Here is a 53087-nt window from a genome sequence, read left to right as displayed (position 1 = left end):
GGAAACCACCACTGGCGATACGCTCTGCGATCCGCTGAAGCCGGTTATCCTCGAGCGCATGGAATTCCCCGAGCCGGTCATCCAGATCGCGATCGAGCCAAAGACCAAGGGCGACCAGGAAAAGATGGGCCTCGCGCTCAACCGTCTGGCTGCTGAAGATCCGTCCTTCCGCGTCAAGACCGACGACGAATCCGGCCAGACCATCATTGCCGGCATGGGCGAACTTCACCTGGACATCATCGTTGACCGTATGCGTCGCGAGTTCAAGGTTGAAGCAACCGTCGGTGCTCCGCAGGTTGCCTACCGCGAAACGATCACGCGTCAGCACGAAGAAGACTACACGCACAAGAAGCAGTCCGGTGGTACCGGTCAGTTCGCTCGCGTGAAGATCATCTTCGAACCGAACCCCGAAGGCGAAGACTTCAAGTTCGAGTCGAAGATCGTCGGTGGTGCTGTTCCGAAGGAATACATCCCGGGCGTTCAGAAGGGTATCGAAAGCGTTCTGTCTTCCGGTCCGCTGGCTGGCTTCCCGATGCTCGGCGTCAAGGCGACGCTGGTCGACGGTGCATTCCACGATGTTGACTCGTCGGTTCTCGCCTTCGAAATCGCATCGCGTGCCTGCTTCCGTGAAGCAGCCAAGAAGGCTGGTGCACAGCTTCTCGAGCCGATGATGAAGGTCGAAGTCGTAACGCCGGAAGACTATGTCGGCGACGTTATCGGCGACCTGAACTCCCGTCGTGGTCAGATCCAGGGCCAGGAAAGCCGTGGTATCGCCGTCGTCATCAACGCGCATGTTCCGCTCGCGAACATGTTCAAGTACGTCGATAACCTGCGCTCCATGTCGCAGGGTCGCGCTCAGTACTCGATGACGTTCGATCACTATTCGCCGGTTCCGTCGAACGTGGCGCAGGAAATCCAGGCAAAGTACTCCGGTCAGAAGTGATCGGGGTACGCCCCACCGAATTTTGAAGATTATTCCCGTCACGGGACAAGAATGGAGAGCCACTAATGGCAAAGAGCAAGTTTGAGCGGACGAAGCCGCACGTCAACATTGGCACGATCGGTCACGTTGACCATGGCAAGACGTCGCTGACGGCAGCAATCACGAAGTTCTTCGGCGAGTTCAAGGCGTATGACCAGATCGACGCGGCTCCTGAAGAGAAGGCTCGTGGTATCACGATCTCGACGGCACACGTTGAGTACGAGACGGCCAACCGTCACTACGCTCACGTTGACTGCCCCGGCCACGCCGACTACGTGAAGAACATGATCACCGGTGCTGCCCAGATGGACGGCGCGATCCTGGTTTGCTCCGCCGCTGACGGCCCGATGCCGCAGACGCGCGAGCACATCCTGCTTGCCCGTCAGGTTGGCGTTCCGGCCATCGTCGTGTTCCTCAACAAGGTCGACCAGGTTGACGACGCCGAGCTTCTCGAGCTCGTCGAGCTTGAAGTTCGCGAACTTCTGTCGTCCTACGACTTCCCGGGCGACGATATTCCGATCATCAAGGGTTCGGCGCTTGCCGCTCTTGAAGATTCCGACAAGAAGATCGGTGAAGACGCGATCCGCGAGCTGATGGCTGCGGTTGACGCCTACATCCCGACGCCTGAGCGTCCGATCGACCAGCCGTTCCTGATGCCGATCGAAGACGTGTTCTCGATCTCGGGCCGTGGTACGGTTGTGACGGGTCGCGTTGAGCGCGGTATCGTCAAGGTTGGTGAAGAAGTCGAAATCGTCGGCATCCGTCCGACCTCGAAGACGACTGTTACCGGCGTTGAAATGTTCCGCAAGCTGCTCGACCAGGGCCAGGCTGGCGACAACATCGGTGCACTTGTTCGCGGTGTTAACCGTGACGGCGTCGAGCGTGGTCAGATCCTGTGCAAGCCGGGTTCGGTAAAGCCGCACAAGAAGTTCAAGGCAGAAGCCTACATCCTGACGAAGGAAGAAGGCGGCCGTCATACGCCGTTCTTCACGAACTACCGTCCGCAGTTCTACTTCCGCACGACGGACGTTACGGGCATCGTTACGCTTCCGGAAGGCACGGAAATGGTTATGCCTGGCGACAACGTCACCGTTGACGTCGAGCTGATCGTTCCGATCGCGATGGAAGAAAAGCTGCGCTTCGCTATCCGCGAAGGCGGCCGTACCGTCGGCGCCGGCATCGTTGCCTCGATCGTCGAGTAATCTCGACCGTTGAAATTCAGGCTGGCGGCGGTGTGAACAGCACCGCCGCCGGACTTTTGGTAAAAAGCCTGGCGGCGTTGCATTTTTAGTGCTTGAAAAATTCGGTGAAAGCGCGTAAACGCGCACTCACATTCACCGCTGGATTCGCAAGCGATTGCGGAACGCGGTGTTTTTAGCAATACAGACTACTGAAATGATTGGGGTGCGACGCGCATTCCTCTCGATTTTTGAAAATCTGCGGCGCCACGATCAATAGAAGTTCATGTGTTTCCGCGTGCGGAAACGAATAACAAAGAACAAGGACAAGACGAATGAACGGCCAGAATATCCGTATCCGCCTCAAGGCGTTCGATCACCGGATCCTCGATGCCTCTACCCGTGAAATCGTGTCGACCGCAAAGCGCACCGGCGCCAGCGTTCGCGGCCCGGTTCCGCTCCCCACCCGCATCGAAAAGTTTACTGTCAACCGCTCTCCCCACGTTGACAAGAAGAGCCGTGAACAGTTCGAAATGCGGACGCACAAGCGTCTTCTCGATATCGTTGACCCCACCCCGCAGACTGTCGATGCCCTTATGAAGCTCGACCTCGCTGCTGGCGTTGACGTGGAAATCAAGCTCTAAGACCCGGCCCGAACCATTTAAGGTAAGGGCTGAAATAACAAGGAAGGTACGTGGAGCAATCCAACGACTTCCAAACCGGAGACCGGAAACATCGTGAGATGTCGAAGGGCACTCCTTAACAAAGGCCAGAGAGGGTTTTCCCTTCAAGGCTCGCAAGAGGATGAACCAATGCGTTCAGGTGTGATTGCACAGAAAGTGGGTATGACACGCGTCTATAACGACGCAGGTGAACATATCCCTGTAACAGTATTGCGACTGGATAACGTACAAGTCGTTGCCCAGCGCACGGAAGACAAGAATGGCTACACCGCAGTTCAGCTCGGTGCCGGCCAGTCCAAGGTCAAGAACACGACGAAGGCGCTTCGCGGTCACTTTGCCGCTGCCAATGTCGAACCGAAGGCAAAGCTCGTCGAGTTCCGGGTTTCCCCCGAGAACCTGATCGACATCGGTGCAACACTGACCGCAAATCATTTTCAGACCGGCCAGCTGGTCGATGTCACCGGAACCACGATCGGTAAGGGTTTCGCCGGTGCCATGAAGCGTCACAACTTCGGTGGTGGCCGCGCTTCGCACGGTAACTCGATCTCGCACCGTGCACACGGTTCGACTGGTTCCAACCAGGATCCGGGTCGCGTCTGGAAGGGCAAGCGCATGGCTGGTCATATGGGCCAGACCCGCGTTACGACCCAGAACCTCGAAGTCGTTTCGACTGATGAAGACCGTGGCCTCATCCTCGTGAAGGGTGCAGTTCCCGGCTCGAAGGGTTCCTGGATCATCGTCCGCGACGCCGTCAAGTCGGCTGCGAAGTAAGGGAGCCTTATCATGGAATTGAACGTCAAGACCCTCGAGGGAAAAGACGCCGGCAAGGTTTCTCTGTCGGATGAGATCTTCGGCCTCGACCCCCGCCAGGACATTCTGGCCCGCATGGTTCGCTGGCAGCTTGCAAAGAAGCAGCAGGGAACCCACAAGTCCAAGAACCGGTCGGAAGTTTCCCGCACCGGCGCGAAGATGTACAAGCAGAAGGGTACGGGCCGCGCTCGTCACCATTCGGCTCGCGCACCGCAGTTCCGCGGCGGCGGCAAGGCCCACGGCCCGGTTGTTCGCAGCCACGCCCATGACCTTCCCAAGAAGGTTCGTGCGCTCGCCCTGCGTCACGCCCTGTCTGCAAAGCTGAAGGCTGAAGAACTGATCATCGTCGATCAGCTCGTCGCGTCCGAAGCAAAGACCAAGGCTCTGCTGGGCAGCTTCGCTTCGCTTGGCCTGACCAACGCTCTCGTTATCGGCGGCGCCGAACTTGATGGCAACTTCAAGCTCGCTGCTCAGAACATCCCGAACGTGGACGTTCTGCCGGTACAGGGCATCAATGTTTACGACATCCTGCGCCGTGGCAAGCTGGTGCTTTCCAAGGCTGCTGTAGAGGCTCTGGAGGAGCGGTTCAAATGACGGATCTTCGCCACTACGATGTGATCGTATCTCCTTCGATCACGGAAAAGTCGACGCTGGTATCCGAACAGAACCAGGTCGTATTCAACGTCGCCAAGAATGCTTCCAAGCCTGAAATCAAGGCTGCCGTGGAAGCTCTCTTCGGCGTCAAAGTCACGGCTGTGAACACGCTTATCCGCAAGGGTAAGACCCGTCGTTTCCGTGGGTTCGCCGGTAAGCTGAAGGACGTCAAGAAAGCCGTCGTCACGCTCGCCGAAGGTCAATCCATCGACGTGTCCACCGGACTCTAAAGGTTAGGCCCAAGCGGGCAAAGACCCAAAAGGGAACAATAAAATGGCATTGAAAAGTTTCAATCCGACCACACCGAGCCAGCGCCAGCTGGTTATCGTGGACCGCGCTTCGCTCTACAAGGGCAAGCCGGTAAAGGCTCTCACCCAGGGCCTCAGCTCCAAGGGTGGCCGTAACAACCAGGGCCGGATCACCGTCCGTTTCCAGGGTGGCGGTCACAAGCGGACCTACCGTCTGGTTGACTTCAAGCGTCGCAAGTTCGACGTTGAAGGCACCGTTGAACGTCTGGAATACGACCCCAACCGCACCGCGTTCATCGCGCTGGTTACGTATACCGACGGCGAACAGGCTTACATTCTCGCGCCACAGCGTCTCGCTGCTGGTGACAAGGTGATCGCCTCCGACAAGGCAGTGGACGTGAAGCCCGGCAACACCATGCCGCTTCAGTACATTCCGGTCGGTTCGATCATCCACAACGTCGAGATGAAGCCGGGCAAGGGCGGTCAGATCGCTCGCTCCGCCGGTACGTATGTCCAGCTCGTCGGCCGCGATGCCGGCATGGCCATCCTGCGTCTCAACTCGGGCGAACAGCGTCTGGTGCACGGCTCCTGCCTCGCATCGATCGGCGCTGTTTCGAACTCTGACCACGCCAACATCAACGACGGCAAGGCCGGTCGTTCCCGTTGGCGCGGCAAGCGTCCGCACGTTCGCGGCGTCGTCATGAACCCGGTCGACCACCCGCACGGTGGTGGTGAAGGTCGCACGTCGGGTGGTCGCCACCCGGTTACTCCGTGGGGCAAGCCCACGAAGGGCAAGCGCACCCGTTCGAACAAGTCGACCGACAAGTTCATCATGCGCTCGCGCCATCAGCGTAAGAAGTAAGAGAGGTAGTCACTAATGGCTCGTTCAGTATGGAAAGGTCCGTTTGTTGACGGCTATCTTCTCACCAAGGCTGAGAAGGTGCGCGAGAGCGGACGTAACGAAGTAATCAAGATCTGGAGCCGTCGCTCCACGATCCTGCCGCAGTTCGTTGGTCTGACCTTCGGCGTCTACAACGGCAGCAAGCATGTGCCCGTCTCCGTTAACGAAGACATGGTCGGACACAAGTTCGGTGAATTCTCTCCGACCCGTACCTATTACGGTCACGGCGCGGACAAGAAGGCAAAGAGGAAGTAATCATGGCGAAGGCTAAGACCGAACGCCGGCTGAAGGACAACGAGGCTCAGGCCGTTGCCCGTACGCTCCGCGTCAGCCCCCAGAAACTGAACCTGGTTGCCGCTCTTATCCGTGGCAAGAAGGTTGATCGCGCTCTCGCCGAGCTCGAATTCTCCCGCAAGCGCATTGCAGGCACCGTCAAGAAGACGCTGGAATCTGCAATTGCCAATGCGGAAAACAACCACGACCTCGACGTCGACGCTCTCGTCGTCGCCGAGGCCTATGTTGGCAAGTCCATCACCATGAAGCGTTTCCACGCTCGTGGCCGTGGTCGTGCTTCCCGCATTGAAAAGCCGTTCGCTCACCTCACGATCGTTGTTCGTGAAGTCGAGGAAAAAGGGGAGGCCGCATAATGGGTCAGAAAATCAATCCGATCGGCTTCCGCCTCGGCATCAACCGTACCTGGGATAGCCGCTGGTACGCTGACACCGCAGAATACGGCAAGCTGCTGCATGAAGACCTGAAGATCCGGGCTTACCTGATCAAGGAACTCAAGCAGGCCGGTATCGCAAAGGTCGTCATCGAGCGTCCGCACAAGAAGTGCCGCGTCACGATCCACTCGGCTCGTCCGGGTCTGATCATCGGCAAGAAGGGTGCAGACATCGAGAAGCTTCGCAAGAAGCTTTCCGAGATGACCAACTCCGAAACGCACCTCAACATCGTTGAAGTGCGCAAGCCGGAAATTGACGCGACGCTGGTTGCCCAGTCGATCGCTCAGCAGCTCGAGCGCCGCGTGGCTTTCCGCCGTGCGATGAAGCGTGCTGTTCAGTCCGCAATGCGTCTTGGCGCCGAAGGCATCAAGATCACCTGCGGCGGCCGTCTTGGCGGTGCTGAAATCGCTCGTACCGAATGGTACCGCGAAGGTCGCGTTCCGTTGCACACGCTGCGTGCGGACATCGACTACGGCACGGCTGAAGCTGAAACCGCATTCGGCATCTGCGGCATCAAGGTCTGGATCTTCAAGGGCGAAATCCTTGAGCACGATCCGATGGCTTCTGAGCGTCGCGGTCTCGAAGGCGACGCACAGGGCCCTGCAAGCCGTGAGCGTGGCGATCGTGGCGATCGTCGTCGCGAAAACGCTTGATTGACGCTGGCGAAAGATAAGCTCGGAGAAGTAAGAAAATGTTGCAGCCAAAGCGTACTAAGTACCGTAAGCAGTTCAAGGGACGCATCAAGGGCGTCGCCAAGGGCGGCTTTGACCTGGCATTCGGTGAATTCGGCTTGAAGTCGCAGGAACCGAACCGCGTGAATGCACGCGAGATCGAAGCGGCCCGCCGCGCGATCACGCGTTACATGAAGCGCGCAGGTCGCGTGTGGATCCGCGTATTCCCCGACGTTCCGGTTACGGCCAAGCCGACCGAAGTTCGTATGGGTAAGGGCAAGGGTTCGGTCGATTACTGGGCATGCAAGGTCAAGCCCGGTCGTATGATGTTCGAGATCGACGGTGTGTCCGAGGAGATCGCCCGTGAGGCGCTTCGTCTCGGCGCTGCCAAGCTCTCGGTCAAGACGCGCTTCGTACAGCGCATCGCAGAGTAAGGAGCAAGGCACATGAAAGCCGATGAAGTTCGCGGCCTCAGCGCCGACCAGCTCAAGGACAAGCTCGCCGATCTGAAGAAGGAGCAGTTCAACCTGCGCTTCCAGAAGGCAACTGGTCAGCTGGAGAAGTCCTCGCGCATCAACGAAGTCCGCAAGGATATCGCCCGCGTTAAAACCATTGCCCGCCAGAAGGCGGCAGAAGCCAAGGCCTAAGGAAGAATAATATGCCGAAACGCATTCTGCAGGGCGTCGTTGTGTCCGACAAGAACGAGAAGACTGTCGTAGTTCGTGTTGAGCGTCGATTCGCTCACCCGCTGCTTCAGAAGACCGTTCGTCGTTCGAAGAAGTACAAGGCACACGACGAAAACAATCAGTATAAGGTCGGCGATGTCGTTTCCATCGAGGAATGCGCACCGATCTCCAAGGATAAGCGCTGGACGGTCGTTTCCGCCCAGGCTTAATTTCATCAGAATCGCGCCAGGTGTCTTGCACTTGGCGCGAATTCCTGTATGAAGCAGCGCAAGGACGCTCGTGACCCGGGCGTCTTTTGCTTTGATGCGCACGGAAGGTCCTTCGGGAAACCACCCTGTCACGATTTTTCCGCGCAAAAAAAGAGATATTCATAAGCTGGAGCAGGGGGCTCGCTCGGGAGAGTTTGCCCAACCGTTCCGGTAACAACAAGAAGGCGACCTGACATGATTCAGATGCAAACAAACCTCGACGTGGCGGATAATTCCGGCGCACGTCGTGTCATGTGCATCAAGGTGCTGGGCGGCTCGAAGCGCAAATATGCTTCTGTTGGCGACATTATTGTCGTTTCCATCAAGGAAGCTATTCCGCGCGGCCGCGTCAAGAAGGGCGACGTGATGAAGGCGGTTGTCGTGCGCACCGCCAAGGACATCCGCCGCGCTGACGGCAGCGTCATCCGTTTCGATAACAACGCAGCCGTTCTTATCGACAACAAGAAAGAGCCCATCGGCACCCGTATCTTCGGACCGGTTCCGCGCGAACTTCGCGCCAAGAACCACATGAAGATCATCTCGCTGGCTCCGGAAGTACTGTAAGGAGCGTATGCGATGCAGAAAATTCGTAAAGGCGACAAGGTTGTCGTATTGACCGGTAAGGACAAGGGCCGTACCGGCGAAGTAATCCAGGTTTTGCCGAAGGAAGACCGGGCCGTTGTGCGTGGCGTAAACATGGTGAAGCGTCACCAGCGCCAGACCCAGGCCCAGGAAGCCGGCATCATCAACAAGGAAGCATCCTTGCACATCTCCAACATCGCCATCGTCGACAAGGATGGCAAGCCGACCCGCGTTGGCTTCTCGGTTGTGGATGGCAAGAAGGTCCGCGTGGCCAAGCGTTCGGGAGAAGTGATCGATGGCTGATAAGTACGAGCCGCGTCTCAAGACGGAATACGTTTCCCGTATCCGTGGCGCCATGCAGGAGAAGTTCTCCTACGCAAACGTCATGATGATCCCGAAGCTTGAAAAGATCGTGATCAACATGGGCGTTGGCGAAGCGACTGCCGACTCCAAGAAGCCCACGATCGCTGCCGGTGACCTGGCTGCGATTGCCGGCCAGAAGCCGGTCGTTACCCGCGCTCGCAACTCGATCGCTGGTTTCAAGGTTCGCGAAGGCATGCCGATCGGTGCGAAGGTTACCCTTCGTGGCGCCCGCATGTACGAATTCCTTGATCGTCTGGTCAACATCGCGCTGCCGCGCGTTCGCGACTTCCGGGGCCTGAACCCGAAGAGCTTTGACGGCCGTGGCAACTTCGCCATGGGCATCAAGGAACACATTGTGTTCCCTGAGATCAACTACGATAAGGTTGATCAGATGTGGGGCATGGACATCATCGTTTGCACGACGGCGACGTCGGACGACGAAGCTCGGGCTCTGCTGACAGAGTTCAACTTCCCGTTCCGTCACTAACCGTAACGACGAGCGTAGAAAAGGAACTCCGATATGGCGAAAACAAGCGCAGTTGAAAAGAACAAGCGCCGCCGCAAGTCGGTCGCCCAGCAGGCCAGCAAGCGCGCGGCCCTCAAGGCGATCGTGATGAACCAGTCCCTTCCGATCGAAGAGCGGTTCAAGGCCACCCTGAAGCTCGCTTCGCTGCCGCGTGACGGCTCGAAGACGCGTATCCGCAACCGCTGCGAAGTAACGGGCCGTCCGCGCGCGTTCTATCGCAAGCTCAAGATGTCGCGTATCGCGCTTCGTGAGCTGGGCAATTCCGGCAAGGTGCCGGGCATTGTCAAGTCGAGCTGGTAAGGAGACGGGCACATGACCATGACTGATCCTTTGGGTGATATGCTCACCCGCATCCGCAATGGTGCTGCTCGCCGTAAGTCTTCGGTAAGCACGCCTGCTTCCAGCCTCCGCGCACGCGTTCTCGACGTGCTGCAGTCTGAAGGCTACATTCGCGGTTATTCCAAGGTCGATTTCGAAAACGGCAAGTCCGAATTCACCATCGAGCTGAAGTACTACGAAGGCGCGTCCGTGATCCGTGAGATCGGCCGCGTTTCCAAGCCGGGCCGCCGGGTTTATGTCTCGGTAAAGTCCATTCCGCAGGTCGCGAACGGCCTCGGCATCACCATCCTTTCGACCCCGAAGGGCGTGATGGCCGATCACCAGGCTCGCGAACAGAACGTTGGTGGCGAGGTTCTTTGCTCGGTCTTCTAAGACCCGCGCAAGGATCTCCATAACGAACAGACAGGATTGAATAATGTCTCGTATCGGTAAAAAGCCCGTTCCGGTTCCCGCAGGTGTGACGGCCAATGTCGACGGCCAGAAGGTTACTGCTAAGGGCCCGAAGGGTGAACTGTTTTTCGTCGCTAACGACGACATTCAGCTGAAGCTCGAAGATAACGGCGTTTCCGTAACGCCGGCTAACGGCACCAAGGAAGCTCGTTCGAAGTGGGGCATGTCCCGCACGATGATCGAGAACATCTTCAAGGGTGTTAAGGACGGCTATGAGCGCAAGCTCGAAATCAACGGCGTTGGTTACCGTGCCGCCATGCAGGGCAAGAACCTGCAGCTGGCTCTCGGTTTCAGCCACGACGTTGTGTACGAGCCTCCGGTCGGCATCACCATTGCCGTTCCGAAGCCGACGGAAATCATCGTTTCCGGCATCAACAAGCAGCAGGTTGGCCAGGTTGCCGCGGAAATCCGCGAATACCGCGGTCCCGAGCCCTACAAGGGCAAGGGCGTAAAGTACGCTGAAGAGCGTATTGTACGCAAAGAAGGCAAGAAGAAGTAAGGATCACGCGAAATGGCTAGCAGGAAAGAAGCACTTGCACGTCGCGCGAGCCGTGTGCGCCGCCAGATCAAGGCGGTTGCCAACGGCCGCCCGCGCCTGTCGGTTCATCGCTCGTCGAAGAACATCTACGCCCAGATCATCGATGACGTTGCTGGCAAGACGCTTGCGTCTGCCTCCACGCTCGAAGCCGATCTGCGCGGCTCGCTCAAGACCGGCGCCGACGTTGCAGCAGCAGCTGTTGTCGGCAAGCTGGTTGCCGAGCGCGGCGTCAAGGCTGGCGTCAAGGATGTTGTATTCGACCGTGGCGCGTTCATCTATCACGGCCGTATCAAGGCTCTGGCAGATGCAGCCCGCGAAAGCGGCCTGAACTTCTGATTTTTTTCCGCCCGGACATCGATCCGGGCGGAATTTCACCGGACCATGCGGATCTCGTCTTCGAGGCCGCTGGTCTTTTCGTTTGCCGTTCCACCCGTAAAAGAAAAAGGACAAGGACAATGGCACAGGATAAAAGAGGTTCCCGCGAAGAGCGTCAGAACCGCGAAGAGCGCGATAGCGAATTCGTCGACAAGCTGGTCGCGATCAACCGCGTTGCAAAGGTTGTTAAGGGCGGCCGTCGTTTCGGCTTCGCCGCTCTCGTCGTCGTTGGCGACCAGAAGGGCCGCGTTGGTTTCGGTCACGGCAAGGCTCGTGAAGTTCCGGAAGCGATCCGCAAGGCAACTGAAAGCGCAAAGCGCGATCTGATCTTCGTTCCGCTGCGCGATGGCCGCACGCTGCATCACGACGTCAATGGCCGTCACGGCGCAGGCAAGGTTCTGCTGCGTTCGGCCAAGGCCGGTACCGGTATCATCGCCGGTGGTCCGATGCGCGCCGTTTTCGAAACGCTCGGCGTTCATGACGTTGTTGCCAAGTCGACTGGTTCTTCGAACCCGTACAACATGGTTCGCGCGACGTTCGACGCTCTGAAGCATCAGGTTCATCCGAAGGACATCGCTGCACAGCGCGGTCTGAAGTATGCGACCCTTCAGGCTCGTCGTGCCGCTTCCGGCAACGCTTCTGAAGAATAAGGAGCTGGATCATGGCCAAGAAAACTACTGAAGCCAAGAAGACTGTTACGGTCGAACAGATCGGCAGCCCTATTCGCCGCCCGGCAATCCAGCGTCAGACGCTGGTGGGTCTGGGTCTCAACAAGATGCATCGTCAGCGTACCCTGGAAGACACTCCGGCGGTTCGCGGCATGATCCGTGCGGTCCAGCATCTCGTTCGCGTCGTTGACGAGAAGTGAGACGGAGTAACCTATCATGAAACTCAATGAAATCAGAGACAACGAAGGCGCCTCCAAGGATCGTATCCGCGTAGGTCGCGGTATCGGTTCCGGCAAGGGCAAGACCGGTGGTCGCGGTGTGAAGGGTCAGAAGGCTCGTTCGGGCGTCGCCATCAACGGCTTCGAAGGCGGTCAGATGCCCATCTACCGTCGTCTGCCGAAGCGCGGTTTCAACAACATCTTCGCTTCCGAATATGTCGTCGTATCGCTCGGCCGCATTCAGACCGCCATCGACGCCAAGAAGCTTGACGCTTCCGCAACGATCGATGCTGCTGCTCTCAAGGCTGCCGGCGTTATCCGCCGCGCCAAGGACGGCGTTCGTATTCTCGCCGACGGCGAGCTGAAGGCTAAGGTCGCTTTTGAAGTTGCCGGTGCTTCCAAGCCCGCAATCGAAAAGATCGAAAAGGCTGGCGGCTCGATCAAGCTTCTCGCAGTTGCAGCAGAAGCCGCCGAGTAATATATAGACTTCAGGCGCCCGGGGCTTGTCGCTCCGGGCGTTTGCGCTCCCTGGCCACTGTTGCTTTCGATCTAAATCGATTTATAGAGCATCAGGGAAATCTCTTCGCGGTGTGCTTCCTTGGCCCCGCTTGCGGCAGAAAGTGCTGCAGGGAGAGCCTCACAGTTCTTGAACTTCCATAGGGGAGGGGATAGGACATAAAAAACAGGGTGAGGCATGATGGCGGCGCAGAGCCGCGTTTGTCCGAAGCCCGGTTTTGACCAGTATCTTTTAGACCTTTCCGCATCGGCCGGTTGCGCTGGCTGGCAAGGGTCATTCGGAGAAATTTATGGCTTCAGCAGCGGAACAACTGGCTTCGAACCTGAATTTTTCGACCTTCGCTAAGGCGGAGGATCTGAAAAAGCGTCTCTGGTTTACTCTTGCCGCACTTCTCGTCTACCGTCTCGGCACCCATATTCCGCTTCCGGGCCTGAACCCTGAAGCCTATGCGCAGGCCTTCCGTGGCCAGGCCAACGGTATTCTCGGTCTTTTCAACATGTTTGCGGGTGGGGCTGTCGAGCGCATGGCGATTTTCGCCCTCGGCATTATGCCTTACATCTCCGCTTCGATCATCGTACAGCTCATGACCTCGGTCGTGCCTTCGCTCGAAGCGTTGAAGAAGGAAGGCGAAGCCGGCCGCAAGATCATCAACCAGTACACCCGTTACGGCACGGTGCTCCTCGGCACGCTGCAGGCCTATGGCATTGCGGTCGGCCTCGAAAGCGGTAACGGCCTTGTCGTTGATCCGGGCTGGTTCTTCCGCATTTCCACCGTCATCACGCTGCTCGGCGGCACGATGTTCCTGATGTGGCTCGGCGAACAGATCACCTCGCGCGGTATCGGCAACGGTATTTCGCTGATCATCTTCGCGGGCATTGCCGCCGGTCTGCCCAAGGCCCTGGCCGGCACGCTGGAACTCGGCCGCACCGGTGCGCTTTCGACCCCGCTCATCCTGACGGTCGTCGTCGTTGCAATCGGCGTCATTGCCCTCATCGTCTTCGTGGAGCGTGCGCAGCGCCGTCTGTTGATCCAATATCCGAAGCGACAGGTCGGGAACCGCATGTTCCAGGGCGATACCTCGCACCTGCCGCTGAAGCTTAACACGGCCGGCGTCATTCCTGCGATCTTCGCATCGTCGCTGCTGCTTCTGCCGGCAACGGCTGCAGGCTTTGCGGGTAACACCAACCTGCCGACCTGGGCGACCTCGATCATCGCCTCGCTGCAACACGGCCAGCCGCTGTTCATGGCGCTTTATGGCCTGCTGATTGCTTTCTTCGCCTTCTTCTACACGGCGATCGTATTCAATCCGAAGGATACGGCTGACAATCTCAAGAAGCATGGCGGCTTCATTCCGGGCATCCGCCCGGGCGAGCGCACTGCGGAGTACATTGATTACGTTCTGACCCGCATCACTGTGGTCGGCGCGATTTATCTGGTCTTCGTCTGTATCCTTCCTGAGACACTTATCGCACGTACGGGCATTCCATTAGCCCTTGGTGGTACTTCGCTTTTGATCGTTGTCAGTGTAACTCTGGATACGGTTGCGCAGATTCAGGGTCACCTGATCGCCCAGCAGTATGAAGGTCTGATCAAGAAGTCGAAGTTGCGTGGAGGAAAGAGGGGACGATGAGACTGATATTTTTGGGTCCGCCGGGTGCGGGCAAGGGAACCCAGGCCAAGCGGCTTACTGACAAGTACGGGATCCCCCAGCTTTCAACCGGTGACATGCTGCGCGCTGCGGTCAGCGCGGGCACCGAAATCGGCAAGCGCGCCAAGGCCGTCATGGACGCCGGCGGGCTGGTATCCGACGATATCGTCAATCAGATCGTTTCCGAGCGTATCGAAGCTCCCGACTGTGCCAAGGGCTTCATTCTCGACGGTTATCCGCGCACCGTTCCGCAGGCGAAGGCGCTTGCCGACAACATGCGCAAGAAGAACCTGGTGCTCGACGCCGTCATCGAACTCAAGGTGGACGAAGAGGCTCTGATTCGCCGAATCGAAAATCGCGTGGCTGAAACCATTGCCGCCGGCGGTACTGTTCGCTCTGACGATAATCCGGAAGCTTTCCGCAAGCGCCTGACGGAATATCGCGAAAAGACTGCGCCGCTGTCCGCTTATTACAGCGAACAGGGCGAACTGGTGACGCTGGATGGCATGGCAGATGTCGATGCCGTCACCGAGGCCATCGAGCGCGTTCTCGAGAAAGCCTCTGCCTGATCGAAGGAATGAATGGGCGAGGACTGCGTTCTTGCCCATCTTCCTTTTCGAAAGGCGGCTGATCCCTTGGATCGCAAAAGAATCTTGGCGGAGCCGGTTGCTTTTTTGCGCTGATTCCGTTAAACACCGCGCCAACTCGCGACATCCCAAGCGACTGGCGCGGATTTCCCTTAGGGAAGGGAGATCCGGGTTCGGTCGTTTTGACTTGTCACGGACATCAATTTGAACTGGCGGTCTTGTCGGCCGCTCGAATGGAATCACCACTTGCCGGATGGCAACTGGAACCAAGGAGAAAAGACGTGGCACGTATCGCTGGCGTCAACATCCCGACTGCGAAGCGCGTTGTTATTGCGCTGACCTACATTCACGGGATTGGTCCGAAATTCGCGCAGGAAATCATGGACAAGGTCGGTCTTCCGGCTGACAAGCGCGTTCATCAGCTGACGGATGCTGAAGTTCTTCAGATCCGCGAAGCCATCGACCGCGACTACCAGGTCGAAGGCGACCTGCGTCGCGAAACGTCGATGAACATCAAGCGTCTGATGGACCTCGGTTGCTACCGCGGCCTGCGTCACCGTCGTGGCCTTCCGGTCCGCGGTCAGCGCACGCACACCAACGCCCGCACCCGCAAGGGTCCGGCGAAGGCTATCGCTGGTAAGAAGAAGTAATTTTCCGGTTCTCCGGAAAGGGGAGGCTGGTGCAGTCCGCGCCAGCCTTTCTGAGTTTGGCGAAAAGCTCGGTTACGGGCTGATTGCCGGTGTAGCCGCTGGTGTTACGGCGGTGAAGAGATCAATGAAAGGTATAAAATGGCCAAGGAAGCCGCACGCGTCCGTCGTCGCGAACGCAAAAATATCACGTCTGGCGTCGCGCACGTCAATTCGACCTTCAACAACACGATGATCACCATCACCGACGCGCAGGGCAATGCTATTGCCTGGTCGTCCGCTGGTGCCAAGGGCTTCAAGGGTTCGCGTAAGTCGACCCCGTTCGCTGCCCAGATCGCTGCTGAAGATTGCGCGAAGAAGGCTCAGGAACACGGCATGAAGTCGCTTGAAGTTGAAGTTTGCGGTCCGGGTTCCGGCCGTGAATCGGCACTTCGCGCCCTGCAGGCTGCCGGTTTCATGATCACTTCCATTCGCGACGTGACGCCGATCCCGCACAACGGTTGCCGTCCGCGCAAGAAGCGCCGCGTCTGACGCGACCGTGGTTCGGAAATTCCGCCTTACCTCAGGTCTGGCGGAATTTTCGTGTATCTGGCGTGTGCGCGTCGATTTCGATCGGCGGACTTGCGCTCAAGAACCCACCGATGAACCGCTGAATTTGGTTCCTCTCGGTGTTTTCATGCTCGGTCCGTCACGATTGGATGGTGGCGGCGAACGGAAGGTTTAAAGATGATTCAGAAGAACTGGCAGGAACTTATCAAGCCGAACAAGGTCGAGTTCACCTCGTCCAGCCGCACCAAGGCAACGCTCGTTGCCGAGCCGCTGGAGCGTGGTTTCGGTCTTACCCTCGGCAACGCGCTGCGTCGCGTTCTGTTGTCTTCTCTGCGCGGCGCCGCTGTTACGGCCGTGCAGATCGACGGTGTCCTGCACGAATTCTCCTCCATCCCCGGCGTCCGGGAAGATGTGACGGATATCGTGCTCAACATCAAGGAAATCGCCATCAAGATGGATGGCGACGATTCCAAGCGCATGGTCGTGCGCAAGCAGGGCCCGGGTGCCGTGACCGCTGGTGACATCCAGACGGTTGGTGACATCGAGATCCTGAACCCCGACCACGTGATCTGCACGCTCGACGATGGCGCTGAAATCCGCATGGAATTCACCGTCAACAACGGCAAGGGTTACGTACCGGCTGAGCGCAACCGCGCGGAAGATGCCCCGATTGGCCTCATTCCGGTGGACAGCCTCTATTCTCCGGTCAAGAAAGTGTCCTACAAGGTTGAAAACACCCGTGAAGGCCAGGTTCTCGACTATGACAAGCTGATCATGACGATCGAGACCAACGGTTCGGTTTCCGGCGAAGACGCCGTTGCCTTCGCCGCTCGCATTCTTCAGGACCAGCTGGGCGTCTTCGTCAATTTCGACGAGCCGCAGAAGGAAGCAGAAGAAGAATCGGTTACGGAACTCGCGTTCAACCCGGCGCTTCTCAAGAAGGTCGACGAGCTCGAGCTGTCGGTTCGTTCGGCAAACTGCCTGAAGAACGACAACATCGTTTACATCGGCGACCTGATCCAGAAGACCGAAGCCGAAATGCTCCGCACGCCGAACTTTGGTCGCAAGTCGCTGAACGAAATCAAGGAAGTTCTCGCTTCCATGGGTCTGCACCTCGGCATGGAAGTGCCGGCATGGCCGCCTGAGAACATCGAAGATCTCGCAAAGCGTTACGAAGACCAGTACTAACAAACAAGAAGGCAGACCTCAAAGACTGCCTTTCCCCGTCAAACAGCAGGTAAGTCACCTGCATGTGCCAGGAAACGGCAGGCCTTAAAGAAGGAACCTGCGTAGAAGGAGAATAGCAATGCGCCACGGTAATTCAGGCCGCAAGCTCAATAGAACCGCCAGCCACCGCAAAGCAATGTTTGCCAACATGGCTGCTTCGCTCATCACCCATGAGCAGATCGTCACCACGCTTCCGAAGGCGAAGGAAATTCGCCCGATCGTTGAGAAGCTCGTCACTCTCGGCAAGCGCGGCGACCTGCACGCTCGTCGTCAGGCGATTTCTCAGATCAAGGATCAGGACGCCGTTCGCAAGCTGTTCGACGCGATCGCAGCACGTTACGCAAACCGTAACGGCGGCTACCTGCGTATCATGAAGGCCGGCTTCCGCCAGGGCGACAATGCCGCTCTCGCCGTCATCGAATTCGTCGAGCGCGACGTTGACGCCAAGGGCGCAGCCGACAAGGCTCGCGTTGCCGCTGAAGCTGCTGCTGCCGACGCTGCATAAGGTTTGACGCCGTTCAGGCGTCATGAGTTAAAAAGCCGGGCGAGTGATCGCCCGGCTTTTTTGTTTGTGTTGTTTTCTGTGTTTAAGGCTGGCGATCGGGCGAATATTGGCTGATTTGACGAATAAGATCGGCAAGTGGCGCCATCAGGGCGACACGGTCCGAAGCATGATGGGCCAGCCAAAGCTCTTGCAGGTCTTCTTCATTGATCTCGCCATTCTCAATGTGTTCGAGAAGCTTTGATAGTGCGCTCCGATGACCGCTGTTCATCGTCCGGGCAATATCAGTGGGGGCGAGAGCCATCCCCATTGCCATGATGCTGAAAATCTCTGAAACAGCCGCTTGACTGGAGCCGGCAATTTTAGGGCGTTGCGAGGTTTTCGGGTTTTGGTCCGTCGGTTTCATGTTTTTGACGGGCGTTGCTGTGCATTGCCAACGGCGCGTCTTCCCCGCTTCCGCGCCATGATCGTCGGCCGCACCAGCCGATAGCCGAGCAATACCACCATCATGCTGATATAAAACACCGGCTCCAGCGTGATCGATTTTCGCGCCAGCACGAAATGCAGGACGCCGACGATGAGGACGAGATAGACGAGTTTATGCAGCGTGTTCCAGCGGCTGCCGAGTTTGCGGATCGACCAGCGGTTGGAAGTGAGCGCCAGGGGCAGGAGCATGACGAGCCCCGCCATGCCGAACATGATATAGGGCCGTTTCAGGATATCACCCGCGATGGAACTGAAGACGAGGCCACGGTCCAGCACCAGATAGACGGTAAAGTGCGCCAATACGTAATAAAAGGCAATCAGGCCCAGCGCCCGACGATAGGCGATGAGGTTGATGTTGAAGAGATCGCGTAGCGGCGTCACCAGCAGGCCTAGACAGAGGAAGCGAAGCGCCCAGATGCCAAGGAGGTGTTCGAAATCCTTGACCGGGTTGAAGCCGAGGCCTCCGGTTGCGGCGAGGTAGAAATACCAGACGCCGGGAGCAAGGCCGATGACATACAGCGACCAGATGGCCGCCGGTTGGTAACGCTTCGGCAGAGAGGGTAAGGTGAAGGCGAAAGCCATGGTCAATAATTCGCCTTCAGGTCCATGCCGGCGTAGAGGCTCGCTACTTCATCGTAGCCATTGAACATCAGGGTAGGGCGGTTCTGGGTGCCAAAGAAGCCGCCTTCGCCGATGCGCTGCTCCGTCGCCTGGCTCCAGCGGGGATGGTCCACATGTGGATTGACGTTGGAATAGAAGCCGTATTCGCGGGCGTTGGAATTTTTCCAGGTCGTTTCCGGCTGTTTCTCGACAAGCGAAATGCGGACGATGGATTTGATGCCCTTGAAGCCGTACTTCCACGGCACGACAAGCCGGATCGGTGCGCCGTTCTGGTTCGGCAACGTCTCGCCATAAAGGCCGACGGCAAGGATGGTCAGGGGATGGCGGGCTTCATCGAGGCGCAAACCTTCGACATAGGGCCATGACAGGGGCTGGAACAGGCCGCTCTGTCCTGGCATTTCCTCTGGCCGCACCACGGTCTCGAAGGAAACATATTTCGCGCTGCCCAGCGGTTCGACCTTGTCGAGCAGGCTTGCAAGTGGGAAGCCGATCCATGGAATGACCATCGACCAGCCTTCGACGCAGCGCATGCGGTAGGTGCGTTCCTCAAGCTGATATTTCATCAGCTCTTCGATGCCGAATTCCTGTGGCTTGGAAACGAGGCCATCCACTTTCACGGTCCAGGGTGTGGGTTTGAACTTGCCGGAATTTTCCTTGGGGTCGGATTTGCCGACGCCGAATTCGTAGAAGTTGTTGTAGCTGGTGACGGCATCAAGCGGCGTGAGTTTTTCATCCAGCTTGTAAGCGCCGGGTTTCGCCGCGAGCGGAGCGGCAACCGCCTCACGGCCCGCAAGCCCTATTGCCGCAAGGCCCGCCGCTGTGCCGAGGAAGCCGCGTCTGGAAAGGTAGATGTTTTTCGGCGTGATTTCGCTTGCCGAAATATGGGGCGGACGATAGGCGGGCATTGGAACCTCCACAAAAGCCGGGTGCATCGGCGATAAATCGATTATGATAGCCAATACGGCCGCTGCACAGATATGTTTCAATCTGCTGCGGAAAAACAGCGCCGGGCAGACGGAAATCGCGCATTTGTGATAGGCCGTCGTCCGCTCGCCCGCGTTAAGGGAAAGGCGTACCGTACCGAACCGTACTGTTTTGCCCTAAGGTGACAGTGACAGCGCTTGCGGTTTGCGTTAGAAACACCGCAAAATAGGGCAGAGGCAGCTTCCACCGCGTTGCGGGCAGGCGCGTTTCGCCCCGAGATTGAGGAAAACACCATGCCAGCCTATCGCTCAAGAACGACAACCCACGGCCGCAACATGGCGGGCGCGCGCGGCCTTTGGCGCGCCACCGGCATGAAGGACAGCGATTTCGGCAAGCCGATCATCGCTGTCGTCAATTCCTTCACGCAGTTTGTGCCCGGCCACGTCCACCTCAAGGATCTCGGCCAGCTGGTTGCCCGGGAAATCGAGGCGGCCGGCGGTGTTGCCAAGGAATTCAACACCATCGCGGTCGATGACGGCATCGCCATGGGCCATGACGGCATGCTTTATTCGCTGCCCTCGCGCGAGATCATCGCTGACTCGGTCGAATACATGGTCAATGCCCATTGCGCCGATGCCATGGTGTGCATTTCCAACTGCGACAAGATCACCCCCGGCATGTTGAATGCTGCCATGCGCCTCAACATCCCCGCCGTCTTCGTGTCCGGTGGTCCGATGGAAGCGGGCAAGGTTGTCCTGCATGGCAAAACCGTCGCGCTCGATCTGGTCGACGCCATGGTGGCTGCCGCCGATGACAAGATTTCTGACGAGGACGTCAAGGTTATCGAGCGATCGGCCTGCCCGACCTGCGGTTCCTGTTCCGGCATGTTCACCGCCAATTCGATGAACTGTCTGACCGAGGCGCTGGGCCTGTCTCTGCCCGGTAACGGCTCGACGCTTGCCACCCATTCGGATCGCAAGCGACTTTTCGTCGAGGCCGGTCATCTGATCGTCGATCTGGCCCGCCGTTATTACGAGCAGGAAGACGAAACCGTTCTGCCGCGGACCATCGCCAACAAGGCGGCGTTTGAAAACGCCATGTCGCTGGATATCGCCATGGGCGGCTCCACCAATACGGTGCTGCATATCCTCGCTGCCGCGCACGAGGGCGGGGTGGATTTCACCATGGAAGACATCGACCGTCTTTCCCGCAAGGTTCCGTGCCTTTCGAAGGTCGCGCCCGCCAAGCAGGATGTTCACATGGAAGATGTGCACCGCGCTGGCGGCATCATGCGCATTCTCGGCGAGTTGGAGCGCGGCGGTCTGATCAACCGCGATACCTACACGGTGCATGAAGCGACGCTGGGTGACGCCATCGACCGTTGGGACATCACCCGCACCAACAGCGAGACGGTGCGTGAATTCTTCAAGGCGGCCCCCGGCGGCGTGCCGACGCAGGTTGCCTTCAGCCAGTCCTCGCGCTGGGACGACCTGGATACCGACAGCGACAATGGCGTCATTCGCTCGGTCGAGAAACCATTCTCCAAGGATGGTGGTCTTGCCGTGCTTTACGGCAACATCGCGCTCGACGGCTGTATCGTGAAGACGGCAGGTGTTGATGAGTCCATCCTGAAATTCAACGGCCCGGCGGTCGTTTACGAAAGCCAGGACGCGGCGGTTAAGGGCATTCTCGGCAACGAGGTCAAGGCGGGCGACGTCGTCGTCATCCGTTATGAAGGTCCTAAGGGTGGCCCGGGCATGCAGGAAATGCTCTATCCGACCAGCTACCTGAAATCCAAGGGCCTCGGCAAAGCCTGCGCGCTGATCACCGACGGTCGCTTCTCTGGTGGCACGTCAGGCCTTTCCATCGGCCACGCCTCGCCGGAAGCGGCACAGGGCGGCGCCATCGGCCTCGTGCGTCAGGGTGACCTGATCGAGATCGACATTCCGAACCGCACGATCAACCTGAAGGTTTCCGACGCGGAACTGGCCTCGCGCCGGGCCGAGCAGGAAGAGAAGGGCTGGAAGCCGGAAGCACCGCGCAAGCGCAATGTCACGACGGCGCTGAAGGCCTATGCGGCCTTTGCGTCGAGCGCAGACAAGGGTGCTGTGCGGATATTGCCGGAGTAATCCTGTCGCAGAGTGGGTTGGAAGGTTACGCCTGATGCGTCGCTTTCTTCCCGGAGTGCTCGAAGAGCAACATAAGCACGCTTCGTCACCCCGGACGGATCCGGGGTCCGGCGCGATCAAGTCCTCGATCGCAAGAGACTCTTCTTACGGCGCAGACGCGCCGTGCCTGATGCCGGATCAAGTCCGGCAGGACGGAGGAGAAAGCTCTCCACCTCCATTTAAATTGAGCCGCTCTCTGAGCGGCTTTTTGCTGTCTGAATTTGGAGTGAATTCGGCTCACAAACAGATTCAATTACTTCGCGGGATGATTCCTGTCATCCCTTCAACGTTTTGTTTTTCCACCGTAAATGCGGAGCTGACTGCAGATTTTTTCTGGCGTGGCAGTCACATTGGAGTGATGTTCGTCCAGCGACCCTTTTCCAGAAAGCAGCGATGCCTAACTTCATCACCATGAAAAGACGAACCGCACTCGCCCTCATTGCGTCGCTACCCTTCGCCTCACTTGCCCGTGCCCAGAGCGCCGGGAACAACGTCCGTTTCGATCCGTTGCTGCGGGAGGCGGATGCGCTTTCCAGCCTCAAGACCGTCATCGTCAGCATCGATGGCGAGGAGATCGCTAGCCGCGCCTATCATGGCGCCGGTTTGAACGGCTCCACCAATATCAAATCGGCCTCAAAATCGATCATCTCCGCGTTGGTCGGCATGGCGATCGACCGCAAGATTCTCCAAGGTGCGGACCAGCCGATCGCGACCATTCTGCGCGGTGAATTTCCGCAAAATCCTGATCCCCGGCTGGAGCGGATCACCGTTGGTAACCTCCTGTCAATGCAATCCGGTCTGGAGCGCATGTCTGGGCCCAGTTACGGCCGTTGGGTCGCCAGCCGCAACTGGGTGCGGATGGCGTTGGGGTCGGGTTTCGCCGGAGAGCCGGGCGGCGGCATGCTTTATTCCACGGCGTCGACACATCTGCTGTCGGCGATATTGACGAAGGCATCCGGCCGTTCGACGCTTTCTCTCGCCCGAGACTGGTTTCGGCCCCTGGAAGGGTTTTCCATCGGCGGCTGGGAGCGCGATCCGCAGGGCATCTATCTCGGCGGCAACCAGATGGCGATGACCGCGCGGTCGCTGCTGGTCTTCGGTGAGCTTTACCGCAGAGGCGGCGTGACACCCGGTGGTGAGCGGTTGATTTCGCAGGACTGGATCGAGCAATCATGGCGACAGCGCACCAATTCGGTCTTCAACGGCGACGGTTACGGTTATTGCTGGTTCATCAGGGAGATGGCGGGCGAGACGGTCTATTATGCCTGGGGTTATGGCGGGCAGATGCTGTACATCGTGCCGGCAAAACGACTGTCCGTCGTGATGACCTCCCGTGAAGACGCGCCATCGGCCCGAACCGGTTACCGCGATCAGCTGCATGGCCTCATGGAGAACGTCATCCGCGCGGTGTGATCGGGTCAGAGCGGTCGGTTGATGCTCTGAAACGCCTCTCCGAGACGTTTCATGCGCTCCTCATAGGCGCCGGTAAGGCAGGCAACGTCGGCTGCACATTCCTGGCGCTTCTTCAGCCACTGGCTCTGCTCGTCGCGCAACGTGTCGCGGGCGCCCATGGCCATCAGCTGGGTTAGGATATCGAAGGTGGTGGCCATCTTCACGTCCTGATCGTTCAGGGCGCGGTTGTCGCAGATGGCCTTTTCATCCGCTGCGAGATCGGATTTCGTGCAGTCGAAACTTGCAGCACCGGCCGTTGAGAGGAGCGAGGAAGCAAAAAGGATGCCGCAGGCGAGGAGGGGCTTTTTCAAATGCATGGCTTGTCTCTGTTGAGGACTGCTGGTGCGGATGAAACCAAAATACGCCTTTGCTGGTTCCATCAGCGGAAGCCGCCGTGCCTGAAACCCACGGTCATCATCTTGCCGCTCTTTGCTTTACAGGCTTTGACGTTATAACTCCATCATACTGATGACGATGAGGAATCACATGCGAAGCGTGTTGAAGTATCTGTCCACCGGCTTTCTCGCCGCGCTCATTCTCCTGCCAGCGGGTGCCCGGGCGCAGGACAACAGGACCGTGCCGTCCAGCCACACGGAAATGCAGCTTTCCTTCGCGCCGCTGGTCAAGCGCACCGCCGGCGCGGTGGTGAATGTCTATGCCGAACGCATCGTGCAGCGGCGGTTGTCGCCCTTCGCCGGTGATCCTTTCTTCGAACAGTTTTTCGGGCAGCAAATGCCGAACCGCACGGAAAAGCAGTCATCGCTCGGTTCAGGCGTCATCGTCACAGCCGGCGGTCTCGTGGTGACCAACAATCATGTCATTGACGGTGCTGACGACATCAAGGTGGCGCTTGCGGATGGGCGCGAATTTTCCTCCAAGGTTCTCATGAAAGATGACCGGGTCGATCTTGCCGTGCTGCAGATCGACGCCAAGGAGCAGTTCCCGGTGCTGCCGCTCGGCAATTCGGACAAGATCGAAGTCGGCGATCTGGTGCTGGCGATCGGTAACCCCTTCGGCGTCGGTCAGACGGTGACGAGCGGCATCGTCTCGGGCCTTGCCCGCAACCAGGTGACGCAGGGCGATTTCGGCTTCTTCATCCAGACCGACGCCTCCATCAACCCGGGCAACTCCGGCGGCGCGCTGATGAATATGGCTGGCGAGCTAATCGGCATCAACACTGCCATCTTCTCCAAGGGCGGCGGCTCGAACGGCATCGGTTTCGCTATTCCGGCCAATCTGGTCCGGGTTTTTGTGGCTGCTGCTGAACGGGGCGATGCGAACTTCCAGCGGCCCTACATTGGCGCGACCTTCGATCCCGTCACTTCGGATGTCGCGGAGGCCCTTGGCCTGCATCGCGCCCGGGGAGCGCTGGTCGTCAGCGTTGTCAAAGGCAGCCCCGCGGAAAAGGCCGGCATAGAGCCGGGCCAGGTGGTGACTGCGGTCAACGGATTGGAGGTGGAGCATCCCGATGCGCTCGGTTACCGCCTGACCACGGCCGGCATAGGCAAATCTGCTGAACTGACCGTCATGGACAAGGGCAAGGAAAAGAAGCTGACGATTGCACTTGATATCGCGCCCGAAACCGCTCCCCGCGACGAACGGCTGATCGAAGGCCGCAATCCGTTCGCCGGCGCGACCGTCGCCAATCTTTCGCCGAAGCTTGCTGACGAATTGCGCATGCCCTCGCAGGTCACGGGTGTCGTCATCACCGATGTGAAGCGTGGCTCGCCGGCTTATCGTGTCGGTTTTCTGCCGAAAGATGTGATCCTTTCATTGAACGGCGCAGATATCGGCTCCACGGCCGCTGTCGAAAAGGCGCTGGATGACAATCCCGGTTTCTGGCGGGTGGAAATCCTGCGTGACGGACAGCGTATCCGGCAGTTCCTCCGATGAGTGACGATCTCTTCGCCCCGCAAGTGCCGGTGGAGGTCGCCAACCGGCGGCCTCTCGCCGATCGCCTGCGCCCGAAGACGCTGGCGGAAGTAAGCGGGCAGCCGCATCTGACGGGCGAGGAGGGCATTCTGCGCCGCATGATCGATAGCGGCTCGCTGGGGTCGATGATCTTCTGGGGGCCGCCCGGCACTGGCAAGACGACGGTCGCCCGCCTGCTTTCCGGCGAGGCGGGACTGGCTTTCGAACAGATATCAGCGATCTTTTCCGGCGTCGCCGATCTCAAGAAGGTTTTCGAAGCGGCACGTGCAAGGCGCATGAACGGTCGCCAGACCCTGCTTTTCGTCGACGAAATTCACCGTTTCAACCGTGCGCAACAGGACAGTTTTCTGCCTGTCATGGAGGACGGCACCATTATTCTGGTGGGTGCGACCACCGAGAATCCCTCGTTCGAACTGAATGCCGCTCTGTTGTCGCGGGCTCGTGTCCTGACATTTCGGTCGCATGACGAGGACAGTCTCAGCGAGCTTCTGAAGCGCGCGGAGGAGGCGGAGCAGAAGCCCCTGCCACTGACGGAGGATGCACGCGCAAGCCTGGTCCGCATGGCCGATGGCGACGGTCGCGCGGTGTTGACGCTTGCCGAAGAAGTCTGGCGCGCGGCGCGGAAAGATGAAACCTTCGACACGGAAGGGCTCACGCGCATCGTGCAACGCCGTGCGCCCGTCTACGACAAGAGCCAGGACGGCCACTACAATCTCATTTCCGCGCTGCATAAGTCGGTGCGTGGATCGGACCCGGATGCAGCACTTTATTATCTCGCCCGCATGTTTGATGCCGGCGAGGACCCGCTCTATATCGGCCGGCGGCTGGTGCGCATGGCGGTGGAAGATATCGGCCTTGCAGATCCGCAGGCGCTCGCCGTCTGCAATGCTGCCAAGGATGCCTATGATTATCTTGGTTCACCGGAGGGTGAACTTGCGCTGGCGCAGGCCTGCGTCTACCTCGCCACCGCTCCGAAATCGAATGCCGTCTATACCGCCTTCAAGGCTGCGATGCGCGCCGCGAAGGAAAATGGCTCGCTTGTTCCGCCCAAACACATCCTGAATGCACCGACCAAGCTGATGAAGGGCGAGGGATATGGTGACGGCTACCGTTACGATCATGACGAGCCGGACGCTTTTTCGGGTCAGGATTACTTCCCGGAAAAAATGGGGCGGACCACCTTTTACGATCCACCGGACAGAGGTTTCGAACGCGAAATCCGCAAACGTCTCGACTGGTGGGCGAAACTGCGTCGCGAGCGGGAATCGCGTTAGCCCTCATCTTCACAAAATGATTCAGGCGCTTGCCAAAAAGAGTCGCGAAACTGCGCTATCGCATTGTTTTTTCAAATAAGTCAGGATGCCTTGCGCTGAGGCGCGGCCTGCGGCTGCGCCGGCAGCATCTTGACCGATGATTCCGCCAGGCCGTTATGCCCGTCGGCATCGATCACCAGATGCCAGTGCATCGTTTCGGGGATGGCGATCCGGATTGGCGACTTTTTCGCGACGCCGCCAAGATATTTGAAATCGAGCAATTCGGTGAAGCGCTGGAAATTCGCGCCCGTCATCAACCGGACATTGTTGATGGCCGAGAGAGATACTTCAATGATCGTGCCCGCCCGCAATTCCTTCAGGTCATAATGCGTGTAGCGGAAATTCGGCCGTGCCATCGCGCGCCTCCAAGTACCGGTATTGTGGCAAAAGAGGATAGGGAGGCAGGGTTAACGCTGCCTTTAAATTCGTGCGGTTTCATCGAATTACTGGCTGTCCCGCCGGCGGCCAATGGCGATGGTTAGTATTTCAGGCCGTGTTCGACGCCCGTGAAGATAATACCAACGTATAATGGGCGTATTTAATCATAATAAATTTTTTCCCCTTAGCATCGGCTGGTCGAAGTGCACTCATCGGCGTTGGGGGGAATATGAAAAACGTCACTATATCTACGCGCCTATATGCGCTCGTCGCATTGTTTCTGGCAATCCTGACCGCAGCGCTGACATTCAGCCTGTTCGAAACCTTTGGCGAGATGGAACGCGAGCGCAAAGCCGGGCTTGCGGCGATGAACGAAACGGCCGTCGCTATTCTCGATCAATATTATCGCCTGGAACAAAGCGGCAGCTTGACGCGGGAGGCGGCGCAGCAGCAGGCCAAGGTCACAATCGCGGCCATGCGGTATGGCAACGGCAGCGGTTATTTCTGGGTCAACGATATGCACCCCAAAATGGTGATGCATCCGATCAAGCCGGAAATGAACGGAACCGATCTTACCGCCAACAAGGACCCGAACGGCAAGGCGCTGTTCGTTGAGTTCGTGAATACGGTCAAGGCGGGCGGTCAGGGCTTTGTCGATTATTACTGGCCGAAACCGGGTGCCCCGGAGCCGGTGGAGAAATTCTCCCATGTCGCCGGTTTCGCACCCTGGGGCTGGATCGTGGGTACGGGCGTTTATGTCGACGACCTCGAAGCGGTGTTCTGGAGCGACGCGTATTTCAACATCGGCCTGTGCATCTTGTCCGGCCTTGTCGTCATTGCCGTGGCCGCCGCCGTCGTGCGTGGCGTCACTCGACCGATCGATCTCATCCGGCAGAGCATGAAGCAGATCGCCGATGGCGACGGCACGGCCGAAATCCGCTTCGCCGATCGCCGGAACGAAATCGGCGCGATTGCCAAGACATTGCTGGTGCTGCGTGACAGCGTCAATGAGCGCAGCGCCCTGCAGGCGCGTGAGGCCGACCAGCAGCGGGCGCTGGAGGAAGCGCGTCGCGGCAACGAGATGGTCCTTCGTTCCGCATCCGAGCGGCAGGCCCATGCCATGGAGCGTCTGGGGGAGGCGCTCGAGGCGCTTGCCAATGGGGATCTGACTGTTTCGCTGACAGATATCGGCGACGACTACGAAAAGCTGCGCACGGACTTCAATCGGGCCGTGGGTGCGCTCCATGGCGCCATCGAAGCGATTTCCCGGACCGGTCATGTCGTCAATGACAGTGCTGCAGATATCAGCGGCGCGACCGGCAATCTCTCGCGCCGGACCGAACAGCAGGCGGCGGCGCTGGAGGAAACGGCCGCAGCGCTTGACGAGATTACCGCCACGGTGCGCACCGCATCGGAACGGGCCAATGAGGCGCGGCAGATGGTGCAGGACACGAAAAGCAGCGCCGGCCGCTCAGGCGAGATCGTGCGCAACGCGGTCGATGCCATGGGCCGCATCGAGGAATCGTCAAAGCGGATCGGACAGATCATTTCCGTCATCGACGAGATCGCCTTCCAGACCAACCTGCTGGCGCTGAATGCCGGCGTGGAAGCGGCGCGGGCCGGCGAGGCCGGACGTGGTTTCGCCGTGGTGGCGCAGGAGGTGCGCGAACTGGCGCAACGCTCCGCCAATGCCGCCAAGGAGATCAAGACCCTTATCAATCGCTCGGCGGAGGAGGTCGGCGGCGGCGTCGCGCTCGTCCGCTCCACGGGCGATGCACTGGAAGAAATCGTGGCGCTCGTAAACCGGGTCGAAGGTCACGTGAATTCCATCGCCACTGCGGCGCGGGAGCAGGCCACCGGCCTCCAGGAGATCAACACCTCCGTTAATCACATGGACCAGATGACGCAGCAAAACGCGGCCATGGTGGAAGAAACGACCGCCGCCAGCCAGACGCTCGCCGAGGAAAGCCGCCAGTTGCGCTCGCTTCTGTCGCGCTTCGAACTTGGACATGATGCCGAGCGCGAGGTTTCGCGGGCGGCCTGACTTCAGGCGTCTCGATCTGATGAAGGGCGCGGTTCCGGCTGCGCCCTTTGTTTTGGGCTATCAAAACCAGCCATTCGTTATTTCCCGCAACCAATAAGGTTTCGTTTACCTCATTTCTTTAAAATTTGACCTGTATTGCCGCGGTAGCGGCCGCTGAAGGTACAGGTTCTCGTATGGCGTATGTTTCCCTTCCGCGTCGTCTTGTGACGTTGCTGATGATTTCCACGGTCATGGTGTCGTGTTCGGCGGAGGGCCTCGTGCCACCGGCGGAGGTCGACGGCACCACACGCGTGAGCGCAATCCGTTCCTCGCGGCAACAGGGCTACAGCGCGCCGGCAGGTGCCTTCCGTCAGGTTGAGCGGGCCGGACAGAGCAACGATTATCCCACGGCCATATCGCAGCCGATGCCGGAGCCTTATGCTTCGCAGGATCCGCTGCTGCAAACGCGCCAGGCAGGGCAGGGTTATTCCACCCTCGACGCACAGCATCAGGCACGCATGGCGGCTGGCGGTCATGGCAATCTGCCGGTGCAGGCGACGCAAAGCCAGGAGATGCCCCCGCAGCAAATGGCCAGCAGCCAGATTGCCGAGGGCGAAGGCGGTGTGAACATGGATTCCATGCTCGGCGTGGAGCCGGTGCGGGGACTGGCGGAGGAGCAGGATGCCGAAATCGCCGAGGGGGCTTCGGCCCAGCCGGTGGTAGACGGCATCGGCACCGACAATCCGGTTGCGGTTTCTCCGGCGCGGCGCCAGTCCGGGCTCATTCCGCCGCCACCACCCGGATCGTCCTCCCGCCGCCAGCCGGTGGAAGAGGTGGCCATGCTCATGCCGAATGATCCGACCGTTCGCGGCGGACTTCAGAGCGACCGGTCCCTGCCGCCCGGCATCATGCCGTCTTCGGAGGTTGCGTGCCGCGCCGAGCTTCGCCGTCTGGGTGTCGCTTTTCGCGACGTCGCCCGTATTGCCGACGGGCCGACCTGCGGCATCGATTACCCGATCGAACTCAGCGGTCTCGCCAGCGGCGTCGCGGTTCGTCCGGCGGTGAAGCTCAATTGCCAGGTTACGCTTGCCTTTGCGAAATGGGTGAAGTTCGAACTCGTACCGTCCTCGCGTTTCCGCTATCTCTCCGGCGTCGGCCGCATAACGCCGATGGGTGGTTATTCCTGCCGCAAGATGAATTCCCGTTCCAGCAATCCGTGGTCGGAACATGCGCGGGGCAACGCCATCGATATCGGCACCATCACGCTGAAGAACGGCAAGGAAATCGATGTCCGCAAGAAGAGTTTCTTCGCTTTCCGCGAAAAGGCACTGCTGAAGGCCGTCAGATCGGATAGCTGCAAATATTTCTCCACCGTTCTCGGGCCGGGCAGTGATCCCAACCACTGGAACCATTTTCACTTCGACCTGCGTACCCGCAAGTCAGGTTACAGGCATTGCGATTAAGTCGCGCCGTTGGAGGTTGGCGGCTGAGTTTGAAAGCGTCTCCTCCGTCATGCTCGGGCCTGTCCCGAGCATCTGCAACGCCGCTATTGGCGATACGTCGGCAGATACTCGGCACAAGGCCGAGGATGACGTCGAACACGGAGTGCGGCTTGTCATCGGGCTGCCGCCGATGACATAGGCGCCGGATCTTTGGATATGGTCGGAATGACGAAGCTTGAGGATGTTTTGCTGCCGCTAGCTCGATAATCGCCCGCCACATTCCCACAAAAAAAAGACCGGCCCGAAGGCCGGTTGAAGAAGACAGCCTTATCGGGGGGATATCGGCGTCTTTGCAAGGGCATGAAATGGGAAGCGATCCCACAGAACGGTCCATCCGGCGCGGATTTGCGGCAAAAGACGTCGCGCCGTACTGACCTGCGGCCAACATGGCTTGCCGCCCTTTTCTGATACGCTATGAGCGTCACATGTTTGTGACAACGGCCTTCGGGAGCCTGCCTTCATGCCCCCAGTTTCAGAGATAATGATCTTCGCTGCGGCACTTGCTGCTGCGGGTGTGGTTGCAGGCCTTCTGGCCGGCCTGTTCGGTATCGGCGGCGGCGCGGTGCTGGTGCCGGTTTTTTACCAGGTCTTCGGACTACTGGATGTGCCTGAGGCGGTGCGCATGCATCTTTCGCTCGGAACGTCTCTCGCCATTATCGTGCCGACGTCCATCCGCTCGTTCCTGACGCATCGCCAGAAGGGCGCCGTCGATATCGAGCTTTTGAAAGGCTGGGTCGTTGCCGTGCCGCTTGGCACCGTTCTCGCCTCTATCGTTGCAGCCTATGCCTCGAGTGTGGCGCTGCGCCTGATCTTTGCCTTCATCGCGCTCGCGCTTGCCTTCCGGATGATCTTCAACCGGGCGAGCTGGCATCTCGGTTCCGATCTGCCGCCAAACCCGGCCCGTTTTCTGGTGGGCACCGGCATCGGGCTGTTTTCCGGGCTGATGGGCGTGGGCGGCGGGGTGATGAACAACACCTTCATGACGCTTTACGGACGCAGCATTCATCAGGCGGTTGCCACCTCTTCCGGTGTCGGCGTGTTGATTTCGCTGCCGGGGCTTGCGGGTTACATCTGGGCCGGTTGGGGCGATGCGGGGCTGCCGCCATTTTCCACCGGCTTCATCAACTGGATCGCCGTGGTGCTCCTGATCCCCATTACCCTTGTCGTCGCGCCCTATGGTGCACGGCTGGCGCATGCGCTCAGCAAGAAGCAGCTGGAGCGGGCCTTCGGCGTGTTCCTGGTTTTCGTCGCAGCGCAGTTTTTCTATAGCGTCTACGGCTGATTTTCCGCTCCCGCCGAACGCAGTGTTCAGTCCGCCGGGCTGGCATTTGCAACCTCTGCGGTCTATATGGCGTTCATCTTACTCGGTTTTTCGAAAGAATTCGCCATGAATGCCATTGTTTCGATACGGAATCTGACCAAATCCTACGCAAATGGCTTCCAGGCGCTCAAAGGTGTCAGCCTCGATATCCGGGAGGGAGAGATACTCGCCCTTCTCGGTCCCAATGGCGCCGGCAAGACGACGCTGATCTCGATCATCTGCGGTCTCGTCAATCCGGGCGACGGTTCGGTGCTGGTTGGCGGGCACGATGTGGTGAAGGATTTTCGCCAGACCCGCGCCCTCATCGGCCTCGTGCCGCAGGAACTGACGACCGACCAGTTCGAGACGGTTTGGAACACCGTCAGCTTTTCGCGAGGCCTGCACGGACAGAAGAAGAATCCGGAGCTGATCGAAAGCATCCTCAAATCCCTGTCGCTCTGGAACAAGAAGGACAACATGCTGCGGGAGCTTTCCGGCGGTATGAAGCGGCGTGTGCTGATCGCCAAGGCGCTGGCGCACGAGCCGAAGGTCCTGTTTCTCGATGAGCCGACGGCGGGTGTGGATGTCACCCTGCGCCGCGACATGTGGCATGTGGTCTCCGAGCTGCGCGCCAAGGGCGTCACCATCATTCTCACCACGCATTACATTGAGGAGGCGGAAGAAATCGCCGACCGGGTGGGTGTCATCAATGGTGGCGAATTGCTGCTGGTGGAAGAAAAGACGGCATTGATGAAGAAACTCGGCCGCAAGCAGCTTTTTCTTGAGCTTTCCCAGCCGGTGGAGACTTTGCCGCAAAGTCTCGCGCCCTTCGGCCTCACGCTTTCCGAAGATGGCTGCACCATTACCTATGAAATCGAGGATAATGGCGAGCAGGGCCGCATTGCCGATGTCCTGAGCGCGCTTTTCGCCGCCAACATCCATTTCAAGGATATTTCCACGCGGCAGAGTTCGCTCGAAGATATCTTCGTTTCGCTGGTGGGAGGCCAGAAATGAATTTCGAAGCCATCAAGTCCATCTACCTGTTCGAAATGGCGCGCACCCGCCGCACCCTGCTGCAAAGCGTGGTCTCTCCGGTCATTTCCACCTCGCTCTATTTTATCGTGTTCGGCACAGCGATCGGTTCGCGGATTCAGGAGGTTGGTGGGGTTTCCTATGGCGCTTTCATAACGCCCGGCCTCATCATGCTGACGCTTCTGACGCAGTGCATCGGCAACGGCTCCTTCGGCATCTACTTCCCGAAATTCACCGGCACCATCTATGAAATCCTCTCCGCACCGGTGGCGATGACGGAAATCCTTGTCGGCTATGTCGGAGCGGCGGCGACGAAGGGGCTGATGATCGGTACGATCATCCTGATAACCGCGTCGTTCTTCGTGGATATCAGCATCGCCCATCCGTTCATGATGATCCTGTTTTTTGTGCTGACGGCTGTGAGTTTCAGCCTGTTCGGCTTCATCATCGGCATCTGGGCAACAAATTTCGAGCAGTTGAACCTCATTCCCATGCTGGTGGTGCCGCCGCTGACCTTCCTCGGCGGCAGCTTTTATTCCATCGACATGCTGCCGCCCTTCTGGCAGACGGTCAGCCACTTCAATCCGGTGCTTTATCTCATCAGCGGCTTCCGCTGGAGTTTCTACGAGATCGCTGACGTCAATCCCGTCATCAGCCTGGCGATGATCACGCTGTTTCTGGCGCTATGCCTCGGCGTTGTCGGCTGGATGTTCAAGACAGGGTATCGGCTGCGCAACTGATCAGAAACGCTTTCTTGAAAATTGGACGCCCGGTCTGCGCCGGGCGTTCTCGTATTCAAAGCACAACGCGAGCGCAGGTCAGGCGACCTGCTTCTGCGCCACTTCCTCGACAACCTCACCCTCGAGATAGGAAACGAGGTCCTTGATCGTCACGACCAGCAGGCCGTGGCGCTCGGCGAAGACTTCGAGCTGGGGCAGGCGGGCCATGGTGCCGTCGTCATTGGCGATTTCGCATATCGTGCCGGAGGGGAACTTCCCGGCGAGACGGCAGAGATCAACGGCGGCTTCGGTATGGCCCGTGCGTCCGAGGACGCCCTGCGGGTTGGCGCGCAGCGGGAAGATATGGCCCGGGCGAGCGAAATCTTCGGGGCGCGAGCCTTCCGATACCAGCGCGCGCACGGTCTTTGCGCGGTCGGCGGCGGAAATGCCCGTCGTGGTGCCAGGAATGTAATCCACCGACACGGTGAAGGCCGTCTTGAGGGATTCGGTATTGCGCGACACCATCAGCGGAATGTCTAGCGCGTCGAGGCGCTCTCCGGGCATGGCCACGCAGATCAGCCCGCGTGCATGGTTCATCATGAAGGCGATCTGCTGGGGAGTGATGCTGTCGGAGGCGGCGATGATATCGCCTTCGTTTTCGCGATCTTCGTCGTCAACCACAATCACCATCTCGCCGCGGGAAATGGCGTTAATGGCGTCTTCAATTCTGGCAACTGTCATTCTATTTCAAGCCTTTCAAGGGTTATGCCGTTTTGCGGCATTTTCGCGCTTCGAGAAGCGCCAAATATCCCTTGGGCGAACAATGCAATACGAAGCCCGCTAACGCGCAGGCGTCCCATGCCTTGTCCTCTTTCATCCGGACTATACCGTCGGCTCCGGCCTCTCACCGGATCTGCTGACCTTCCGGCTTTGGAAACCGGAAGCGCTCGCGGGCTCCGGGAAAGTCCCGATACCGCCGGTGGGGAATTGCGCCCCGCCCTGAGAACAGCAACAACTTAAATTATCAAATGCGAGGGAATCAAGGGGCAATGGCCCGCCGCAGCCGTTGCGCGTGAAAAGAATATCCCGATTGCAGACGCGAAGAGGAATTTCCTTTCCGGTACCAGGACGTGAGAAAACTCCCCGAAATGAATCTCGAGGGGGCAGTGCTCACCGATCCCGCAACCGCAATTCGTCGGTCTGCATCTGCAGCGAACCAAGCGTTGACAAAAAGCTCATGCCAAGCAGGCTCTGGCCCAATTGGCCATCCTGGGCGACGAGGGCGGGGATGTTGCGTCGTACGATCGGGCCAATGCTGATTTCCGACAGCGTGACGGGTGCTGCTGCCGTGCGGCCATTGGCGGTCATTACCGGTACGGTATAGCGAAGATTTGTGGTGTCGATGCCGATTGCGGTCGCATCCGCATTTGCGAGCACCACGGAGCTGGCGCCTGTATCGACCAGCATGTGGATCGTCCTGCCCTCAATCCCGACATTCGCTTCGAAGTGGCCGCTCATGGATTTGTGCAGCACGATTTCCTGCTCGCCTGCCGATGTTGTCACCACGACGGCGCGGCCGGGCATCAGACCGCCGAGCAGCCGGTCGCCGAAGGATTGCAGGTCGTAGCGATAGAGATAGAGCGAGACGAGGCCGAGGATGATGACGAGCCAGACGGCGAGCTGCCGGATGACGGTGCCGAAGTTGCCGCGTCTTCCCGCCAGAATGCCGGCCGACAGCAGCCCTGCGATGGGCAGAAGATAAAGGACCTGGGCAAACTGATCATTATCGATGCCGAGCGTTCGGCCACCATTATGATTAACGACGAGCAGGCCAAGGCCGACGGCCAGCAGAAGGAGAACGATGGTCAGTCTGTTCATGCGGTATGTGTCTCCTTGGCGGACTCGGACAGATTTGCCAATCTTTGCGGCAGCGCGCGCATGATCAAGCGGCGCGTCTCGTCGCTATAACCCGTCCAGCCGCCGATTTCATCCAGCGTGCGGCCGCAGCCGATGCAGAGAGTGTGGGTCGTGTCGAGGCGACAGATCTGGACGCAGGGTGTTTCCATGGTGATTTATATCAGGCCCTCATGCCGCAAGGGCAAGTGCGACGAGAATCACGATCTCCGTGATCTGCTGGCAAGCCCCAATGGTATCCCCGGTATGGCCGCCAATCTTCCTCTCGCACAGCCTGCCGAACAGCATGGCCGCGATGACCGCCACCGCCAGCACAAGCGCGATCTCAAACAGTGGCAGCGCGTGCAGCGTGAACAATATGAAGAGAAGAAGCCCGGCGGCCAGCGCGATGTTGCGTTCGCTTTCTCCGGGCTGGCCGGCATTGACGGCGATGCCGGAGGTCTTGGCGGCGGGCAGGGACTGCCAGTGCCACACCATCAGCGCGCGGCTCGTGACAAGCGCTGCAATCAGGCAGGCGGCAGCGGTTTTGCCCGGCAGGGTTTCGATCAGTGAGGCGAGTGCAGTGGCGCGGAGCGCGAAGGAAAGAACCATGGCAATGGTGCCATAACTGCCGATACGGCTGTCCTTCATGATTTCAAGCATACGAGACTTGTCCCTGCCGCTGCCGAAGCCATCGGCCGTGTCGGCAAGCCCGTCCTCATGCAGCGCGCCTGTCATGAGCGCCGTCAGGCCGATGGCGAGCCACCCGGTGAGCTGCGGAGAGGCATCGAAGCGCGCAAACACGACAACCAGGAAAGCGGCGGGCAGGGCGATCAGCAGTCCCGCGGCGGGGAAGGCGCGGGCTGCCCGGTCCATCGACACGCCCGAGTCGCCTTCGAAGAATCGCGAAGGGACGGGCAGGCGGCTCAGAAAGGCGAGGGAATGCATGACATCTGTTATAAAATCCCGGGCCTTCATGCTCTCTCCGTTGCAGTCGCTGCATTTCCGGTTGTTCCGCGGCGCATCCGCTATTATGAGAGGCGCAACAAAGACCGATTTGCCGGAAAACACAAGTTTCCGGACGCATGAGCCGATGCGAAAGCCAGACCGGCTATGAGAGAGACTGATATCATGAGCATGAGCGGATTGCCCTTCGATGATTTCCGCGCGCTGCTGCGCGAGCTTCCCGGCCCGGACACGCACGCGCTTGTTGCGGCGAAGGAGCGCAATGCGCAGCTGACGAAACCTGCCGGTTCGCTCGGCCGTCTCGAAGAAATCGCCATGTGGCTTGCCGCCTGGTCCGGCCGTTCGCCTGCCGTCAACCGTCCGCTGGTGGCAATCTTCGCCGGCAATCACGGCGTGACCCGCCACGGCATCACGCCCTATCCGACGTCTGTGACCCAGCAGATGGTGGAAAATTTTGCCGCCGGTGGCGCGGCGATCAACCAGATCTGCGTGGCCAATGATCTCGGCCTGAAGATTTTCGATCTGGCGCTGGATTACCCGACCGGCGATATCACCTGTGAACCGGCGCTTTCGGAGCGTGACTGCGCCGCCACCATGGCCTTCGGCATGGAGGCGATCGCCGGCGGCACCGATCTTCTCTGCGTCGGTGAAATGGGCATCGGCAACACCACGATAGCGGCTGCGATCAATCTTGCGCTTTATGGCGGTACGGCGGAAGAGTGGACCGGTCCGGGCACCGGTTCGGAAGGTGACGTCATGGCCCGCAAGATTGCGGCGGTGAAGGCGGCGGTAGAGTTCCACAAGGACCACCTGTCCGATCCGCTGGAAATCATGCGTCGTCTCGGCGGACGCGAAATCGCGGCGATTGCAGGTGCCATTCTTGCTGCGCGCGTGCAACGCATTCCCGTGTTGATAGATGGTTATGTGGCAACGGCCGCCGCGGCGCTGCTGAAGGCTGCCAATTCCTCCGCGCTCGATCATTGCCTTATCGGCCATGTCTCGGGTGAGCCCGGCCATCTGGCAGCCATCGAAAAGCTTGGCAAGACGCCGCTTCTGGCGCTTGGAATGCGTCTTGGCGAAGGCACCGGTGCGGCCCTTGCCGCCGGCATCGTCAAGGCCGCCGCCGCCTGCCATTCCGGCATGGCGACGTTTGAGGCAGCGGGTGTCGACACACGCATCACCGCGCCCACCAATCATTGAGGCTGAAGATGGACGCGACGCCGCACATGCCACCGCCAGAACCGGTCTTTCGTAAAGAAAAGGGCTGGCGGCATCTGTTCGCTGCCGCGCGCTATTCCCTGCAGGGGCTCGGCCGGCTCTGGCAGGAAGCTGCCTTTCGTCACGAAGTTCTTGCCTTCTGCGTCGGGCTTGGCCTGCTTCTGGTCGTGGGCGCGCCGTTTGCGCATCTTCTCGTTTTCACGGTGTTGATGCTGCTTTTATTCTCGGTGGAAGCGCTCAATACCGCCATCGAGGAACTGGTGGACCGCATTTCGCCGGAAATTTCCTCCGTGGGCCGGCACGCCAAGGATCTCGGCTCCTTTGCCGTCTTCTGCCTGCTGATGGCGAACGGATTTTTCGTGCTGTATTCGCTGGTGACGACGCTGTTCTTCTGAGGTTGCCAGCTTCAAGGCATTTCCAGGTGGAAAGCCGGGCGACGCCTTCCTGTGGGCGCCTTAAGCGAAGGACCGTCGGCGTGGCTGGATGGCATGGGTTTCTTCGACCGCCGGCAGGCTCTGGAGCACGCGTTTCGCGGGCAGGATGGCGATGCCTTCCGTGCCCTCACGCAGTTTGGATTTCAGAATGAACTGGCCGTCATGCTTGGCGAGGATGGCCTGAACGATGGGCAGGCCAAGGCCTGTTCCCTGCTCGGCGCTCTTGATCGCGATTGATCCCTGACCGAAGGCTGACAGCACCACCGGAATTTCCTCCTCTGGAATGCCTGGGCCATTGTCCCTGATCGACACATATTGGCCGCCGCCGGCCGTCCAGCCCGCCTTTACGAGAATTTCTCCACCCTGCGGGGTGAACTTGACGGCGTTGGACAGCAGGTTGAGGACGACCTGGCGGATCGATTTTTCGTCCGCCCAGACCTGCGGCAGGCTGTTTTCAAACTGCTGGGAGATCCTGATGTTCTTGGCGCGGGCGCGAAGCTGGATCATGCCGATGCAATCTTCGGCGATTTCCAGCATCGAGATCGCTTCTTCGTTCAGGTCATAACGGCCCGCCTCGATGCGCGACAGGTCGAGGATTTCGTTGATGAGATCGAGCAGATGCTGGCCGGAGCGGTGGATATCGCCGGAATATTCCTTGTAGAGCGGATTGTTGAGCGGCCCCAGCACCTCCGAGGACATGACCTCGGAGAAGCCGAGAATGGCGTTGAGGGGCGTGCGCAGCTCGTGCGACATGGAGGCGAGAAAGCGCGACTTGGCCAGATTGGCCTCTTCCGCGCGACGCCGCGCCTCGTCGGAAACCGAATTGGCGACTTCGAGCTCGGCGATCAGGTCGTCCTTTTCCGTCTGCGAGGAGAGGAGCTTGATGCTGGTCTGGTAAAGCCGGCTGGTGATGCGGTGGCAGAACAGGATCGCCATGCCGAACATCAGCGCAAGACCGACATCGAATGGATCGCGCGAGAAGACAGAGGTGACGCACAGAGCCGCCAGCACCGGCAGGAAAGTCATGAAGGTTGCCCGCCGCAGCATGAAATTGGCCGTGGCGGTGAGCGAGAGCGCGATCAGCAGCGTCGAGCCCTTGAAGAAAAGCACGAGCGTCGGGTCATTACGCGTTGGCTCCGCCAGCGCGAACATCGCCCAGATGCAGCCGATGACGATCTGCATTCCGAGAAAAAGATTTTTCCAGTGCAGGAGGTTTTCGGCGGTGATTTCCTGTTTTGCAGCCCGTTTGGCGAGCATCAGCGAAATGGCGTGGAAACTCAATGCAGCCAGCGACCAGATGATGAGGCTGATATCGCGGGTTATGTAAACGCCGATGATGGAGGCAAGCACGATGAAAAGCGGCATGATCATCGCGCCCTGCAGGGTCTCGGCGATGTGCATGGTCAGCATCTCGCGTTCATAGGCGTCGCTTGCGCCTGCACCTTGCTGCAAGCGTTCACGCGTCGTCTTCACCGCGTCGAAAACCGCCTTGTTGCGATGTTTTTTCGAGCGGTCGACGATGATCTTGTCGGTGGACGTGCTGACGCTTTTACTCATTGTTACAACGCAGGGTGACATGAACCCTTGCAGACTACGCCCAAAATCTTAAGAAGATGCTGCCGTGAAAGGATTTGTTTGCCATCTCTGACAAGGGTTTGTTGTTACATGAGACGAAATGGAGGCAGGCGCGGGGGTTTTTCCGCAGTCCGCGACGGCGGCCTGTTCCTTGCTACGGTTTTTCTAGGGGTTCTGATTGCCGCCAAGCTCGATCATATCAACAGCGAAACCTATGGCGGCCGCTTCTTCGTGATTGATGGCGACACGCTCTCCAAGGGCAAGGAACGTTTCCGGCTGCTGGGCATCGATGCGCCGGAGCTTGCGCAGACATGTCTGCGCGGGGGCGAAAGCTGGCCATGTGGCGAGGAGGCGCGCCGTGTGCTGCAACGGCTGGCCGCCGCGGATTTCTCCTGCTCCGGCAGTTCCAGAGATCGATACGGGCGACTGCTCGTCTATTGTTCCGCCGGCGGCAGGGATGTTTCGTCAGACATGGTGTCGGCCGGTTTTGCCGTCGCGTCGGGATATTTCCAGTTTTCAGGCGAGCAGGAAGCCGCGCGCAGGCAGGCGCTCGGCATCTGGGCGGGAGAATTCGAAAAGCCCTCGCAGTGGCGGAGGGATCACCGTGCCGCGGATATGGAAACGCCGGCGGCGGGTTTCCTCACCATCGTCCGCCATCTTCTGGGGTGGGATCATGGCTGAAGGAGAGAGGGTTGGGCCAGTGCATGATGATGGGCTGGACGGGCTGCGCGGTGAGATTGCCCGCTGTCGTCTCTGTCGCGACATGCCGCTCAAGGGAATGGCTGACCGCCTGCCGCATGAACCCCGGCCGGTGGTCGTCATGTCGGCAAGACCACGCATTCTGATTGCCGGGCAGGCGCCAGGGCTGCGCGTGCATGAAACGGGCCTGCCATTCAACGATGCTTCCGGCGACAGGCTGCGCCAGTGGCTGAATGTCGACCGGGAGACATTTTACGATCCGGATCGTTTCGCCATCGTTCCCATGGGGTTCTGTTTTCCCGGTTATGATGACAAGGGAAGCGACCTGCCGCCACGGCGGGAATGTGCGCCGCACTGGCGCACGCGGGTCATGGCGGCGATGCCGCAGGTGGAGCTGATCCTCGCGATCGGCCAATATGCCCAGGCTTTTCACCTGGGTGAAAGACGATGCAAAACCATGACCGAAACGGTGCAAAACTGGCGCAGCTATCTTCACGCCAATTCCGGCCCCGGCATTCTTCCTTTGCCGCATCCGAGCTGGCGCAACACGGGGTGGCTGAAAAAGAACCCATGGTTTACGGAGGAGCTGTTGCCGGTTCTGCGAGAATATGTGGAAATGCGGCTTTGGTGAAACAATTTTCTGTTTTTCCGCAAAAATTAGTGTATTGAAAGGAAATTAATTCAGGAGGGTAGACGCATTGGATCGCCTAGACCGTAAGATTTTGCGCATTCTGCAAGAGGATTCCACGCTGGCTGTTGCCGATCTGGCGAAGAAGGTCGGCCTTTCCACGACGCCCTGTTGGCGGCGTATCCAGAAGATGGAAGAAGACGGCGTCATCCGCCGGCGTGTGGCCCTGCTCGATCCGGTCAAGGTCAATACCAAGGTCACGGTTTTCGTCTCCATCCGCACCGCCTCCCATTCCATCGAATGGCTGAAGCGCTTCTCCGAAGTGGTTTCCGAATTCCCGGAGGTTGTCGAATTCTACCGTATGAGCGGTGATGTCGACTATCTGCTGCGCGTGGTCGTGCCCGATATCGCCGCCTATGACGCTTTCTACAAGCGGATGATCGCCAAGATCGAAATCCGCGACGTCTCCTCCGCCTTTGCGATGGAGCAGATCAAATATACGACGGAACTGCCGCTCGATTACATGCTGCTGGATAATCCTAAATCCGGCGAAGAGTGATCCGTCGCTGGTCAGTTTTTGATCGACGCCCTTTCCGGCCGCCGGGGAGGGCGTTTTAATTCGTGGGTGGTTTTTTGGGCGCCGGTCGGGCCTGCCAGGGCTGATACTGTCGGAAGGTCCGTCCGGTAGCTGCCGCAGAGGCACGACAATTCTATTTCGCCGGTAACGGCAAATTCGCACATTCAATTCTCTCAACGCCGTCTGCGCGCAAACCAGGATTTTGATAAAATCGCTCGAATATCTACGCTTTTACTGTCGAAGGATGGAATAGCGAGGGATATCCATATGCTGACACGACGCGGAACATTGGGATTGATTGCAGGTGCGACCGGGGCGGTGTTTCTGCCGCATATCCGGCGCGCGAGCGCCGCAACCACGACGTTGCGGATTGGCTGGCAGAAGAATGGCGTGATAGCGCTCGCGAAGAGCCAGGGCGCGCTCGAAGCGCTGCTGAAGGATCGCGGCATCGAGGTCAAGTGGTCTGAATTTTCCTCCGGGCCGCCGCTTCTTGAAGCGCTGGGTGCCGGTGCGCTGGATATCGGCCCGACCGGCGATGTGCCGCCGCTTTTCGCGCAAGCCGCCGGCGGCAATCTGCGTTATGTTGGCACCTACAAGGCGGCGGCAGGCGGATCAGCGATCCTCGTGCAGAAGGATTCGCCGCTGAAGACGCTCCAAGACCTGAAGGGCAAAAAGGTCGCCTTCAAGCGCGGCTCCAGCGCCCATAACGTCACTGTGAAGGCGTTGCGAAAGGCGGGGCTGACCTTGGCAGACATCACGCCCGTCGATCTTGCCCCGCCGGATGCGGCGGCCGCTTTCCGTAGCGGCAGCATCGACGCCTGGTCGATCTGGGATCCGTATTTTGCGGTGGCGGAAAAGGAGCCGACGACGCGTGTTCTCTCGACAGCCGAAGGTATCGTCGATCCGTGGAGCTACTTCCTCGCCAATGGCGATTTTGTTGAAAGCAATCCCGATCTCGTGCCGCTGATCCTCAAGGAACTGGCGAATGTGGGTGCGAAAGCGCAGACCAACATCGACGCGACAGCCAAATCGCTTTCGGCCATCACCGGTGTTCCCGAGGATGTCACCAAGGTCTCGCTGACGCGGCCGGGCGCCGATCTCGGGCGGGTGTCACTGGTTCCGGATGAGGCCATTGCCTATCAGCAGGCGCTTGCCGACGAGTTCTACGATCTGAAAATCGTGCCGAAGAAACTCAAGGTGACGGATATCGTCTGGCGTCCTAAGGCGAGTTGATGGGTGAGAAAGGTGAGTCTCTTCAACCTGCTGGCGGGTGTTTCTCAGAGGTTGATTCACGCCGTTGGTGTTAAATGTGAGGCGATTGGATGCCGCTTCTTTCTTCTCCCCGGCGGGGAGAAGAAATCTGCCTCAAGGTCAATGCATCAGCCCTTGAGCTTCGCAATCACCAGATGACCGGGTGTCGGATTGCCGTCCTGCATGCGCACATTGATGTCGGTCACTTCAACCACCTCGAAACCGGTCGCCGCCAGTCTTTCGCGGACATAGGTTTCGGCATGGGCGAAACGCTGGTGCGGGCCGACCATGTAGGGGCGCCCGGCCATGATTTCTTCGGGCAGGGTCTCCGACGAGAAGATCAGCAGGCCGCCGGCATTGAGGTTTTCGGCGGCGCCGAAAAACAGCGGTTCCAGCGCGCCGAGATAGGGCAACACATCGGTGGCGGTGATGATGTCAAAGGGCTCGTCGTCATTGTCCTCAAGGAAATCCTCAACTTCGGCGACATAGAGCGTCTCGTAGAGGTCCTTCTCATGAGCGATTTCGACCATGTTTTCGGAAATATCGATGCCGGTGATGTCGTCAGCCATATCGCGCAGCGCTTCACCGGTGAGGCCGGTGCCACAGCCGAGATCGAGCAGGCGTTTGAAAGGGCCGAGATTGAGCGTCTGCAGCCGCTGGCGAACCATCATCGGCACGGCGTAACCCAGCTGCTCGACAAGAATGTCCTCGAAGGCTTCGGCATGCTGGTCGAACAGGGTTTCGACATAGGCGTCGGGCGCTTTGGACGGCTGTTCGCCCCGGCCCATGGCGGCGATGCGCACGGCTGCGCCACCGTGATCATCGGGATCGATGGCGAGGACCTCCTCATAGGCCTTCACCGCCGCGTCCACATCACCGGCCTTTTCAAGCGCGAGTGCGCGGTTATAGGCCTCGGCGAGCGCCTCTTCGTCGATCTTCTGGTTCTTGGTCATCGTGCCTTATCCGTCAGCGTCTTCAATTGACGTTTGCTGTAAGCCGCATCGGGGACCGGCGCAATGTTTATGTGGCGTGAGGGCTTAGTGGAGGATGAACTCCCCTTTGAGCGCGCGCCATTCCTGCGCCGAGATAACCTGCCGGTGCACATAGCGGACGGAGTGCAGGGGGCCGTCGAGCTTTTCCTGCCAGAACTTGAGGAAGCCGTGCATTTCAGGAAAATCGGGGGCCAGATCGTAATTCTGCCAGACATAGGTCTGGAGAACCAGAGGATGGTCTGGCAGGCGGTAGAATATCTGGGCGGTGGTGAGGCCGTAGCCTCGCAGCATCATTTCCATGTCCTTGTTCATGGTGGCGGTTCCCATATCGATGATGACCGATCACAGCGTTGCCGCTGTATCTTAGATGGGAACACGGCAGGGTTAACCCAACCTTGCCAAAAGAATGGATGCGTCACAAATTTGTTATATTTTTCAAAGTGTTGGCAGTACTCATTGATGAGTGCTGCCAACGTTGGGCTCAGCGCTTGAGGTGACGGGTCAAGCGGGCCTCCAGCCAGGCCCAGACGTGGCGCAGCGTCTCGACGATCGCAAGGTAAAAGATCGCAGCCCAGAGATAGGCCTGATAATCGAAGGTGCGGGAAAAGGCGTAACGGGTCTGGCCCATCAGGTCGAAGACGGTGACGATGGAGACCACCGCCGAACCCTTGATCATCAGGATGATCTCGTTGCCATAGGGGCGCAAAGCGACGATCAGCGCCTGCGGCAGTATAATCTTTCGGAAGGTGATGAACTTGGAAATACCGAGCGACGCCGCCCCTTCGTGCTGGCCGCGCGGCACGCTCTGGATCGCCCCGCGCAGGATCTCCGCCTGATAGGCGGCGGTGTTGAGCGTCAGCGACAGGAGGCCACAATACCAGGCTTCGCGGAAGAACCACCAGAGATCGACGGCTTCCAGCGCCGGGCGGGAAGCTGCCGAGACCGTAATAGATCAGGAAAAGCTGCGCCAGCAGCGGCGTGCTGCGGAAGACATAGACGTAGGCATAAGCGAGCGCGCCAATGACGCGATTTTCAGACATGCGGGCAAAGGCGATGGGCACGGACAGGATGGCGCCGAGAATGATCGAGCTGCCGACCAGCGTGATTGTGGTGATGAGGCCATCGATATAACGGGGCCCATACCGTTCAAATTTGTCCCAATCCCAACCCTCGATCATCGCAAATAACAGCCCGGCGGCGAGAAGCAGCCAGAGCGTAATGACAGCGATGCCGACGACACGGGAGATGTTCAGCGGTTTGTCCGCAACGATGGGCGCTGGGCGTGGCGGAATGAGTTCCTTGATATGGCTCATCGTCTGGCCTCCGACTTGCGCGACCAGCGATCTATGAAACCGATGCCGATGGATGAGAGGAGCGCGAGAATGAGGTAAAGCAGGCAGGCGATGCCGTAGAAAAAGAAAGCTTCCTTGCTGACGCGGGCGGCAATGCCGGTCTGGCGGATGATATCGGCAAGGCCGATGATCGATACGTAGGACGTGTCTTTCAGCAGGATGACCCACAGGTTGGTCATGCCGGGAAGGGCGATCCGCACCAGCTGCGGAATGATGATGAGCACCATGGTGCGGCTGCGGGAAAGTCCGAGTGCGTCACCCGCCTCATATTGCCCCTTCGGTATGGCCTTGAAGGCCGAGAGAAGCACCTCAGACGCATAGGATGAAAACACCACCGAAAGCGCCACCATGCCGGCAACGAAGGCGTTGATTTCGATGGGGCCGGTAATGCCGATGTAACCTGCCACGGATTGCAGCAGCATCTGGATGCCATAATAGACGATGAAGAGCGTCAGCAGTTCGGGTAGGCCACGAAAGATGGTGGTATAGATTCCGGCGGCCAGCCGAAGCGATTTTTCTTCCGATTGCGCGGCGAGCGCGATCAGGAAGCCGATCAATAGCCCGACTGGCAGGGTGGCAAGCGCCAGCGAGATCGTGACCTTGACGCCGAAAGCGATTTCATCGCCCCAGCCCGCATCGCCGCAGGCGACGAGAGTGCCGTTTCCGAAAAGCGAGAAGAGACCGACCGGCCCGCAGAAGGGATCGAGAAGTGTCGAGACATAGGTCCAGAACGCACCTATGGCGGAAAATGCTCCGCTCATGCCAATTTTCCCCTGCGGTCTTAAGCCGCCGTGATTGTTATGGTGACGTTTTCAAACAAAAATGGCGGAAGGGCAAGCCTTCCGCCACGAGATTTCAACAGATCGAACCGGCTTACTCGCCGTAAACGTCGAAATCGAAGTATTTTTTGTTGATCTCCTGGTACTTGCCGCTGGCGCGGATGCCGGCAATGGCAGCCGTGAACTTGTCGGCCAGCGCCGTGTCGCCCTTGCGAACGGCAATGCCTGCGCCGTTGCCGTTGATGTCGACGTCGACCTTGAGCGGTGTCAGGATCTTGCAGCACTTGCCGGCATCGGTCTTCAGCCATTCCGACAGCACGACGATATCGTCGATGACGGCGTCGATACGGCCATTGGCGATGTCCAGCTTATATTCGTCTGCGGTCGGATACATCTTCACGTCGGAATCCGGGAAGTGTTTTTCAGCGTAGTTGGAGTGGGTGGTGGAGCCCTGTGCGCCGAGCGACTTGCCCTTGAGATCGTCGAGGGACTTGATCGGCGAATCCTTCGGCACGGCGATCGCCGGCGGCGTGTTGTAATATTTCTTGGAGAAGTCGACCTTCTGGAGACGTTCCGGGGTGATCGACATGGACGCGATGATGGCGTCGAACTTCTTGGCCTGAAGGGCGGGGATGATGCCGTCCCAGTCATTGGTGACGAAGGTGCACTCGGCCTTCATTTGTTCGCACAGCGCCTTGGCGATGTCGATATCGAAGCCGGTCAGCGTGCCGTCGGCTTCGAGATTGTTGAAGGGCGGGTAGGCGCCTTCGGTGCCGATGACAATCTTGTCCTGCGCGAGAGCCGCGCCGGAAAAGAGCGAGATGGCGGCGATCGATACGGCTGCGAGCAGACGGGTGGAAATAGGCATTTCGATCCTCTCTTTTGGTCGTTCATCCGCGGTCTGTTGTTGTTTTCAGTGCGGACGCCATGGGCGCCAAGGCGCGGCAGGACGGAGGATACCGCCTGTGGCCTTCAGCGCGGATGTGATTATTCATCCGCTTGGTCAAAAAATGCAACTGCAATATTAGCGACCTTCTTTGTGCCGCAGAGCCTCCACGAAAAGGCCTTGATCTGTTCATTTCCGGTACAGAAGGCTTTGGTCATCATGGGAACCGGAGCGTGTGTAAGGCGTTGAACAGCGCCTGCGTGCCAAGCCGGGCCCACGACGTCGCGTCATTCGCGACCCATAAAATGACGGCAGATGAGGAAGCACTGATGCTGAAAAAGAAAAACACATTGCTGACCGGGGTGGTTTTTCCACTCATGTCTCTCGCGATCGCGGTTGAGCCAGCAGCGGCAGGCTTTGCCGGCGCGGCCCGCGCCCAGGCGCCTGTTTCTCAAACCGCGCCCGGCCAGATAATCCTGGCGCAGGCGGAGCCGGCGCAGGAAAACCCCGAAGAAGAACTGAAGAAGAAGCGTCAGCGCGCCGAAGAGGCGCAACCTGCCGAACCGAAGCGTGAAGAGCGCGCACCGGAGCCCCAGCGCGAGCCGGAGCCCAAGCGCGAAGCGCCGCCGGAACCACAGCAGCGTGAGGCCCGCCCGGAGCCTGCGCCGGCCGAGCAGCCGCAGGAGCGTCCCCGCAAGCCTGAACGGGCGCAGGAGCCGCAGGGCGAGGGTGAACAGCGCCCGGCTCGTAAGCGTGAGGCCGCGCCTGAAGCTGCGCCTGCCGAACAGCAGCCGAAGGAACGTCCGCGCAACCCGGAACGGGCCGAGCAGCCTGCAGGCGAGGGCGAACAGCGTCCCGAGCGTCCCCGTAAGGAGCGTGCGAAAGAGCCTGCGGCCGAACAGGAGCCAGCAGCTCGCCCTGAAAATGCCGAGCAGCCGGCCAAGCCCCGTGAGCCGGCACCCGCCAAAAAACCGGCAGTAGAGGAAAAGGCCCCGGAACAGAAAGCCGAACCGGCCGAAAGAGCCGTTCCCGAGAAAAAGCCTGCCGCTCCCGAGCCCGCCGCGAAGGAAGCACCTGTTCCGACAGAAGCGCCGACGCCCGCGCGCCCACCGGCACCCGAGGCCCAGCCAAACCCTGCACCTGGCCGCCAGCCTTCCGAACAGCCGCCGGTAGAAGGTCAGGGTAGAACGGAACCCGCAGCCCCGCTGCCAGGCGCGCCGACCCCGCCGCCGAGCGGTGCGACGACCGGGCAGGCGCCTGCCGGCGAACCAGTGCCGAACCAGGTTGCCGTTCCGCAGACGGAAGCCCCGCCGATGACGAAGGAGGAGCTGGACAAGGCCAAGGCGATCGCCAAGGACCCGTCCAAGACGGCCGACACCGTCATCCTGCCGGTCGACAAGGGTGCTGCCGTTCTCGACAGCGACAAGGAAGTGGAGCGCTCCGGCAACCGCCAGACCCGCGAGGAACGCCGTCGTGAACGCGAACAGGCCGGCGACTTCAAGGTCCCGACCTCCGACGCCGAGGCGCAGCGCGCCGGTGCTGCTGAAGGCAAGGCTCCGCCGCCACCCGTAAAGCTGGAAGCCATCACTTCCCAGCAGGGCGAGCGCATCGACCGCCGCCCGCAATATGAGCGGCCGGACGGTGTACGCGAATGGCAGCCGCGCGAGGGTCGCCCGCGTGATCGCGATGGCGATGCGCCGATCATCCTGCAATTCGGTGACCGCGTCGTCGTTCGTGGCGATGACAACCAGCGCTTCATCCGCGATGGCGGCGAGCCCTATTACGAGCGCCTGCAGGGCGGCCGTGTCCGCGAAACCGTGGAGCGCCGGGATGGCACGCAGGTCGTGACGATCCGCAACCGTTATGGCGACGTGATCCAGCGTTCGCGCATTGACAATCGCGGCCGCGAATATGTGCTGTTCTACGCACCGGAGCTGATGGAGGATCCGGACCGCGATTACGTTTATCGCGACCCCGGTCTCGATCTTCCGCCCATGCGTCTGCGCATTCCCGTGACGGACTACATCATCGACACGTCGAGCGATCCGGATCGCGATTATTACCGCTTCCTGGAACAGCCGCCTGTCGAGCCGGTGGAACGTGTCTATTCGCTGGATGAAGTGCGCTATTCGGCTCGTATCCGTGACAAGGTGCGCCGTATCGACCTCGATACGATCACCTTCGCGACCGGCAGCGCTGAAATCCCGATGGCGCAGGCTCGCTCCTTGCGCAAGGTGGCCGACGCAATCAACAAGGCGCTGGAAAAGAACCCGGCGGAAACCTTCCTCATCGAAGGCCATACCGATGCCGTCGGTTCGGATGAAAGCAACCTCGTACTGTCTGACGAGCGCGCTGCCTCCGTCGCCAACGTGCTGACCGACGTCTACGGCATCCCGCCGGAAAACCTCGCGACGCAGGGTTATGGCGAGCGTTACCTGAAGGTCCAGACACTCGGCCCGGAACAGCAGAACCGCCGCGTCACCATCCGCCGCGTGACGCCGCTGGTGAAGCCGGTCGCTCAGAACTGATCGGGTTCAAATAGAAAAACAAGGCCCGGAAGCGAAAGCTCTCCGGGCCTTTTTTATTGCTTACGATGTCCCCAGCGCCGAGGCGTTTGGCAGAACTTGATCATCCGCAATCCGTCACCCCGGACCAGATCCGGGGTCCAGCGTGATCAAGTCCTTGATCACGAAAGACTCTTTCAAGGCGCAGACGCGCCGTGGCTGGATGCCGGATCTAGTCCGGCATGACGGAGGTGAGGTTTTCGAACCCTGGCGTCACCCGCAAGCTTGAGGATGATCCCAACCCCGACGGTTAGCTCAGCGCCACCGCAATCTCAGCCGCTAATTGCGCGTTGTTGCGAACCAGCGCGATATTGGTTTCGAGGCTGCGACCATCCGTCAGGCGGAAAATGTCACCCAGCAGATACGGCGTGACCGCCTTGCCGGTCACTTCATCACGCTCGGCATGCGAGATGGCGCGATTGATGTAGATTTCCATTTCCTCGCGCGGAATTTCGTCAGCTTCCGGCACGGGATTGGCCACCAGCATGCCGCCATCGATACCGAGCTGTTCGCGGGTTACCTGGAAGTTGGCGATTGCGGCCGGGCTGTTGAGCGAAAGCGGGCTCGGCAGGCCGGAGGAACGCGACCAGAAAGCCGGGAATTCTTCCGAACCGAAGGTGACGACCGGTACGCCGTTGGTTTCGAGGACTTCAAGCGTCTTCGGAATATCGAGAATGGCTTTCGCGCCAGCGCAGACGACGATGACGCCCGTCTTGGCAAGCTCGGTCAGATCAGCGGAGATGTCGAAGGTCTCTTCCGCACCCTTGTGCACGCCGCCAATGCCGCCGGTCGCGAAAACGCGGATACCGGCGCGGGCAGCGGCAATCATGGTGGCGGCAACCGTCGTCGCGCCCGTGCGGCGCTCGGCGATCGCAAAGGCGATATCGGCGCGCGAGACCTTCATGGCATCCGTGGTCTGGGCGAGGGCCTCGAGCTGATCCTTCTCAAGGCCAATATGCAGGGTGCCGTGAATGACGGCGATGGTGGCCGGAACCGCGCCCTGATCACGGATGATCTGCTCGACGCTTTCCGCCATCTCGATATTGCCGGGGTAGGGCATGCCATGGGTGATGATGGTCGATTCAAGCGCGACGATCGGCGCACCGCGCTGCTTGGCGGCGGCGACTTCCTGAGAATAGACGATGGGCAGGAGAGGGGAGATGGGGCGGGTCATTTACATTGTTCCAGTTCTTAAAAGCGGTTCATGCCAGTATTTCAGCCTGGGGAACAAGCCCCAACATGGCTTCGACACTGTCTTTTGATAGGTCGTGCGCGGTGGCAAAGGGCGATTGCACGGTGATTGCAGCTGCCGCAGCGCCCCGTCTCAGGGCTTCGGCAATCGTCTTTCCTTCGGCAATGGCGGCGAGGTAGCCAGACGCCATGGCGTCGCCCGCACCGGTTACATCCTTCACTTCGCGGATGAGGGGCGGGTGGAGGATTGCTTTTTCATTTCCGTCGAAGGCCACGACTTCGCTTGCGCCGCGGGTGACGACGCCGCCGGAAAGCCCGGCCTTGCGCAGGATATCCGGCCAGTCACGAACGTCAGCGGCCGTCTCGCCGGTGAGCGCGCGCGCTTCCGCCTCGTTCATGAAGAGGATGTCGATGTCGGCCAGCGCCGCTTTCAGCTTCACGGCCTTGGCCGGCGAAATGGCTATGGCCGCCAGCGGCTTTTCGCAGGCGCGGGCCACGAGGCCAAGTGCAGCCAGCGTGTCCTCGGGCAGGTTGGCGTCGCAGAGCAGGATATCGCTTGCGGTGATGGCCTCCCGGACGGCGCGGACCTTGAGCCGGCGCGGCGTGAAGAGCTTGTAGAGGTCCATGTCGGCAAGCGCGATGACGAGGTTGCCGTCACGCTCCAGAATGGCGGTGTAGCTCGGTGTGCGCCGGTCGAGGAAGGTGAACGGCGTGTCCTCCACGCCAGCCTGTCGTGCAGCCTCCGCAACGGCTTCTCCCGTCACGTCGCCGCCCCGCGGGGCGATGATCCTGACTTGAAAGCCGAGCCGGGAGAGATTGCGTGCAGCATTGAAACCGCCGCCGCCCGCCTCTTCCATCCAGGAGCCGGGGTTGCTGGCGCCCGGCGCCGTTTCAGTCTCGATCATGCCGCGCCGGTCGATATGCGCGCCGCCCAGAACGAGTATTTTCTTCACGCTTGCGTTTCCCTCTCTGGCGGATGGTAAGGCCGGACGATTCGGCCTAAACTGACGTCTTTCTGACCTCGCCTCCGGTTTGCGGCAAGGGGCCGCGCACAGAAAAACGAAAGCAGAACAAACGACTTATCACTATTTGTTTTCAATATGCTGGCTCAGCCTTGTTAAATGAGAACAAATAGAGTACATACCGTTCCCATACTGCTACATTGCCTGTGCGGCTTCAATAACCTAAAGGTGGTTCGGATGGCACAAAATTCTTTGCGTCTCGTAGAGGATAAATCGGTGGATAAAAGCAAGGCACTGGAAGCGGCGCTCTCCCAGATCGAACGGTCGTTCGGCAAGGGATCGATCATGAAGCTCGGTTCCAATGAAAATGTGGTTGAGGTGGAGACCGTTTCGACGGGTTCGCTCAGCCTGGATATCGCGCTCGGCATCGGCGGACTGCCGAAGGGGCGCATCATTGAAATTTACGGTCCGGAAAGCTCGGGTAAAACGACGCTGGCGCTGCAGACCATTGCGGAAGCCCAGAAGAAGGGCGGCATCTGCGCCTTCGTTGACGCCGAACATGCGCTTGATCCGGTCTATGCGCGCAAGCTTGGCGTGGATCTGCAGAGCCTGCTGATCTCGCAGCCGGATACGGGCGAGCAGGCGCTTGAGATCACCGATACGCTGGTGCGCTCCGGAGCGGTCGACGTGCTCGTGGTCGACTCCGTTGCGGCGCTGACGCCGCGGGCGGAAATTGAAGGTGAGATGGGCGACAGCCTGCCGGGTCTTCAGGCGCGTCTGATGAGCCAGGCGCTGCGCAAGCTGACCGCTTCGATCTCCAAGTCGAAGTGCATGGTCATCTTCATCAATCAGATCCGCATGAAGATCGGCGTCATGTTCGGTTCGCCGGAAACGACGACCGGCGGTAATGCGCTCAAGTTCTATGCTTCCGTTCGCCTCGACATCCGCCGTATCGGCGCTGTCAAGGAACGCGAAGAGGTTGTCGGCAACCAGACCCGCGTCAAGGTCGTCAAGAACAAGATGGCGCCGCCTTTCAAGCAGGTGGAATTCGACATCATGTATGGCGAAGGCGTTTCCAAGACCGGTGAGCTTGTCGACCTCGGCGTAAAAGCCGGTATCGTTGAAAAGTCGGGTGCCTGGTTCTCCTATAACAGCCAGCGTCTGGGGCAGGGGCGTGAAAACGCCAAGACCTTCCTGCGCGATAACCCCGATACGGCAAACGAGATCGAGCTGGCGCTGCGCCAGAACGCCGGCCTGATTGCGGATCGTTTCCTGCAGAATGGCGGTCCTGATTCCGGCGATGACGGCGACGGTGACGAAGGCTGATCCTGCCGTCGAGCTTCAGGCATCCGTTGCCGGATCGCCTGTCTCGATGTGAATCGAATTGAACGAAACGGGCCGTGCGATTTCTGTCGTGTGGCCCTTTTTCTTTGTCGGTACGCCTTCGCCGGTCTCCATGGCTGGACAGGGCAGGATGCGGACGATAAAAGCCATTGATTTTGCAATATAGCCATCATTTCCGATGGCGGTGATGGACTCCAGCTGTGAGCGGTGTGTGGGCATGAGCGGTGTAAATGAAATTCGGTCGACCTTCCTCGACTACTTCAAGAAGAACGGACACGAGATTGTGCCTTCCAGCCCGCTGGTGCCGCGCAACGATCCGACACTGATGTTCACCAATGCCGGCATGGTGCAGTTCAAGAACGTCTTCACCGGTCTGGAAACCCGTCCTTATTCTACTGCGGCAT

At 59.4% G+C, this 53087-nt stretch carries 64 protein-coding genes, 1 pseudogene and 1 riboswitch (2 of these 66 only partly in view); of the genes and pseudogenes, 47 read left to right on the top strand and 18 right to left on the bottom strand.

Annotation, left to right across the window (positions count from 1 at the left end; all coding sequences use genetic code 11):
- The 29 genes from fusA to rplQ form a co-directional block, all read left to right on the top strand.
- A protein-coding gene (gene fusA / locus QE453_RS18245; RefSeq protein WP_004442619.1) for an elongation factor G crosses the window boundary here: on the top strand, positions 1–943 show its end. The gene continues 1157 nt to the left of window position 1, outside the view; 943 of the gene's 2100 nt are visible here — the last part of the coding sequence; the start codon falls outside the window, past its left edge; its stop codon occupies positions 941–943.
- Positions 944–1008: 65 nt separating this feature from the next.
- On the top strand, positions 1009–2184 hold the full coding sequence (tuf, locus tag QE453_RS18240) for an elongation factor Tu (protein ID WP_004442617.1): 1176 nt from the start codon (positions 1009–1011) through the stop codon (positions 2182–2184).
- A 311-nt stretch (positions 2185–2495) separates the two neighbouring features.
- A complete protein-coding gene (gene rpsJ, locus QE453_RS18235; RefSeq protein ID WP_003507767.1) occupies positions 2496–2804 on the top strand; it encodes a 30S ribosomal protein S10 in 309 nt (102 codons plus the stop codon).
- Positions 2805–2972: 168 nt separating this feature from the next.
- Entirely contained in the window at positions 2973–3614 is a 642-nt protein-coding gene (gene rplC / locus QE453_RS18230; protein ID WP_004442604.1) for a 50S ribosomal protein L3, read from the top strand.
- A gap of 12 nt (positions 3615–3626) precedes the next feature.
- Positions 3627–4247: a 50S ribosomal protein L4 gene (gene rplD, locus QE453_RS18225; RefSeq protein WP_003495173.1), complete on the top strand. Its 621-nt coding sequence runs from the start codon at positions 3627–3629 to the stop codon at positions 4245–4247.
- Positions 4244–4537 (top strand): 50S ribosomal protein L23, encoded by a 294-nt coding sequence (locus tag QE453_RS18220; RefSeq protein WP_003521003.1) that lies wholly within the window; start codon positions 4244–4246, stop codon positions 4535–4537. Before rplD ends, QE453_RS18220 begins: the two co-directional genes overlap by 4 nt.
- A 43-nt stretch (positions 4538–4580) precedes the next feature.
- Positions 4581–5417: a 50S ribosomal protein L2 gene (gene rplB / locus QE453_RS18215; RefSeq protein WP_003521004.1), complete on the top strand. Its 837-nt coding sequence runs from the start codon at positions 4581–4583 to the stop codon at positions 5415–5417.
- 15 nt (positions 5418–5432) lie between these two features.
- Complete coding sequence (gene rpsS, locus QE453_RS18210; RefSeq protein ID WP_003507772.1) at positions 5433–5711, top strand: 30S ribosomal protein S19; 279 nt, start codon at positions 5433–5435, stop codon at positions 5709–5711.
- Positions 5712–5713: 2 nt separating this feature from the next.
- A complete protein-coding gene (gene rplV / locus QE453_RS18205) occupies positions 5714–6103 on the top strand; it encodes a 50S ribosomal protein L22 (RefSeq protein WP_003521005.1) in 390 nt (129 codons plus the stop codon).
- Positions 6103–6834, top strand: a complete 732-nt coding sequence (gene rpsC, locus QE453_RS18200; RefSeq protein ID WP_004442600.1) for a 30S ribosomal protein S3 — start codon at positions 6103–6105, stop codon at positions 6832–6834. The genes rplV and rpsC overlap by 1 nt, the downstream gene beginning before the upstream one ends.
- A gap of 38 nt (positions 6835–6872) precedes the next feature.
- Positions 6873–7286, top strand: coding sequence for a 50S ribosomal protein L16 (rplP, locus tag QE453_RS18195; RefSeq protein WP_003495190.1), 414 nt, complete (start codon positions 6873–6875; stop codon positions 7284–7286).
- 12 nt (positions 7287–7298) lie between these two features.
- The gene (rpmC, locus tag QE453_RS18190; RefSeq protein ID WP_003495193.1) at positions 7299–7499 is read left to right on the top strand and encodes a 50S ribosomal protein L29; all 201 of its coding nucleotides are present in this window, start codon (positions 7299–7301) and stop codon (positions 7497–7499) included.
- 11 nt (positions 7500–7510) lie between these two features.
- Positions 7511–7747 (top strand): 30S ribosomal protein S17, encoded by a 237-nt coding sequence (rpsQ, locus tag QE453_RS18185; protein WP_003495195.1) that lies wholly within the window; start codon positions 7511–7513, stop codon positions 7745–7747.
- 234 nt (positions 7748–7981) lie between these two features.
- Positions 7982–8350: a 50S ribosomal protein L14 gene (gene rplN, locus QE453_RS18180; protein WP_003495199.1), complete on the top strand. Its 369-nt coding sequence runs from the start codon at positions 7982–7984 to the stop codon at positions 8348–8350.
- A 12-nt stretch (positions 8351–8362) separates the two neighbouring features.
- Positions 8363–8671: a 50S ribosomal protein L24 gene (rplX, locus tag QE453_RS18175; protein ID WP_003521006.1), complete on the top strand. Its 309-nt coding sequence runs from the start codon at positions 8363–8365 to the stop codon at positions 8669–8671.
- Positions 8664–9218 carry a 50S ribosomal protein L5 gene (rplE, locus tag QE453_RS18170; RefSeq protein ID WP_003495201.1) on the top strand — a complete coding sequence of 185 codons (555 nt, stop codon included), beginning with the start codon at positions 8664–8666 and terminating at the stop codon, positions 9216–9218. Before rplX ends, rplE begins: the two co-directional genes overlap by 8 nt.
- Positions 9219–9251: 33 nt before the next feature.
- The gene (gene rpsN, locus QE453_RS18165) at positions 9252–9557 is read left to right on the top strand and encodes a 30S ribosomal protein S14 (protein WP_004442591.1); all 306 of its coding nucleotides are present in this window, start codon (positions 9252–9254) and stop codon (positions 9555–9557) included.
- A gap of 12 nt (positions 9558–9569) precedes the next feature.
- Entirely contained in the window at positions 9570–9968 is a 399-nt protein-coding gene (gene rpsH / locus QE453_RS18160; protein ID WP_004442588.1) for a 30S ribosomal protein S8, read from the top strand.
- A gap of 43 nt (positions 9969–10011) precedes the next feature.
- Positions 10012–10545 carry a 50S ribosomal protein L6 gene (gene rplF / locus QE453_RS18155; RefSeq protein WP_003495204.1) on the top strand — a complete coding sequence of 178 codons (534 nt, stop codon included), beginning with the start codon at positions 10012–10014 and terminating at the stop codon, positions 10543–10545.
- Between the two features lie 12 nt (positions 10546–10557).
- Entirely contained in the window at positions 10558–10920 is a 363-nt protein-coding gene (rplR, locus tag QE453_RS18150; RefSeq protein WP_003507787.1) for a 50S ribosomal protein L18, read from the top strand.
- Positions 10921–11039: 119 nt separating this feature from the next.
- Positions 11040–11609 (top strand): 30S ribosomal protein S5, encoded by a 570-nt coding sequence (gene rpsE / locus QE453_RS18145; RefSeq protein ID WP_004442585.1) that lies wholly within the window; start codon positions 11040–11042, stop codon positions 11607–11609.
- An 11-nt stretch (positions 11610–11620) separates the two neighbouring features.
- The gene (gene rpmD, locus QE453_RS18140) at positions 11621–11827 is read left to right on the top strand and encodes a 50S ribosomal protein L30 (RefSeq protein ID WP_003495212.1); all 207 of its coding nucleotides are present in this window, start codon (positions 11621–11623) and stop codon (positions 11825–11827) included.
- A 16-nt stretch (positions 11828–11843) separates the two neighbouring features.
- Positions 11844–12323 carry a 50S ribosomal protein L15 gene (rplO, locus tag QE453_RS18135; RefSeq protein ID WP_003521009.1) on the top strand — a complete coding sequence of 160 codons (480 nt, stop codon included), beginning with the start codon at positions 11844–11846 and terminating at the stop codon, positions 12321–12323.
- A 328-nt stretch (positions 12324–12651) separates the two neighbouring features.
- The gene (secY, locus tag QE453_RS18130) at positions 12652–13992 is read left to right on the top strand and encodes a preprotein translocase subunit SecY (RefSeq protein WP_004442582.1); all 1341 of its coding nucleotides are present in this window, start codon (positions 12652–12654) and stop codon (positions 13990–13992) included.
- The gene (locus QE453_RS18125; RefSeq protein WP_003507790.1) at positions 13989–14579 is read left to right on the top strand and encodes an adenylate kinase; all 591 of its coding nucleotides are present in this window, start codon (positions 13989–13991) and stop codon (positions 14577–14579) included. The genes secY and QE453_RS18125 overlap by 4 nt, the downstream gene beginning before the upstream one ends.
- Before the next feature lie 299 nt (positions 14580–14878).
- Entirely contained in the window at positions 14879–15247 is a 369-nt protein-coding gene (rpsM, locus tag QE453_RS18120; RefSeq protein ID WP_003516122.1) for a 30S ribosomal protein S13, read from the top strand.
- 138 nt (positions 15248–15385) lie between these two features.
- Positions 15386–15775 (top strand): 30S ribosomal protein S11, encoded by a 390-nt coding sequence (gene rpsK / locus QE453_RS18115; RefSeq protein WP_003495225.1) that lies wholly within the window; start codon positions 15386–15388, stop codon positions 15773–15775.
- Between the two features lie 195 nt (positions 15776–15970).
- Positions 15971–16981: a DNA-directed RNA polymerase subunit alpha gene (locus QE453_RS18110; protein WP_003495228.1), complete on the top strand. Its 1011-nt coding sequence runs from the start codon at positions 15971–15973 to the stop codon at positions 16979–16981.
- 118 nt (positions 16982–17099) lie between these two features.
- A complete protein-coding gene (rplQ, locus tag QE453_RS18105) occupies positions 17100–17525 on the top strand; it encodes a 50S ribosomal protein L17 (RefSeq protein WP_309777615.1) in 426 nt (141 codons plus the stop codon).
- Positions 17526–17607: 82 nt separating this feature from the next.
- Here rplQ and QE453_RS18100 read toward each other — a convergent pair whose 3' ends face one another.
- From QE453_RS18100 to msrP, 3 genes are read right to left on the bottom strand one after another with little or no spacing between them, the layout of a single operon-like run.
- Entirely contained in the window at positions 17608–17928 is a 321-nt protein-coding gene (locus tag QE453_RS18100) for a hypothetical protein (protein WP_244404863.1), read from the bottom strand.
- Positions 17925–18590: a protein-methionine-sulfoxide reductase heme-binding subunit MsrQ gene (gene msrQ, locus QE453_RS18095; RefSeq protein ID WP_004442570.1), complete on the bottom strand. Its 666-nt coding sequence runs from the start codon at positions 18588–18590 to the stop codon at positions 17925–17927. The genes QE453_RS18100 and msrQ overlap by 4 nt, the downstream gene beginning before the upstream one ends.
- Positions 18591–18592: 2 nt before the next feature.
- Positions 18593–19534 (bottom strand): protein-methionine-sulfoxide reductase catalytic subunit MsrP, encoded by a 942-nt coding sequence (msrP, locus tag QE453_RS18090; RefSeq protein WP_112766805.1) that lies wholly within the window; start codon positions 19532–19534, stop codon positions 18593–18595.
- A 312-nt stretch (positions 19535–19846) separates the two neighbouring features.
- Here msrP and ilvD point away from each other — a divergent pair, with 312 nt between their 5' ends.
- On the top strand, positions 19847–21682 hold the full coding sequence (gene ilvD, locus QE453_RS18085) for a dihydroxy-acid dehydratase (protein WP_006697627.1): 1836 nt from the start codon (positions 19847–19849) through the stop codon (positions 21680–21682).
- Positions 21683–22132: 450 nt separating this feature from the next.
- Positions 22133–23134, top strand: a complete 1002-nt coding sequence (locus tag QE453_RS18080) for a serine hydrolase (RefSeq protein ID WP_309778184.1) — start codon at positions 22133–22135, stop codon at positions 23132–23134.
- A gap of 5 nt (positions 23135–23139) precedes the next feature.
- Here QE453_RS18080 and QE453_RS18075 read toward each other — a convergent pair whose 3' ends face one another.
- Complete coding sequence (locus QE453_RS18075; protein ID WP_004442563.1) at positions 23140–23490, bottom strand: lysozyme inhibitor LprI family protein; 351 nt, start codon at positions 23488–23490, stop codon at positions 23140–23142.
- A 169-nt stretch (positions 23491–23659) separates the two neighbouring features.
- On the opposite strand from QE453_RS18075, the gene QE453_RS18070 reads away from it, so the two are divergent.
- A complete protein-coding gene (locus QE453_RS18070) occupies positions 23660–25066 on the top strand; it encodes a DegQ family serine endoprotease (protein WP_022556525.1) in 1407 nt (468 codons plus the stop codon).
- Entirely contained in the window at positions 25063–26379 is a 1317-nt protein-coding gene (locus QE453_RS18065; protein ID WP_309777614.1) for a replication-associated recombination protein A, read from the top strand. Before QE453_RS18070 ends, QE453_RS18065 begins: the two co-directional genes overlap by 4 nt.
- An 80-nt stretch (positions 26380–26459) precedes the next feature.
- Here QE453_RS18065 and QE453_RS18060 read toward each other — a convergent pair whose 3' ends face one another.
- Positions 26460–26774: a DUF1883 domain-containing protein gene (locus QE453_RS18060; protein ID WP_004442557.1), complete on the bottom strand. Its 315-nt coding sequence runs from the start codon at positions 26772–26774 to the stop codon at positions 26460–26462.
- Positions 26775–27025: 251 nt separating this feature from the next.
- Here QE453_RS18060 and QE453_RS18055 point away from each other — a divergent pair, with 251 nt between their 5' ends.
- The 5 genes from QE453_RS18055 to QE453_RS18035 all read left to right on the top strand — a co-directional run bounded on the left by QE453_RS18055 (position 27026) and on the right by QE453_RS18035 (position 33393).
- Positions 27026–28840, top strand: coding sequence for a methyl-accepting chemotaxis protein (locus QE453_RS18055; RefSeq protein WP_309777613.1), 1815 nt, complete (start codon positions 27026–27028; stop codon positions 28838–28840).
- A 173-nt stretch (positions 28841–29013) separates the two neighbouring features.
- The gene (locus tag QE453_RS18050) at positions 29014–30282 is read left to right on the top strand and encodes an extensin family protein (RefSeq protein WP_309777612.1); all 1269 of its coding nucleotides are present in this window, start codon (positions 29014–29016) and stop codon (positions 30280–30282) included.
- Positions 30283–30781: 499 nt separating this feature from the next.
- Complete coding sequence (locus QE453_RS18045) at positions 30782–31603, top strand: sulfite exporter TauE/SafE family protein (RefSeq protein ID WP_037092974.1); 822 nt, start codon at positions 30782–30784, stop codon at positions 31601–31603.
- A 105-nt stretch (positions 31604–31708) separates the two neighbouring features.
- On the top strand, positions 31709–32635 hold the full coding sequence (locus tag QE453_RS18040) for an ABC transporter ATP-binding protein (protein ID WP_309777611.1): 927 nt from the start codon (positions 31709–31711) through the stop codon (positions 32633–32635).
- The gene (locus QE453_RS18035) at positions 32632–33393 is read left to right on the top strand and encodes an ABC transporter permease (RefSeq protein WP_004442548.1); all 762 of its coding nucleotides are present in this window, start codon (positions 32632–32634) and stop codon (positions 33391–33393) included. The genes QE453_RS18040 and QE453_RS18035 overlap by 4 nt, the downstream gene beginning before the upstream one ends.
- A 78-nt stretch (positions 33394–33471) precedes the next feature.
- Here QE453_RS18035 and ribB read toward each other — a convergent pair whose 3' ends face one another.
- The 4 genes from ribB to QE453_RS18015 all read right to left on the bottom strand — a co-directional run bounded on the left by ribB (position 33472) and on the right by QE453_RS18015 (position 36243).
- Positions 33472–34113 carry a 3,4-dihydroxy-2-butanone-4-phosphate synthase gene (gene ribB, locus QE453_RS18030; RefSeq protein ID WP_004442547.1) on the bottom strand — a complete coding sequence of 214 codons (642 nt, stop codon included), beginning with the start codon at positions 34111–34113 and terminating at the stop codon, positions 33472–33474.
- Positions 34114–34233: 120 nt separating this feature from the next.
- A riboswitch (FMN riboswitch) is annotated at positions 34234–34383 on the bottom strand.
- 159 nt (positions 34384–34542) lie between these two features.
- On the bottom strand, positions 34543–35250 hold the full coding sequence (locus QE453_RS18025; RefSeq protein WP_004442546.1) for a TIGR02281 family clan AA aspartic protease: 708 nt from the start codon (positions 35248–35250) through the stop codon (positions 34543–34545).
- Positions 35247–35438, bottom strand: a complete 192-nt coding sequence (locus QE453_RS18020) for a DUF1289 domain-containing protein (RefSeq protein WP_006697635.1) — start codon at positions 35436–35438, stop codon at positions 35247–35249. Before QE453_RS18020 ends, QE453_RS18025 begins: the two co-directional genes overlap by 4 nt.
- Before the next feature lie 19 nt (positions 35439–35457).
- Positions 35458–36243: an adenosylcobinamide-GDP ribazoletransferase gene (locus tag QE453_RS18015; RefSeq protein ID WP_045533812.1), complete on the bottom strand. Its 786-nt coding sequence runs from the start codon at positions 36241–36243 to the stop codon at positions 35458–35460.
- Between the two features lie 153 nt (positions 36244–36396).
- Between QE453_RS18015 and cobT the strand changes: the two genes are divergently transcribed.
- Both cobT and QE453_RS18005 read left to right on the top strand, forming a co-directional pair.
- Positions 36397–37431, top strand: coding sequence for a nicotinate-nucleotide--dimethylbenzimidazole phosphoribosyltransferase (cobT, locus tag QE453_RS18010; protein ID WP_004442543.1), 1035 nt, complete (start codon positions 36397–36399; stop codon positions 37429–37431).
- 8 nt (positions 37432–37439) lie between these two features.
- A complete protein-coding gene (locus QE453_RS18005) occupies positions 37440–37844 on the top strand; it encodes a diacylglycerol kinase (RefSeq protein WP_004442540.1) in 405 nt (134 codons plus the stop codon).
- A gap of 60 nt (positions 37845–37904) precedes the next feature.
- On the opposite strand, the gene pdhS2 is transcribed toward QE453_RS18005, so the two are convergent.
- The gene (pdhS2, locus tag QE453_RS18000; protein ID WP_035211364.1) at positions 37905–39440 is read right to left on the bottom strand and encodes a two-component system sensor histidine kinase PdhS2; all 1536 of its coding nucleotides are present in this window, start codon (positions 39438–39440) and stop codon (positions 37905–37907) included.
- Between the two features lie 108 nt (positions 39441–39548).
- Here pdhS2 and QE453_RS17995 point away from each other — a divergent pair, with 108 nt between their 5' ends.
- The 4 genes from QE453_RS17995 (at position 39549) to QE453_RS17980 (ending at position 42595) form a co-directional block, all read left to right on the top strand.
- A complete protein-coding gene (locus tag QE453_RS17995) occupies positions 39549–40139 on the top strand; it encodes a thermonuclease family protein (RefSeq protein WP_112554617.1) in 591 nt (196 codons plus the stop codon).
- Positions 40132–40788, top strand: coding sequence for a uracil-DNA glycosylase family protein (locus QE453_RS17990; protein WP_162749613.1), 657 nt, complete (start codon positions 40132–40134; stop codon positions 40786–40788). Before QE453_RS17995 ends, QE453_RS17990 begins: the two co-directional genes overlap by 8 nt.
- 67 nt (positions 40789–40855) lie before the next feature.
- The gene (locus QE453_RS17985) at positions 40856–41344 is read left to right on the top strand and encodes an Lrp/AsnC family transcriptional regulator (protein WP_003507846.1); all 489 of its coding nucleotides are present in this window, start codon (positions 40856–40858) and stop codon (positions 41342–41344) included.
- Between the two features lie 285 nt (positions 41345–41629).
- The gene (locus QE453_RS17980; protein WP_022556508.1) at positions 41630–42595 is read left to right on the top strand and encodes an aliphatic sulfonate ABC transporter substrate-binding protein; all 966 of its coding nucleotides are present in this window, start codon (positions 41630–41632) and stop codon (positions 42593–42595) included.
- A gap of 146 nt (positions 42596–42741) precedes the next feature.
- Here QE453_RS17980 and QE453_RS17975 read toward each other — a convergent pair whose 3' ends face one another.
- The 5 genes and pseudogenes from QE453_RS17975 to QE453_RS17955 form a co-directional block, all read right to left on the bottom strand.
- The gene (locus QE453_RS17975; protein ID WP_006697640.1) at positions 42742–43566 is read right to left on the bottom strand and encodes a class I SAM-dependent methyltransferase; all 825 of its coding nucleotides are present in this window, start codon (positions 43564–43566) and stop codon (positions 42742–42744) included.
- Positions 43567–43650: 84 nt separating this feature from the next.
- Positions 43651–43917 carry an usg protein gene (locus tag QE453_RS17970; protein WP_004442513.1) on the bottom strand — a complete coding sequence of 89 codons (267 nt, stop codon included), beginning with the start codon at positions 43915–43917 and terminating at the stop codon, positions 43651–43653.
- 169 nt (positions 43918–44086) lie between these two features.
- A pseudogene (locus QE453_RS17965) lies at positions 44087–44918 on the bottom strand (ABC transporter permease).
- Complete coding sequence (locus QE453_RS17960; RefSeq protein WP_022556506.1) at positions 44915–45718, bottom strand: ABC transporter permease; 804 nt, start codon at positions 45716–45718, stop codon at positions 44915–44917. Before QE453_RS17960 ends, QE453_RS17965 begins: the two are co-directional and overlap by 4 nt.
- Positions 45719–45830: 112 nt before the next feature.
- Positions 45831–46604: an ABC transporter substrate-binding protein gene (locus QE453_RS17955; protein ID WP_004442506.1), complete on the bottom strand. Its 774-nt coding sequence runs from the start codon at positions 46602–46604 to the stop codon at positions 45831–45833.
- Between the two features lie 347 nt (positions 46605–46951).
- On the opposite strand from QE453_RS17955, the gene QE453_RS17950 reads away from it, so the two are divergent.
- Positions 46952–49150, top strand: coding sequence for an OmpA family protein (locus QE453_RS17950; protein WP_309777610.1), 2199 nt, complete (start codon positions 46952–46954; stop codon positions 49148–49150).
- 286 nt (positions 49151–49436) lie between these two features.
- On the opposite strand, the gene QE453_RS17945 is transcribed toward QE453_RS17950, so the two are convergent.
- Positions 49437–50360 carry a pseudouridine-5'-phosphate glycosidase gene (locus QE453_RS17945; RefSeq protein ID WP_004442502.1) on the bottom strand — a complete coding sequence of 308 codons (924 nt, stop codon included), beginning with the start codon at positions 50358–50360 and terminating at the stop codon, positions 49437–49439.
- Positions 50361–50388: 28 nt separating this feature from the next.
- Entirely contained in the window at positions 50389–51330 is a 942-nt protein-coding gene (locus tag QE453_RS17940; protein WP_112635826.1) for a carbohydrate kinase family protein, read from the bottom strand.
- Between the two features lie 246 nt (positions 51331–51576).
- Between QE453_RS17940 and recA the strand changes: the two genes are divergently transcribed.
- Positions 51577–52665: a recombinase RecA gene (gene recA, locus QE453_RS17935; RefSeq protein ID WP_004442498.1), complete on the top strand. Its 1089-nt coding sequence runs from the start codon at positions 51577–51579 to the stop codon at positions 52663–52665.
- A gap of 15 nt (positions 52666–52680) precedes the next feature.
- On the opposite strand, the gene QE453_RS17930 is transcribed toward recA, so the two are convergent.
- Entirely contained in the window at positions 52681–52833 is a 153-nt protein-coding gene (locus QE453_RS17930) for a hypothetical protein (protein WP_278066845.1), read from the bottom strand.
- A 67-nt stretch (positions 52834–52900) separates the two neighbouring features.
- Between QE453_RS17930 and alaS the strand changes: the two genes are divergently transcribed.
- A protein-coding gene (alaS, locus tag QE453_RS17925; RefSeq protein ID WP_309777609.1) for an alanine--tRNA ligase crosses the window boundary here: on the top strand, positions 52901–53087 show its beginning. Its footprint extends 2477 nt past the window's final position; 187 of the gene's 2664 nt are visible here — the first part of the coding sequence; the start codon lies at positions 52901–52903; the stop codon falls past the right edge of the window.

This window comes from Agrobacterium sp. SORGH_AS_0440 (assembly GCF_031453135.1).
Taxonomy (GTDB): domain Bacteria; phylum Pseudomonadota; class Alphaproteobacteria; order Rhizobiales; family Rhizobiaceae; genus Agrobacterium; species Agrobacterium pusense.
This window is presented reverse-complemented; position numbering and strand designations above follow the sequence as displayed.

What these genes read in the sequence shown, in the direction of transcription:
- QE453_RS18110 (WP_003495228.1), top strand. Translation starts at nt 15,971, where the DNA reads ATGATTCAGAAGAACTGGCAGGAACTTATCAAGCCGAACAAGGTCGAG.
- tuf (WP_004442617.1), top strand. Translation starts at nt 1,009, where the DNA reads ATGGCAAAGAGCAAGTTTGAGCGGACGAAGCCGCACGTCAACATTGGC.
- QE453_RS18125 (WP_003507790.1), top strand. Translation starts at nt 13,989, where the DNA reads ATGAGACTGATATTTTTGGGTCCGCCGGGTGCGGGCAAGGGAACCCAG.
- QE453_RS18035 (WP_004442548.1), top strand. Translation starts at nt 32,632, where the DNA reads ATGAATTTCGAAGCCATCAAGTCCATCTACCTGTTCGAAATGGCGCGC.
- rplP (WP_003495190.1), top strand. Translation starts at nt 6,873, where the DNA reads ATGTTGCAGCCAAAGCGTACTAAGTACCGTAAGCAGTTCAAGGGACGC.
- msrQ (WP_004442570.1), bottom strand. Translation starts at nt 18,590, where the DNA reads ATGGCTTTCGCCTTCACCTTACCCTCTCTGCCGAAGCGTTACCAACCG.
- QE453_RS18080 (WP_309778184.1), top strand. Translation starts at nt 22,133, where the DNA reads ATGAAAAGACGAACCGCACTCGCCCTCATTGCGTCGCTACCCTTCGCC.
- rpsS (WP_003507772.1), top strand. Translation starts at nt 5,433, where the DNA reads ATGGCTCGTTCAGTATGGAAAGGTCCGTTTGTTGACGGCTATCTTCTC.
- rpsH (WP_004442588.1), top strand. Translation starts at nt 9,570, where the DNA reads ATGACCATGACTGATCCTTTGGGTGATATGCTCACCCGCATCCGCAAT.
- rplF (WP_003495204.1), top strand. Translation starts at nt 10,012, where the DNA reads ATGTCTCGTATCGGTAAAAAGCCCGTTCCGGTTCCCGCAGGTGTGACG.
- rpsE (WP_004442585.1), top strand. Translation starts at nt 11,040, where the DNA reads ATGGCACAGGATAAAAGAGGTTCCCGCGAAGAGCGTCAGAACCGCGAA.
- QE453_RS17995 (WP_112554617.1), top strand. Translation starts at nt 39,549, where the DNA reads ATGAGACGAAATGGAGGCAGGCGCGGGGGTTTTTCCGCAGTCCGCGAC.
- secY (WP_004442582.1), top strand. Translation starts at nt 12,652, where the DNA reads ATGGCTTCAGCAGCGGAACAACTGGCTTCGAACCTGAATTTTTCGACC.
- QE453_RS18015 (WP_045533812.1), bottom strand. Translation starts at nt 36,243, where the DNA reads ATGAAGGCCCGGGATTTTATAACAGATGTCATGCATTCCCTCGCCTTT.
- rpsQ (WP_003495195.1), top strand. Translation starts at nt 7,511, where the DNA reads ATGCCGAAACGCATTCTGCAGGGCGTCGTTGTGTCCGACAAGAACGAG.
- rpsC (WP_004442600.1), top strand. Translation starts at nt 6,103, where the DNA reads ATGGGTCAGAAAATCAATCCGATCGGCTTCCGCCTCGGCATCAACCGT.
- msrP (WP_112766805.1), bottom strand. Translation starts at nt 19,534, where the DNA reads ATGCCCGCCTATCGTCCGCCCCATATTTCGGCAAGCGAAATCACGCCG.
- QE453_RS17930 (WP_278066845.1), bottom strand. Translation starts at nt 52,833, where the DNA reads ATGGCTTTTATCGTCCGCATCCTGCCCTGTCCAGCCATGGAGACCGGC.
- rpmD (WP_003495212.1), top strand. Translation starts at nt 11,621, where the DNA reads ATGGCCAAGAAAACTACTGAAGCCAAGAAGACTGTTACGGTCGAACAG.
- QE453_RS18100 (WP_244404863.1), bottom strand. Translation starts at nt 17,928, where the DNA reads ATGAAACCGACGGACCAAAACCCGAAAACCTCGCAACGCCCTAAAATT.
- QE453_RS17950 (WP_309777610.1), top strand. Translation starts at nt 46,952, where the DNA reads ATGCTGAAAAAGAAAAACACATTGCTGACCGGGGTGGTTTTTCCACTC.
- rplB (WP_003521004.1), top strand. Translation starts at nt 4,581, where the DNA reads ATGGCATTGAAAAGTTTCAATCCGACCACACCGAGCCAGCGCCAGCTG.
- QE453_RS18070 (WP_022556525.1), top strand. Translation starts at nt 23,660, where the DNA reads ATGCGAAGCGTGTTGAAGTATCTGTCCACCGGCTTTCTCGCCGCGCTC.
- QE453_RS18075 (WP_004442563.1), bottom strand. Translation starts at nt 23,490, where the DNA reads ATGCATTTGAAAAAGCCCCTCCTCGCCTGCGGCATCCTTTTTGCTTCC.
- rpsN (WP_004442591.1), top strand. Translation starts at nt 9,252, where the DNA reads ATGGCGAAAACAAGCGCAGTTGAAAAGAACAAGCGCCGCCGCAAGTCG.
- QE453_RS17945 (WP_004442502.1), bottom strand. Translation starts at nt 50,360, where the DNA reads ATGACCCGCCCCATCTCCCCTCTCCTGCCCATCGTCTATTCTCAGGAA.
- rplQ (WP_309777615.1), top strand. Translation starts at nt 17,100, where the DNA reads ATGCGCCACGGTAATTCAGGCCGCAAGCTCAATAGAACCGCCAGCCAC.
- QE453_RS18050 (WP_309777612.1), top strand. Translation starts at nt 29,014, where the DNA reads ATGGCGTATGTTTCCCTTCCGCGTCGTCTTGTGACGTTGCTGATGATT.
- rplC (WP_004442604.1), top strand. Translation starts at nt 2,973, where the DNA reads ATGCGTTCAGGTGTGATTGCACAGAAAGTGGGTATGACACGCGTCTAT.
- QE453_RS18045 (WP_037092974.1), top strand. Translation starts at nt 30,782, where the DNA reads ATGCCCCCAGTTTCAGAGATAATGATCTTCGCTGCGGCACTTGCTGCT.
- QE453_RS17975 (WP_006697640.1), bottom strand. Translation starts at nt 43,566, where the DNA reads ATGACCAAGAACCAGAAGATCGACGAAGAGGCGCTCGCCGAGGCCTAT.
- rpsJ (WP_003507767.1), top strand. Translation starts at nt 2,496, where the DNA reads ATGAACGGCCAGAATATCCGTATCCGCCTCAAGGCGTTCGATCACCGG.
- QE453_RS17960 (WP_022556506.1), bottom strand. Translation starts at nt 45,718, where the DNA reads ATGAGCGGAGCATTTTCCGCCATAGGTGCGTTCTGGACCTATGTCTCG.
- cobT (WP_004442543.1), top strand. Translation starts at nt 36,397, where the DNA reads ATGAGCATGAGCGGATTGCCCTTCGATGATTTCCGCGCGCTGCTGCGC.
- QE453_RS18220 (WP_003521003.1), top strand. Translation starts at nt 4,244, where the DNA reads ATGACGGATCTTCGCCACTACGATGTGATCGTATCTCCTTCGATCACG.
- recA (WP_004442498.1), top strand. Translation starts at nt 51,577, where the DNA reads ATGGCACAAAATTCTTTGCGTCTCGTAGAGGATAAATCGGTGGATAAA.
- ribB (WP_004442547.1), bottom strand. Translation starts at nt 34,113, where the DNA reads ATGACAGTTGCCAGAATTGAAGACGCCATTAACGCCATTTCCCGCGGC.
- rplX (WP_003521006.1), top strand. Translation starts at nt 8,363, where the DNA reads ATGCAGAAAATTCGTAAAGGCGACAAGGTTGTCGTATTGACCGGTAAG.
- QE453_RS18020 (WP_006697635.1), bottom strand. Translation starts at nt 35,438, where the DNA reads ATGGAAACACCCTGCGTCCAGATCTGTCGCCTCGACACGACCCACACT.
- QE453_RS17990 (WP_162749613.1), top strand. Translation starts at nt 40,132, where the DNA reads ATGGCTGAAGGAGAGAGGGTTGGGCCAGTGCATGATGATGGGCTGGAC.
- rplV (WP_003521005.1), top strand. Translation starts at nt 5,714, where the DNA reads ATGGCGAAGGCTAAGACCGAACGCCGGCTGAAGGACAACGAGGCTCAG.
- rplE (WP_003495201.1), top strand. Translation starts at nt 8,664, where the DNA reads ATGGCTGATAAGTACGAGCCGCGTCTCAAGACGGAATACGTTTCCCGT.
- ilvD (WP_006697627.1), top strand. Translation starts at nt 19,847, where the DNA reads ATGCCAGCCTATCGCTCAAGAACGACAACCCACGGCCGCAACATGGCG.
- QE453_RS17955 (WP_004442506.1), bottom strand. Translation starts at nt 46,604, where the DNA reads ATGCCTATTTCCACCCGTCTGCTCGCAGCCGTATCGATCGCCGCCATC.
- rpsK (WP_003495225.1), top strand. Translation starts at nt 15,386, where the DNA reads ATGGCCAAGGAAGCCGCACGCGTCCGTCGTCGCGAACGCAAAAATATC.
- rplN (WP_003495199.1), top strand. Translation starts at nt 7,982, where the DNA reads ATGATTCAGATGCAAACAAACCTCGACGTGGCGGATAATTCCGGCGCA.
- QE453_RS18060 (WP_004442557.1), bottom strand. Translation starts at nt 26,774, where the DNA reads ATGGCACGGCCGAATTTCCGCTACACGCATTATGACCTGAAGGAATTG.
- QE453_RS18005 (WP_004442540.1), top strand. Translation starts at nt 37,440, where the DNA reads ATGGACGCGACGCCGCACATGCCACCGCCAGAACCGGTCTTTCGTAAA.
- rplO (WP_003521009.1), top strand. Translation starts at nt 11,844, where the DNA reads ATGAAACTCAATGAAATCAGAGACAACGAAGGCGCCTCCAAGGATCGT.
- rpmC (WP_003495193.1), top strand. Translation starts at nt 7,299, where the DNA reads ATGAAAGCCGATGAAGTTCGCGGCCTCAGCGCCGACCAGCTCAAGGAC.
- QE453_RS17980 (WP_022556508.1), top strand. Translation starts at nt 41,630, where the DNA reads ATGCTGACACGACGCGGAACATTGGGATTGATTGCAGGTGCGACCGGG.
- QE453_RS18025 (WP_004442546.1), bottom strand. Translation starts at nt 35,250, where the DNA reads ATGAACAGACTGACCATCGTTCTCCTTCTGCTGGCCGTCGGCCTTGGC.
- QE453_RS18065 (WP_309777614.1), top strand. Translation starts at nt 25,063, where the DNA reads ATGAGTGACGATCTCTTCGCCCCGCAAGTGCCGGTGGAGGTCGCCAAC.
- QE453_RS18040 (WP_309777611.1), top strand. Translation starts at nt 31,709, where the DNA reads ATGAATGCCATTGTTTCGATACGGAATCTGACCAAATCCTACGCAAAT.
- rplD (WP_003495173.1), top strand. Translation starts at nt 3,627, where the DNA reads ATGGAATTGAACGTCAAGACCCTCGAGGGAAAAGACGCCGGCAAGGTT.
- rplR (WP_003507787.1), top strand. Translation starts at nt 10,558, where the DNA reads ATGGCTAGCAGGAAAGAAGCACTTGCACGTCGCGCGAGCCGTGTGCGC.
- pdhS2 (WP_035211364.1), bottom strand. Translation starts at nt 39,440, where the DNA reads ATGAGTAAAAGCGTCAGCACGTCCACCGACAAGATCATCGTCGACCGC.
- QE453_RS17970 (WP_004442513.1), bottom strand. Translation starts at nt 43,917, where the DNA reads ATGAACAAGGACATGGAAATGATGCTGCGAGGCTACGGCCTCACCACC.
- QE453_RS18055 (WP_309777613.1), top strand. Translation starts at nt 27,026, where the DNA reads ATGAAAAACGTCACTATATCTACGCGCCTATATGCGCTCGTCGCATTG.